The following is a 57,671-nucleotide window of genomic DNA, read 5'->3' as shown; positions in this document are numbered from 1 at the left end:
CACTGGCATCCGATGGCTGGCGGCCGGTTATTCTCAGCAGGGGTTATGGTGGCGATGCTGGCCAGTACCCGCTGGAAGTTGCGGCGGAGACCAGTCCTTCCGAAGCCGGTGACGAGCCTGTCATGCTGGCGCTGAGCACCGGGTGCCCGGTTGTTGTTGATCCGCGCCGCCGACGGGGCGCCGATTACGCTCTTGAGAAAAACCTGGGTGATGTGCTGATTTGTGACGACGGCCTTCAACACTACAAGTTGCCCAGAGACCTGGAGCTGTCGGTATTTGATGGACAAAGGGGCATCGGTAACGGCGCCTTGATCCCCGTTGGCCCGCTTCGGGAGCCGGTTTCGCGACTGGCTTCTGTAGACTTTGTTATTGTAAATGGCAAAGAGCTTTCAGAGCAGGCTATGGAAAGCTTTGTTGGCATTGACCACCCTGCGATATTTTCCATGATTCTTGAGCCTGCAACCCTCGTTCACCTGAAAACAGGGGAGTCGAGAGCGGTTGGCGATCTCAGGGGCAAGGCCGTGAGGGCTGTGGCCGGGATCGGAAACCCGGCCCGGTTTTTCGATACACTCAGAACCCTTGGCGCCGATGTTACCGAAGCGGCCTTTCCGGATCACCATCGTTTCCGTCCCGAGGATCTGAACAGTGATACCGATGAGTTGATAGTCATGACCGCAAAAGACGCGGTGAAATGCCGGGAATTTGCACCCGATAATGCCTGGAGCCTCACCGTTGAGGCCAGATTGCCGGGACCGTTCCGGGACGCGTTTCTGGCCCGGGTTCGCCAATGTTCCGAGCCGTTAACTTCCTGATATCAAGTGAGTAAGCAACATGGATAAAAAACTGTTGGCGCTGTTGGCCTGTCCGGTGTGTAAGGGCGATCTGAAACTCAACGAGGACAGAACCGAGCTGGTCTGTTACCAGGACGCCATGGCGTTCCCGATCCGCGAGGGGATTCCTGTGATGTTGGCTACCGAAGCCCGGACGCTCTCTACTGATGAGCGTCTGCACAAGCGCTAAACCCAAGTCAGCCAGGTGGTTACTAAATGTCTTTTACCGTTGTGATTCCGGCCCGCTATGCGTCCAGCCGCCTTCCGGGCAAGCCTCTGGCAGACATTGCCGGCAAGCCGATGATCCAGCATGTCTGTGAGCGTGCCGCGGAAAGCCGTGCAGACAGGGTCGTTGTCGCCACGGACGATGATCGGATCCGGACCGCATGCGAAGGCTTCGGTGCAGAAGTGGTCATGACATCACTCAATCACGCCAGCGGCACAGACCGTCTTGAGGAGGTTGCACGGGTGCTGGGTTTCGGTCCGGATCATCGGGTCGTTAACGTGCAGGGTGACGAGCCCCTGATCCCGCCCGAACTGATCAACCAGGTGGCCGACAATCTGGAGTTTTATCCTGAAGTCGCCATTGCCACACTGTGTGAGCGGATCCACGATCCGGAGCACGTGTTCAATCCCAATGTGGTCAAGGTGGTGTTCGATCACAGGGGGATCGCCCATTATTTCAGCCGTGCGCCGATCCCGTGGGCCCGGGACCAGTGGCAGGAGGGCACACCTCTGACGGGGCTGGACGCTGCCTTGCCGGATAATGTCGGATATTTCCGGCATATCGGCATCTATGGTTACCGTGCTTCCGTCCTGGCCGAGTTTGTCAGCTGGGCGCCTGCGCCGACCGAGGTAACCGAATCTCTGGAACAGTTGAGGGCTCTCTATAATGGTGCCCGTATTCACGTGGATGTGGCCGCCGTCAACCCGCCGGGCGGCGTTGATACCGACGCCGATTTGCACAGGGTCCGAGGCTGGCTGGAGAAGAGGAATAGCGAGAATGGCTGAACCGGTAAACGTTCTTTTCGTGTGCCTGGGCAACATCTGTCGATCGCCCAGTGCTGAAGGTGTGTTTCGCTCACTGGTGGAGCAGGCGGGCCTTGCAGATCAGGTTCACATCGACTCCTGCGGCACCGGTGACTGGCACATTGGCAAGACTCCTGACGCCCGCGCCCAGGAGGCTGCCCGGCGCCGGGGTATCGACATCAGTGGATTACGGGCCCGCCAGTTCAGTCCGGAGGATCTGGACACCTTTGACTACGTGCTGGTGATGGATCGCCAGAACCTGGCGGACATCAAGGACGTATGGCATCAAAATGGCGGCACCCGGCCAGCCCTGTTTCTGGAGTTCGGTCAGTCGGCCCATCAGGAAGTGCCAGATCCCTATTACGGTGGTGACGCAGGTTTTGAAACCGTGCTTGACCTGATTCAGGAAGCCGGCGAGGGCCTGCTGGCGGACATCCGGGGGCGCCTGGCTTGAGTCAGCAGCCGGAAATTCGGGAAAACATAGAGCTGGAGGCGCTGAATACCCTGCACGTGCCGGCCAAAGCCCGTTTTTATGTCGAAGTTCACACCTCAGATGAGTTGGTCAGGTCTCTGGACTGGGCCTCATCAGAGGATCAGGAAGTCCTGATTCTGGGGGGCGGCAGTAACCTGGTGTTCGCGGGTGACTTCGCGGGGCTGGTGGTGCGTCTGGCGATTCGTGGCCGCCGTTGGGAGCACATTGAGGACCACAGGGCGACCCTGGTGCTTGGTGCGGGTGAAAACTGGCATGAGGCGGTCCTGTATGCTGCCCGGGCCGGTTATCGCGGTATCGAGAATCTGGCGCTTATCCCGGGCACGGCCGGAGCGGCGCCCGTCCAGAATATTGGTGCCTATGGTGTTGAGCTCGGCGATTGCCTGGAATCCGTCACCGCACTGGATCGCAATTCGGGTGAGCTGGTTGTTCTCAATAACGCCCAGTGCCGTTTTTCCTACCGCGACAGCCTCTTCAAACAGACGCCGGGTCGCTATGTGATCACCGAAATCCGTTTGGGCCTGTCCCGCTCACGTGCTCTGGTGCTCGGATATCGGGATCTCCGGGAGTACCTCGGTGATACAGCGGAAACCGCCCTCGACCCTTTGCATGTGGCAGAGGCCATAATGGCCATTCGCCGACGAAAGTTGCCGGACCCGGATATGATTCCGAACGCCGGAAGTTTCTTCAAGAACCCGGTGGTTGACGGAGTAACGTTCGAGGCACTCAGCGAGCGGCACCCGGATATTGTGGCTTATCCTCAGGAGCAGGGGGTAAAACTGGCAGCGGCGTGGCTGATCGATCAAAGTGGCTGGAAAGGCTTCCGGAATGCCCGGGTGGGCGTGCATAACCGACAGGCGCTGGTGCTGATTAACCACTCGGGCGGCACAGGTGCCGACATACTGGAGCTTGCCAGAGAAGTTCGTCAGTCAGTCGTTGACCGGTTCGGTGTCACCCTGGAAATGGAGCCAGGGATTGTGGGTGGTTCGGGAAGGGAAAATCCCTGACGGCACTGCTTTATGCAAGTGCCGTCAGAGGCTTGTCCGCGCATGCGGACAGCGATCAGAGCCCTTTTCGGGGCGATGCGTTGACCAGGAATGGCAGCGCTTCAGCCACCGGTACATCCTGTTTTTCCGCATCCTTTCTGCCCTTGTACTCCAGGGTTCCGGCTGCCAGACCACGCTCGGAAACCACGAACCGGTGCGGGATACCAATCAATTCCATATCGGCAAACTTCACGCCCGGGCGCTCTTTGCGGTCGTCCAGAAGCACATCGTAACCGGCCTGGCGTAGCTGTTCATAAAGCTTTTCGCCGGCCTCGGCAACGGTCGGTGACTTATGGGCGTTCAGAGTAACAATGGCCACCTGGAAAGGCGCAATGGCATCGGGCCAGATGATGCCGTTTTCATCGTGGTTCTGTTCAATGGCTGCGGCAACAACCCGGGAAACACCCAGGCCGTAACAGCCCATGTCCATAATCACGGTTTTGCCGTTTTCATCGAGAACCGTGGCGTTCATGGCAGTGCTGTACTTGTTGCCAAGTTTGAAGATGTGGCCCACTTCAATGCCGCGCCGGATCTCCAGAGTGCCCTTGCCATCCGGGCTGGGGTCGCCCTCAACCACGTTGCGCAGGTCTTCCATCCGTTCAAGCGCAGCGTCTCTCTCCCAGTTCACGCCGGTAAGGTGGAAGCCTTCCCGGTTGGCGCCGCAGACAAAGTCAGCCAGATGCGCGGCACTGCGGTCCACAATAACGGGCACGTTGAGGTTTACCGGTCCGATAGATCCGGGCTTGCAGCCGACAGCCTGTTCGATTTCCTCATCGGTGGCCATTGTCAGAGGCTCGGCAACGCCGGCCAGGTTTTCGGCCTTGATCTCGTTCAGGGTGTGATCGCCCCGCAGAACCAGTGCAACCAGCCCGGAGTTGCCGTCCTCGTCAGCTTCCGCCTTCACCAGCAGGGTTTTAACCGTGCGGGTGGCGTCAATGCCCAGCAGCTGTGATACCGCCTCGATGGTTTTCTGGTCCGGCGTGGCGACTTCCTTCATTTCCTCGGCCGGAGCAGGGCGGGTGCCGCTCGGGGCTACTGCCTCTGCTTTCTCGATGTTGGCTGCGTAATCGCTCCCGGTGCTGAACACGATGTCATCTTCACCCGAAGATGCGAGCACATGGAACTCGTGGGATGCGCTGCCACCAATGGCGCCGGAGTCCGCCTGTACAGCACGGTAATCCAGGCCGAAACGGTCGAAAATGGCGCAGTAGGTGCGGTGCATCAATTCGTAGGTTTCGTTCAGGGACTCGGCGTTCAGATGGAAGGAATAAGCGTCCTTCATCAGGAATTCCCGGGCGCGCATCACGCCAAACCGGGGGCGACGCTCGTCCCGGAATTTGGTCTGAACCTGGTAGAAGTTGGCTGGCAACTCCTTGTAGCTGCTGATCTCATTCCGGATCAGGTCGGCAATGACCTCTTCGTGGGTCGGTCCGAAACAGAAATCACGACCATGACGGTCTTTCATACGCAGCAGTTCGCCGCCGTACTGGGTCCAGCGTCCGGATTCCTCCCAGAGTTCGGCCGGCTGGACCGCAGGCATCAACACTTCCTGAGCGCCACTCTTGTCCATTTCTTCGCGAACGATTCGCTCGACCTTGCGCAGGGTACGCAGGCCCATTGGCAACCAGGTGTATAGTCCGGCGGCCAGCTTGCGAATCATGCCGGCACGCAACATCAGCTGATGACTGATGATCTCGGCGTCGGCGGGGGTCTCTTTCTGGGTGGCAATCAGGTAGCGGCTTGCTCGCATCGTGTCTTCCGTTTGTAATAAATCTGAAGTGTTAGACTAATGGACAGGCGGCGGTTGGCCCGCCGGAGCCTTTATTTGTCGTAAAGTGGCCATTATTGTACGGAGCCTGTTGCACAAGGTACAGATGATGACCGACGAATCTATTGATGTCGCCCCGCGGCGCCGGCCGGTTCAGGCCCGCAGCCGGGAGCGCGTCAACACCATCCTTCGCCATGCCGCCGCCATTTTTCATGAGACCGGTGTCGATGCTGCGAGCATGTCAGCCATTGCCCGACAATCGGGTATGTCGCTGGCTTCTCTCTACCGCTACTTTCCCAACAAGGCGGCCATCGTCCATGCCATTGCCGAACAGCAGGTGGAGAAGATGGAGCGTGCTCTGCGGGAACGGTTGCAGGAACTGAACCTCAGCGATGCGGTAGACGTTCTCATCGATCAGTTTTATGAGTTCTATCGCCACGAGCCTGCCTACTCGGCGATCTGGAGTGGTGTAGAGGCAATGCCTGAGCTGAGGGAGCTGGATCTGAGAGAGCTGTACACCAACGCCCGCGATCTGGACCGGAAACTCAAAGAGGAGTGTCCCCGGATTCCTGATGATCGGCGCTGGACCGCAAGCCTTTTGCTGCCAAGGTCCGCCGGCACTGTCCTGCGGCTGGCGGTAACTCTGCCCGACGCCCAGGGTCGACAACTGGTGGAGGAGCTCAAATGCATGGCAAGGGCTTACGTCCGCGAGTTCGTCGCCTGAGTCAGGAAAGGTACCCCAATGGCAGGGCAGTACTGTCGATTACTCGCCGGAGCACGAAGCTGGAGTGCACGCCGCTGACGCCCTGAATGCGGGTAATTCGGTTCAGCAGGAAATGGTGGTAATGGTCCATGTCCGGTACCACCACCTTCAGCATGTAATCGGCGTCCTGGCCGGTAATCAGGTAGCACTCCTGCACCTCCGGGTACTCGGCAACCTGCTCTTCAAACGCCGCGAAACGCTCGGGTGTATGCCGATCCATGCCAATCAGAATGATTGCCGTCAGAGAAAGGCCAAGTTTCTTGTGGTCCAGAATGGTGACGGTTCTGACGATGATACCGGCATCCTCAAGGGCCCGCACACGACGGAGACAGGGCGAAGGGGATAGCCCGACTTTCTCTGCCAGTTCCTGGTTGGTCAGGGAGCCATCCTGCTGGATCTGTTCGAGAATTCGGCGGTCCATCTTGTCAATTTTGGCGAGGGTTTTCTTGTTTTCGGTCATAAAATTCCAAGAATGGCGTTTATCAAGCAATTTATAGGTTAGAAAATACGCTTCCCCGCTCAAGTTCGCAATCAAATACCAGCTTTTTCGCGTTAACCTGTACCCATCAAAGAATTCACTTCTGAAACCGCAAGGAATTACACGCATGGCTTTCGATCATCGCAAATACGTTGCGTTCAAACCTGTTGCCAAAACCGACCGTCGCTGGCCGGACAAGGTCATCGAGAAGGCGCCAACCTGGTGTGCCGTAGATCTTCGGGATGGTAATCAGGCACTGGTGAAGCCCATGTCTGTTGCCCAGAAAACGCGGATGTTCGAATTGCTGGTGAAGTTGGGTTTCAAGGAAATCGAGATTGGCTTTCCCGCTGCCAGCCAACCGGATTTCGATTTCTGCCGCAAGCTGATTGAAGAAAATCGCATCCCTGAGGATGTGAAAATACAGGTGCTGACCCAGGCCCGTCCTGAGTTGATCGAGCGTACCTATGAAGCATTGGCCGGCGCCCGAAAGGCAATCGTGCATGTCTACAATTCTACTTCCACGGTTCAGCGGGAGCAGGTGTTTGGTCTGGATCGTGACGGTATCAGGGACATTGCCGTCAATGGTGCCAAACTGGTTCGTGACATCGCCGCGCGCCACCCGGAGACCGAGTGGACGTTCCAGTATTCACCGGAAAGCTTTACCGGTACCGAGCTGGATTTCGCCGCGGAAGTGATTGATGCCGTGAGTGAGGTCTGGCGTCCGGAAGAGGGCCAGCCGATGATTATCAACCTGCCTGCCACCGTTGAAATGGCGACACCCAACGTGTTTGCGGACCAGATCGAGTGGATCTGCGACAACATCCGGCGCCGTGAACACATCAGCATCAGCGTGCATACCCACAATGATCGCGGCTGTGCCGTGGCCGCCGCCGAGTTGGCGGTAATGGCAGGGGCCGATCGGGTCGAGGGCACATTGATGGGCAACGGTGAACGCACCGGCAACATGGATCTGGTGACCATGGCCATGAACCTTTACTCCCAGGGCATTGATCCCACGCTGGATCTGTCGGGCATGGCAGAGATCACCGAAGTGGTCGAGGCCTGTACGGAGATTTCCACCCATCCACGCCATCCCTACGCCGGCGAACTGGTGTTCACCGCCTTCTCAGGCAGCCATCAGGATGCCATTCGCAAGTGTCTGGCGCGCCGCAAGGATGGCGAAACCTGGAACGTCGCGTATCTGCCCATCGACCCGTTCGATGTTGGTCGCCGCTATGAGGAAGTGGTTCGCATCAACAGTCAGTCTGGCAAGGGCGGTGTCGCCTATGTACTGGAGCGGGATTACAACATCAGTCTGCCACGCTGGTTGCAGATCGAGTTCAGCAAGGTGGTCCAGAGAGAGGCGGAAACCAACGGTGGCGAGATTGACTCACTGACCATTCATCGCCTGTTCGAGGATCGCTATCTGAAAGTCCACGCCGATTGGGCACTGCGCTCCTACGACCTGCACCGGGACGAAGAGGGTGTGCATGCCGAGGTGTCGGTGGGTCGCGATGCATCGCCGGTTCGTCTGGATGGCCATGGGCTGGGCGCAGTGGAGGCTGTATCTGAGGCGCTGGAGATGCGCTTTGATATCTCCATTGCTGTCGAGGCTTACGACGAGTTTGCGCTGGGTGAGGGCACCAATGCCAACGCACTGGCCTGTATTCGCTTGACCGCAAACGGTATGCATTGCAGCGCTGCGGCACTGGCCGAAGACACGACATCTGCCACCCTGCAGGCCTTGTTTTCGGCAGTCGCCCAGGCAGTGGGTATCGAAATGCCTGAGACGGAAGCCGAACCTGAATCGGCGGGTGCCTGAAAAACCGTCCGTCCTGACGACACAAGCCGGCACGAATGCCGGCTTGTTGGTTTTCCGATGCCCGTGAGGGGCAAAGGACGGAGCGTATACCCTTAGACCGGGGTAACGTTTTCCGCCTGCGGGCCTTTCGGGCCCTGTGTTACGGTGAACTGCACCTGCTGGCCTTCGGTCAGGGTGCGGAAACCGCTTGCATTGATTGCGCTGTAGTGAACAAACACGTCGCTGCCACCGTCCTGAGCAATGAAGCCAAAGCCTTTGGACTCGTTAAACCACTTAACGTGGCCGGTTTTAGTATCGGACATTGATCTTTCCTGTCTTTCTGTAATTTGCCCTCACGGGACCTTCAAAATTCCACATGGAATCGTTGCTGAGAAATCCAGAGAGTACTGAGGAAGGGGCAACGAAGAGCACTTCGGCAGGACGTTGAAACGCATTCACCAAATACCGCTGTATTTTCACAGCAATTTCAGTATAGACCGACTTTGGGGGGCGTCAACGAAATTTTTGCAGCTTTCGTGAAGGTTTTATTGCGGGCAAAAACAACAGGTTGGGATTTGATTGGGCAAAAATTGCCCGCCCCCGGTTCGGGCGGGGCGGGCAGCTTTCACGGTGGCTCTGTCAGCGGCGGAACTGCTCGCTGATTTCTTCCAGAATGGCAGGGTCATCAATGGTGCTGGGCACCGCGTATTCCTCGCCATCGGCAATCTGGCGGATGACCCGTCTGAGGATCTTGCCGGAACGGGTCTTGGGCAGGCGATCAACCACCAGGGCGCGGCGGAAACAGGCGATGGCGCCAATCTTGTCTCGAACCATCTCCACCAGCTCGTCTTCCAGTTCGTCATGGTCGATGGTTGCGCCGTCCTTGATCAGAACCAGCCCTATGGGGATCTGCCCTTTCATATCATCGTGCGCACCCACGACGCAGCACTCGGCTATGGCCGGGTGGGAAGCGACGACTTCCTCCATCTCACCGGTAGAGAGCCGGTGGCCAGCGACATTGATAACGTCATCGGTACGGCCCATAACGAACACGTACCCGTCATCGTCAATAAAGCCGCCGTCGCCGGAGCTGTAGAATCCCGATATCGGTTCCAGGTAGGTTTTGCGGAAACGCTCATCGTCGCCCCAGACTGTCATCATACAGCCGGGTGGCAGTGGCAGTTTTACAGCAATCTGACCCTGCTCGCCGGCGGGCATCTGGCTGCCGTTCATGTCCACTACCTGCACGTTGTAGCCAGGGGAGGGAACGGTTGCCGAACCTGGTTTGGTCGCCATTAACTCGATTCCCACCGGATTGCAGCAAATGGCCCAACCGGTTTCGGTCTGCCACCAGTGGTCGAGAACCGGCAGGCCAGTGTGCTCTTTCAGCCACTCATAGGTGGCGGGATCGAGTCGCTCGCCGGCCAGGAACAGTCTTTTCAGTGAACTGATGTCGTAGTGTGAAAGCTGGTCTGCTTCCGGATCTTCCTTGCGGACGGCCCGGAATGCGGTCGGGGCAGTGAACAGCATGTTCACTTTGTGATCCTGAACCACTCGCCAGAAGGCGCCGGCATCCGGTGTTTTCACCGGCTTGCCCTCGTACATGATGGTCGTGCAACCCGCAAACAATGGCGCGTAGACGATGTAGCTGTGGCCGACGACCCAGCCAACGTCAGAGGCAGCCCAGTAAACATCGCCGGGTTTGGCGTCGTAGACCAGCTTCATGCTGTAGTTCAGCGCAACCGCATGACCACCGTTGTCGCGCACCACACCTTTGGGTTTACCGGTGGTGCCTGAAGTGTAAAGAATATAGAGCGGGTCTGTTGATTTGACGGGCACCGGGTCGGCTGGTTCGGCCGTTTCCATCAATTCGTTCCAGTCGTGGTCACGGCCAGCCTGAAGTTCGGCCTGTACCTGTTGGCGCTGGTAAACGATGCAGGTTTCCGGTTTGTGGCTGGCCTGATCAATGGCCTTGTCGACCAGGGGCTTGTACTCGATCACACGGGTGACTTCGATGCCACAGGAAGCGGTAATCACAGCCTTTGGTTTGGCGTCATCGATGCGAACCGCAAGCTCATGGGCTGCAAAGCCGCCGAAGACCACAGAATGAATGGCGCCAATTCGCGCGCAGCCGAGCATTGCAATGACGGCTTCCGGAATCATCGGCATGTAGATGATGACCCGGTCGCCCTTGGTGATGCCCCGGTCTTTGAGGGCTCCAGCGAACCGGGCCACTTCATCGGTCAGCTCGTTGTAGGTGTAGGAGCGCTGGGTATCGGTAACCGGAGAATCGTAGATCAGGGCTTTCTGTTCGCCACGCCCTGCACGGATGTTGGCATCCAGTGCCACATCGCAAGTGTTCAGAGTGCCGTCGGGGAACCACTGCCCGTGCCCATTGTCGGTTGGCTGCCAGATGGTTTTCGGCGGTTCGATCCAGTCAATTTTTTCCGCCTGTTCACGCCAGAATTCGTCCGGTTTGTCTATCGACCGCCGGAACTCTGAGTGGTAGTCCATACATTCCACCTCATCGTGCCTGTTGTTGTTTTAATACGTTTCCTGACAACTTTAGGCCGTTTGAAATCATGGACTAGTAGACCATTGGCTTAGTCTCGGGGGTCTAGGGGCCAGTTTCTTCTGTAGATTTGACCGAAGTCACCTTCGCAGTCATTTCACCCCGTGCAACGCGGGCTGAGATGGTGTCGCCGGGGTTAACGTTTGAAGCATCCCGAAGAATGTTTCCGTTGTTGTCGCGCACGATGGAATAACCCCGTCCAAGGGTCGCAAGGGGGCTGACCACATTCAGAGTCTGCGCCGCATGTTCCAGGTTGTCGCGACGCTGTTTCAGGTCCTGCTGCATGACCGAAACCAATCGCTCGCTCACGCGCCGCAGCGCGTCCTGGCTATCCGAGAGCTGGCGGTGCGGCGACTGCATGACCAGTCTCTGGCGCAGGTGATCATTGCGCACGCCAACGGTTGTCAGGCGCTGTCGAATAGCTTTACGGAGGCGCAGTTCGAGCTCATCCATTCGCTGGGCTTTCTCCAGAAGCTCCCTTCTTGGGTCGCGCAACCGGGCGCTCAGATGTCCGAGCTGGGTGCCCAGGCGCTTCAGGGCCAGGCCCATGGCGTTGGACAGGCGGAATTCCCGGTCTCTTAGCTGTTTAAGCCAGTCTGACTGGTCCGGCGAAATCTTTTCGGCGGCCGCGGAGGGCGTCGGGGCCCGAAGATCAGCCACGAAATCGGCAATGGTTACATCGACCTCGTGACCAACCGCACTGACCGTGGGGATCCGGCAAGCGGCAATCGCGCGGGCGACCGCTTCTTCATTGAAGCACCAGAGATCCTCCAGAGAGCCACCGCCACGGCCGATAATCAGGACATCGGCAACGCCGTGGTTCTGTGCGGCTTCGATGGCTCGTGCGATGTCAGCGGTCGCCGCCTTGCCCTGAACGGCAGTGGGGTAGAGCGTTACGGGTATAGCGGGGCACCGCCGGGCGAGAACGGTGAGTATGTCGTGGATCGCGGCGCCGGTGGGTGAGGTGACGACACCGATGTGCCTGGGCAGTGAGGGCAGCGGTTTCTTGCTGGCCTGTTCAAACAGTCCTTCGGCCAGCAATTTCTGCTTGAGCTCCTCGAAGGCCTGTTGGAGGGCGCCGAGCCCCGCAGGTTCGACGTGTTCAACGATAATCTGGAAGTCGCCGCGGTTCTCGTAAAGAGTGACCTTGCCGCGGATCCGGACCTGATCGCCCTCTTTCGGTGGTGTGCGGATGCGCTGGTTCATGCCCCGGAACATGGCGCATCGCACCTGGCATTTCCGGTCTTTCAGGGAAAAATACCAGTGGCCGGACGAGGGGCGAGAAAATCCGGAGAGTTCACCTTCCACCCACACCTGCATAAAGCTCGATTCCAGAAGATGTCTGGCCTGGTGGTTGAGCTCGCTGACGCTGAGTGCCCGGGGCCGGGTGTCCTGAAGATGCGGCGTCGCCGGTCCTGATCCGTCGTTATACATACGCAATAGCCGAAAAGAGGGAGGGTAAAAATAGCGAAATTTCAAAAAGATGCAATCGAACCTTAAAAAAGGGCCGGTTTACTGTCTTCGAGAGCCCCATTATAATAGATCGATTAAGGATTTTGCTTTGTCGTACCGCCGCGGGTACGGCACGGAAATTCCCAACTTAGCACGATCAAAAGGCGGATCCCAATGCTGCGAATTGCCGAAGAAGCCCTCACATTTGATGACGTTCTGCTGGTTCCCGGATATTCAGAAGTGCTGCCCCACGAGGTTAGCCTGCAAACCCAGCTGACCAAGGGTATCACCCTCAACATTCCTCTTCTGTCTTCCGCCATGGATACCGTTACCGAGGCAGAATTGGCCATCGCCATGGCTCAGGAAGGCGGTATCGGCATCATGCACAAGAACATGACCGTTGAGCAACAGGCGGCAGCCGTCCGCAAGGTCAAGAAGTTCGAGAGTGGCGTGGTGAAGGATCCGATTACAGTTTCGCCCGAGACAACGGTTCGCGAACTGGTAGATATCACCATGGCGAACAGCATCTCCGGTCTTCCGGTGGTGGACGGCCACGACCTGATCGGTATCGTCACTGGCCGCGACATCCGTTTTGAAAGCCGTATGGACACGCTGGTTCGGGATATCATGACGCCCAAGGAAAAGCTGGTTACGGTCAAGGAAGGCGCCTGTCTCGAGGAAGTGAAAGAGCTGCTGCATCGCCATCGGATCGAGAAGGTTCTGGTCGTTAACGATAACTTCGAGCTGCGCGGCCTGATCACGGTCAAGGATATCCAGAAGGCGAAAGATTACCCGCTGGCGTGTAAAGACGATCAGGGTCGTTTGAGAGTTGGCGCGGCCGTGAGCACCGGTGGCGACACCGAAGCCCGCATTACCGCACTGGCCGAAGCCGGGGTCGACGTGATCGTGGTGGATACCGCCCACGGTCATTCCCGTGGTGTGATGGAACGCGTGCGCTTCATCAAGAAGAATTTCCCCGATGTGCAGGTGATTGGCGGCAACATCGCCACGTCACATGCGGCGCTCGCCCTGGCGGAAGCCGGCGCGGATGCAGTAAAGGTAGGCATTGGCCCCGGTTCCATCTGCACCACCCGTATTGTGGCGGGTATTGGTGTGCCCCAGATTTCTGCGGTTTCCAACGTGGCCGCAGCGCTGAAAGAGCACGGAGTCCCGGTAATCGCTGATGGCGGTATCCGTTTCTCCGGTGATATTGCCAAAGCCATTGCCGCAGGCGCCCATAGCGTCATGATCGGCAGCCTTTTGGCAGGTACCGATGAGGCACCTGGCGAAGTGGAGCTGTTCCAGGGCCGCAGTTACAAGGCCTATCGTGGCATGGGTTCCATCGGCGCCATGGGGCAAGGCTCCAGCGATCGTTACTTCCAGGACGCCAGTAAGGGTATCGAGAAACTGGTTCCTGAAGGCATCGAAGGCCGCGTTGCCTGCAAAGGTCCGATGCGTAACATCGTTCACCAGCTGGTTGGTGGCCTGCGGGCTGCCATGGGCTACACCGGTAGCGCCACCATGGAAGAAATGCGCACCAAGCCTGAATTCGTGCGCATCACCAACGCGGGTATGCGTGAGAGCCATGTGCACGATGTGACCATCACCAAAGAATCGCCCAACTACCGTATCGGTTAACCATTGCCCTACCAGACGCGGCCCCCAGAGGGCCGCGTTGTTTATTCAGCCCCGAGGACTCCATGGCCCAGAACATCCACGACCACCGCATCCTGATTCTCGATTTCGGTTCCCAGTACACCCAGCTGATTGCCCGTCGTGTTCGCGAGATCGGCGTTTACTGTGAGATCAAAGCGTTCGATATCACCGATGACGAGCTTAATGAGTTCAATCCGAAGGGGATTATTCTTGCAGGCGGTCCGGAGTCGGTAACTCAGCTGGGCGGTCCTCGGGCGCCGGAAGGGCTGTTTGACCGTGGTATCCCGATTCTCGGCATCTGCTACGGCATGCAGACTATGGCAGAGCAGCTTGGAGGCCGCGTTGCCAGTTCCGAGAAACGCGAGTTCGGTTATGCCCAGGTGAAGGTTCGCGCCAAGGGTCCGCTGCTGGCGGATATCACGGATCATCTGACGCCGGCTGGTGAGTCGCTGCTGGACGTGTGGATGAGCCACGGTGACAAGGTGGTGGCGATGCCTGAAGGCTTCGAGCTGCTGGCCTCCACCGAGAGCGCGCCAATTTCCGCGATGCAGGATCTCAGCCGGAACCTGTACGGCGTCCAGTTCCACCCCGAAGTAACCCACACCCTCCAGGGCAAGCGGATTCTCGAGCATTTCATCCTGACTATCTGTAAATGCGAAGCCCTCTGGACGCCGGCCAAGATCGTCGATGATGCGGTTCAGCAAATTCGCGAGCAGGTGGGCAACGACAAGGTATTGCTTGGTTTGTCGGGTGGCGTCGATTCCTCGGTGACGGCAGCACTGCTGCACCGGGCAATCGGTGATCAGCTCACTTGTGTGTTTGTGGACAACGGTCTCTTGCGTCTTCATGAAGGCGACCAGGTGATGGACATGTTCGCCAGCAACATGGGCGTCAAAGTGATTCGGGTTGATGCCGAAGACCTTTTCCTGTCGAAGCTCAAAGGGGTCAATGATCCAGAGCAGAAGCGCAAGATCATCGGCAATACCTTTATCGATGTGTTCGACGATGAAGCGGCCAATATCAAGGACGTGAACTGGCTGGCACAGGGCACGATCTATCCGGACGTGATCGAGTCTGCTGCGTCCAAGACCGGCAAGGCCCACGTTATCAAGTCCCACCACAATGTGGGCGGCCTGCCGGAAACCATGAAAATGAAGCTGGTGGAGCCGCTGCGGGAGCTGTTCAAGGATGAGGTGCGCCGAATCGGTCTGGAGCTCGGTTTGCCCTACGACATGGTGTACCGCCACCCGTTCCCGGGGCCGGGTCTGGGCGTACGTATTCTCGGTGAAGTTAAAAAGGAATATGCCGATATCCTGCGCCGCGCCGACGCCATTTTCCTGGAGGAACTCCACCGTGCGGATTTCTACCACAAGACGAGCCAGGCCTTTGCAGTATTCCTGCCGGTCAAGTCGGTTGGCGTGGTAGGTGACGCCCGTCGCTATGAATACGTGGTGGCTCTTCGTGCTGTTGAAACCATCGATTTCATGACCGCCCGCTGGGCGCATCTGCCTTACGATCTCCTTGAGACCGTTTCCAACCGGATCATCAATGAGATCACCGGTGTATCCCGGGTGACCTACGATGTTTCGTCCAAGCCGCCCGCAACCATCGAGTGGGAATAATCGACGGGTGAGCCGGTCCGATGTCTGAGGCGACGCCGGAAGACAAGCGCTGGATGAATCGCGCGCTCCAGCTGGCTGGTGAGGCTGCAGCAAAGGGCGAAGTGCCTGTCGGTGCCGTGGTGGTTCTGGATGGCAAGGAAATCGGCGCGGGTTTTAACGCGCCGATTTCCGGTTGCGATCCCACGGCCCATGCCGAAATCAGGGCGCTGCGCGATGCCGCCGCCCGGGTGGGCAATTATCGGCTGCCGGATGCCACGCTTTACGTTACTCTGGAGCCCTGTACCATGTGCGTGGGTGCGATCGTCCACGGCAGAATCAGTCGGCTTGTCTATGGGGCACGTGAGCCCAAGGCCGGTGCAATAGAGTCTGCACGCCGGACACTCGAAGAGCCCCATCTGAACTGGGACGTGACCGCCGTTGGCGGCGTCTTGTCAGATCAGTGTAGCCAGGTGATCAGTGAGTTTTTCAGTCGGCGACGGGCAGAGATCCGGCGTCTGCGCAAACAGAATTCAGGGAAGGAGTAGTTTTCGCCTATGAAAGTCCTCGTTACCGGCGGAGCCGGATATATTGGCAGTCACGTGGTCCGTCAGCTGGGCCAGGCCGGTCACGATATCGTTGTTTTCGATAACCTCTCCACTGGCTACCGCTGGGCGGTCACCGCCGGCGAACTGGTGGTCGGGGATCTGGCCGACGAAGCGGCAATCGAAGATCTGTTCTCCCGTCACCAGTTTGAGGCAGTCCTGCATTTCGCTGCCAATATTGTGGTGCCGGAGTCTGTCGCCAACCCCCTGAAGTACTACAGCAACAATACCCGCAATACCCTGAACCTCCTGAAAGCGGTCGAAAAGCACGAAGTGCCGTACATGGTGTTTTCCTCCACCGCGGCTGTCTATGGTATGCCTGAGCAGACGGTGCTCACTGAGGATCTGCCGCTGGCCCCGATCAACCCCTACGGCGCGTCCAAGATGATGAGCGAGCGGATGATCATGGATCTGGCCGCAGCCTCCAGCCTCAATTATGTGATTCTCCGTTACTTCAATGTAGCAGGCGCGAATCCGGAAGGGCTGTTGGGGCAGGCCACACCTGAAGCCACGCATCTGATCAAGGTGGCCTGTGAGTGCGTGACGGGACAGCGGGAAGGCATGAGTGTCTTCGGCACCGATTACGATACCCGGGACGGCACCTGCATTCGCGACTACATCCACGTGGAGGACCTGGCCAAGGCCCACGTGATGGCGCTGGACTACATGGCAGATGGTGGTCATTCGAAGGTCATGAACTGCGGTTATGGTCGCGGCTTTACGGTCCGGGAAGTGATTGATGTGGTCAAGGCGCAATCCGGCGTTGATTTTCCGGTCACCGAAACCGGCCGCCGCGCCGGCGACCCGGCAGCATTGATGGCAGACAACACACTTATCCGCCAGACCCTGGGCTGGCAGCCGGACTACGACAATCTAGATACCATTGTCGGCACCGCCCTGGCGTGGGAAGCGATCTGGCAGAAGAAAAAAGCTGACGACACCCAATAACTTTTCTGTATTTGTATCGGGATTTAAAGGATGAAAATAACGATTTTTGGAACCGGTTATGTTGGCCTGGTTACTGGTGCTTGCCTGGCGGATGTTGGCCACGACGTTCTCTGTATGGATGTGGACCAGGGCAAAATTGAAAAGCTCAAGAATGGCCAGATTCCCATCTATGAGCCGGGCCTCGACAATATCGTAAAGCACACCGTTGAGGCAGGCCGCCTTTCCTTTACAACCGATACCAAAGATGCCGTTCGTCACGGCACACTCCAGTTTATTGCCGTGGGTACGCCCCCGGACGAAGACGGTTCTGCCGACCTCCAGTATGTAACCGCGGTAGCCCGTTCCATCGGCGAATACATGGAGGACTACAAGGTAGTCGTCGACAAGTCCACGGTGCCGGTCGGTACCGGCGACAAGGTCTGGACGGCGGTTCGTGCCCAGCTCGACCGTCGTGGCCTGGAACTGGATTTCGACGTGGTGTCCAACCCTGAGTTTCTCAAGGAAGGGGCGGCCATCAACGATTTCATGAAGCCTGATCGCATTGTTGTCGGGACTGATAGCGAGCGCGCGGCTGAGCTTCTGAGGGAGGTCTATTACCCGTTCAACCGCAGTCACGACCGTATGATCTTTATGGACCTGCGGTCCGCAGAGCTCACCAAGTACGCGGCCAACTCCATGCTGGCCACCAAAATCAGCTTTATGAACGAAATCGCCAATCTGGCAGAGCGACTGGGCGCTGATATCGAAGCCGTGCGCCGGGGCATTGGTTCCGACCCGCGGATTGGTTATCACTTCATCTACCCCGGTTGCGGTTACGGCGGTTCCTGCTTCCCGAAAGATGTTCAGGCCCTGGCCCGAACCGCCAGCGACTGCGGTTACGAAGCGCGGCTGCTCAATGCGGTTGAATCGGTCAACTACGCCCAGAAACACGTGTTGTTCGACAAGATCAGCCACTATTTTGGTGGTGATCTCAATGGCAAGGTCGTTGCGCTTTGGGGGCTGGCGTTCAAGCCGAATACCGACGATATGCGCGAAGCTTCTTCCCGCACATTGATGGAAGATCTCTGGAAAGCCGGCGCCAGAGTGCAGGCTTTCGACCCGGAGGCCATGGAGGAAACTCAGCGAATCTACGGTGATCAGGAAGGCCTGACCCTGTGCGGCACGAAAGAGCAGGCGCTTAAAGGGGCAGATGTTCTCGCTATCTGCACCGAGTGGAAAGAGTTCCGGTCGCCAGACTTCGAATCCATTGCTGCGACCATTCGTGAACCTGTGGTCTTTGATGGCCGCAATCTCTACGAGCCGGAAATGCTGGATCGCTACGGCCTCATTTATTACGCCATTGGCCGTGGCCGCACCCAGTTCCACTCCGAGTAAACCCAGATAATCGGAGGATGAATATGAGCGAACCGGAAGTTTTCCGGTTACACGAGCGACTGAAGGCCGACACGATTGGCCTTGGAAGCACCTCGCTTTGTGAAATCCGACTGATGAATGACAGCACCTGGCCTTGGGTGCTGTTGGTGCCGGCGGTCGCCGGCATCCGTGAGATCTACCAGTTGTCGGCGGACCAGCAGTACCAGCTGGTCCGCGAGTCCTCCGCGCTCAGCGAAGCCATGATGGATGTCTTCGGCGGCGACAAGATGAACGTCGCAGCCCTTGGCAACATGGTACCCCAGCTTCATCTGCATCATATCGTGCGGTTCGAAGGCGACCCGGCATGGCCGGGCCCGGTGTGGGGCAAGCAGGCGCCGGTTGCTTATTCCGATGAGGAACTGGAGCAGGTTCGCTCAAGACTGGCCCCGGTTCTTGCTGAACTTGAGGCCGGTGTCTAGTTCGAAGGTGAGGTCAGTTGCGTTTCGCCAGAGTCTGGGAGCCGACCAGGATCATTCTGAGCTCGGTTTTCAGCTTGGCCTTCAGCTCATCACGTTCGGAAGCGGTTGCATCCAGCGCTTCTGCCCCCTGGTTGAATACCAGCGTTACCATGGCCTCGGCCACCAGTCTGGCTTCTGAGAGGGGTTTGTTCTGCTCGTCGGCGATCCGCCGCAGGTCATCGGCCAGTTCGGTCACAAAGTGGTCAATCTCGGCCTTTACGGCTGTCCGAAAAGGCTTGGAGACCCCGGTCCTCTCCCGAAGCATCAGCCGGAACAGATTGGCATTGTTGCCCAGGTACTCCATGAAGGTTTCCACAGAAGTGGAAATGGCGCTGCCACCATCACGGGCAATTCGCTTGCGGGCCTGACGCATCAGTTGCCTTAATGCAACGCCGCCTTCGTCCACCAGAGCCAGGCCCAGTTCATCAAGCTCGGCAAAGTGCCGGTAGAAAGACGTGGGGGCGATGCCCGCCTCCCGAGCAACCTCCCGCAAACTCAGACTGCCAAAGCCCCGGTCCGCACTCAGTTGCGAGAGCGCCGCATCCATCAGTGCCCGCCGGGTTTTCTGTTTTTGCTCCGCTCTGGTGGCCAAGTTCAGACTCCATCTGCTGGTAAAAAAGAAGCATTCTAGCCGGCTGCCAACCTGCAGTCATCCGACCGCTTGATTTGCGTGCCTGCACGCCTGATTTTCACCGCCATTGTGTTTATAATGGGCGGCTTTTCCGCTATGGTCGCACCATTTTTCAAGCGATCCAGAACACGCACCATATTTGAACACATTAAACGTAACGGGAACCGGTATGCGCAGTCATTATTGCGGTGGGATCAACGAATCCCACATCGATCAGGAAGTCACACTTTGCGGATGGGTACACCGCCGTCGTGACCACGGTGGGGTTATCTTCCTGGATCTGCGGGATCGGGATGGTATGTCTCAGGTTGTTGTGGATCCTGATACCCCTGAGAGCTTTGCGCTTGCGGAAAAAGTCCGTAGCGAGTTCGTGATCAAGGTCACCGGCCGGGTGCGTCGTCGTCCTGCCGGAACCGAGAACAACAACATGCCGACCGGGCAGGTTGAGCTTCTGGGTAAGGAGCTGACTATCCTGAACGCCGCAGCGACCCCGCCGTTCCCGCTGGATGAGCATGTCGACGTTGGCGAGGACGTGCGTCTGCGCTACAGGTTTGTGGACCTGCGTCGGCCGGAAATGATCAACCGCCTGCGTTTCCGTTCCCGGGTGACCAGTTATATCCGCAACTACCTCGACAGCAACGGCTTCATGGATGTGGAAACTCCTATCCTGACCCGTGCCACGCCGGAAGGCGCGCGGGATTACCTGGTGCCGAGCCGTACCCACGAAGGCTCCTTCTTCGCGCTTCCCCAGTCTCCCCAGCTGTTCAAGCAGCTGCTGATGGTGTCTGGTGTTGACCGCTACTACCAGATCGCCAAGTGTTTCCGGGATGAAGACCTGCGTGCAGATCGTCAGCCGGAGTTCACCCAGGTAGACATCGAGGCCTCTTTCATTGATGAAGAGACCCTGATGAAGCTGAACGAGGACATGATCCGGGCTCTGTTCAAGGATGTGCTGGAGGTTGAACTGCCGTCCTTCCCGCAAATGCCGTATGCCGAGGCAATGCAACGTTACGGCAGCGACAAGCCGGATCTGCGTATCCCGCTGGAGCTGCTGGATGTAAATGATCTGGTTGAAGGCGTGGACTTCAAGGTCTTCGCAGGTCCTGCCAAGGATCCGAAAGGTCGTGTGGCGGCTCTGCGTGTGCCGAAAGGCGGCGAGCTGACGCGCAAGCAGATTGACGACTACACCAAGTTTGTTGGTATCTACGGTGCCAAAGGTCTTGCCTATATCAAGGTCAATGACCTGTCCAAGGGCGTTGAAGGTCTGCAGTCCCCGATCATCAAGTTCCTGGGTGATGATGTTGCTCTGGCTATCATGGAGCGTGTGGGTGCCGAAGACGGCGACATCGTGTTCTTCGGCGCGGACAAAACCAACGTGGTCAATGAAGCCCTCGGCGCACTGCGGATCAAGATCGGTCACGATCTCGACATGCTGACTTCCGAGTGGGCGCCGCTCTGGGTTGTCGATTTCCCGATGTTCGAGGAAACTCCGGACGGCGGCCTGACCGCGATTCACCACCCGTTCACCGCGCCGTCCTGTAGTCCGGAAGATCTGGCCGCAGACCCCGCCAAAGCGTTGTCCCGCGCCTACGATATGGTGTTGAACGGCACTGAATTGGGCGGCGGTTCTATCCGTATTCACGATGAGAAAATGCAGGAAGCGGTGTTCCGTATTCTGGGTATCGGTGAAGAGGAAGCCCGCGCCAAGTTCGGCTTCCTGCTGGATGCCCTGAAGTTTGGTTGCCCGCCCCATGGTGGTCTGGCGTTCGGCCTGGATCGCCTGGTCATGCTGATGACCGGCGCTTCGTCCATCCGTGACATTATCGCATTCCCGAAAACCCAGAGTGCCACCTGTCTGATGACCCAGGCGCCGGGCGAAGTGGATGAGAAGCAGCTGCGTGAGTTGCATATCCGTCTGCGCAAGCCGTCAAAGCCGGTTGAAGGCAACAAGGCGGAAGCCGGTGAGGGCAACGAGTAAGTCAGTGATTTAAGGGAGGAGCTGTATGGCGGGTCACAGTAAGTGGGCCAACATCAAGCACCGCAAGGCGGCACAAGATGCCAAGCGGGGCAAGATCTTCACCAAAATCATTCGTGAGCTGACCGTGGCCGCGCGCCAGGGCGGGGGGAATCCCGATGATAATCCCCGCCTGCGCGCCGTCATCGACAAGGCGCTCACCGCCAATATGAAAAAAGACACCATCGAGCGCGCGGTTGAACGTGGCGCCGGTGGTGGCGATGATGACAACTACGAAGAGCTGACCTACGAAGGCTATGGCCCCGGTGGTGTGGCGATATTCGTGGAAGTCATGACCGACAACAAAAACCGGTCTGTGGCTGAAATCCGCCACGCGTTCAACAAGATGGGTGGCAATCTCGGTACCGACGGATCGGTTGCCTACCTGTTCAGCAAGCAGGGAATTATCAGCTACGGTCCGGAGTGGGAAGAGGACAGGCTGGTGGAAGCCGTACTCAGCGCCGGTGCTGAAGACCTTGCGGCCCAGGAAGACGGTTCCTGGGAAATCGTAACCACACCCGAGCAGTTTCTGGACGTCAAGGAATCTCTGGTCAATGCGGGACTGGTGCCGGACAATGCTGAAGTAACCATGGTTCCATCCACGCGGGTTGAGCTGGATCGGGACGGCGCGGAAACCATCCTCAAGCTCATCGATATGCTCGAAGATCTGGACGATGTTCAGAATGTCTACCATAACGCGGATATCTCCGGCGAGATCATGGAATCGCTTTGACCAGTCAGGAGCATTGATGTGGTGATAATTCTGGGCGTTGATCCGGGGTCACGAATTACCGGTTACGGCGTCATTCGGGCGGATGGTCGACACATCGAGTACATCGACAGTGGTTGTATCCGGGTGGGCGAGAAGCCGATGGCTGAACGCCTTCAGACCATATTCCAGAGCCTTGCCACCCTGATAGGAGAGTATCGGCCGGAAGAATTTGCCATCGAGCAGGTGTTCATGGCCCGCAATCCTGACTCGGCTCTGAAGCTCGGTCAGGCCCGCGGCGCAGCCATCGTCAGTGCCGCCAACAGTGGCTTGGCGGTTCATGAATACTCGGCGAGGCAGGTAAAGCAGGCGGTGGTCGGCAAGGGCGGCGCTGACAAATCCCAGGTTCAGCACATGGTTCAGGTGTTGCTTTCGCTTTCACGCAAACCCCAGGCAGACGCGGCCGATGCGCTCGCCATCGCCATGTGCCATGCCCACATGAGCCAGAGTATCCTGCGGGTGGCCAGTGGCGCGGGAAAAGTCCGAAGCGGTCGTGTGCGACAACAATAAACCGCTCCCAGGAGCGACAGGAGATTCAGCTTGATTGGTCGTATCCGAGGTATTCTGGTCGAAAAGGCTCCGGGCCAGGCGCTGGTTGAGTGCGCGGGCCTGGGCTATGAAGTCGACATCCCCTATACCACCTTCTTTCATCTGCCGGAGACCGGCGATGAAGTCACCCTGCATACCCATTTTGCCGTCCGAGAAGACGCCCAGAGCCTCTACGGCTTTGCTTCCAGCCTGGACCGGGACCTCTTCCGCCTGCTGATCAAGGTCAATGGGGTTGGCCCGAAGCTGGCCGTTGGCATTCTTTCCGGATTGGACGCACAGCAGTTCATTCGCTGCGTTGAGAATCGTGACTCCGCCTCACTGGTCAAGCTCCCCGGCGTTGGCAAGAAAACAGCAGAGCGGCTTCTTATTGAAATGGCGGACCGGATAGGGCAACTTGAAGGGCAATTTGTGCCAACGTCGCCAGAGACGACAGGCGTGGGCCAGCCGGGCGGACAAGGCCCCGCTGGCGGGCCGGCGGCCACTGAAGAGGCGGAAGCCGCACTGATCGCTCTGGGTTACAAGCCTCAGGAGGCTGCCAAGGCCATCAGCAAAGTGGCCGAGGAGGGAATGAGTAGTGAAACGCTCATCCGTCTGGCCCTGCGAAACATGATTCCGGCCTGATCGTCAGAACCTGTCGCGAACCTGTAGAGAGCGTAACGTGACACCTGCTAACCCCTTTGTACAATTGGGGCTGCGCTGGAATAGCGGGCAAACGTGAGGCACGATGTTGATTCCCACACTATGGGTGATGCCATGATCGAATCCGACCGGTTGATCTCGGCCCGGGCCGGTGAATATGAGGAAGTACAGGACAGGGCCATTCGCCCGACACTGCTGGCCGAATATGTTGGCCAGCCCACGGTCCGTGAGCAGATGGATATTTTCATATCCGCGGCCCGGGGTCGTCAGGAAGCGCTGGACCACGTTCTGATCTTTGGCCCGCCCGGTCTGGGCAAAACAACCCTTGCCAATATCATCGCCAATGAGATGGGCGTATCCATCAAGACAACGTCTGGTCCTGTGCTTGAAAAAGCCGGCGACCTGGCCGCCATGCTGACTAATCTCGAAGAAGGTGACGTTCTCTTCATTGACGAGATCCACCGTCTCAGCGCGGCAGTGGAAGAAGTGCTGTATCCGGCGATGGAAGATTACCAGCTCGACATCATGATCGGTGAGGGTCCGGCCGCCCGCTCCATCAAGCTGGACCTGCCGCCGTTCACCCTCGTCGGGGCGACCACCCGGGCAGGCTTGCTGACTTCGCCGCTGCGTGACCGCTTCGGCATCGTGCAGCGGCTGGAGTTCTATAACACCGAAGATCTTACCAGCATCATTCTGCGCTCCGCGCGATTGTCTTCGGTAGCCGTCGATGAGGCAGGCGCGTTCGAAATTGCCCGCCGGTCCCGGGGCACCCCGCGTATCGCCAATCGCCTGTTGCGCCGTGTCCGCGATTTTGCGGAAGTCCGCTCAGACGGTCGTATCACCTCTGACATCGCCGATCAGGCACTGAACATGCTGAAAGTGGATAACCAGGGTTTCGATCACATGGATCGGCGCCTGCTGCTGGCCATGATCGAGAAATTCGACGGTGGCCCTGTCGGGGTCGAGAGCCTTGCTGCCGCGATCAGTGAAGAGCGCGGCACCATTGAGGATGTGCTTGAGCCCTTCCTGATCCAGCAGGGTTATATGGTCCGGACTCCCAGAGGGCGGATGGTGACCTCCAACGCCTATCAGCATTTCGGCGTGATTCCGCCGAAGTCGGGCAGGGAGGACGATCTTTTTGGTTGAACAGGCGCCAGAGGGAAGGTTCGAACTGCCGATTCGGGTCTATATCGAGGACACCGACGCTGGTGGCATCGTATTTCATGCCAAATATCTCCATTACATGGAGCGGGCCCGAACCGAATGGGTGCGCAGTTGCGGCGTTGGCCTCAGGGCGGGTCTGGCAGACAATATCAGTTATGTGGTGCAACGGCTGACCATTCATTATGCGGTGCCGGCCAAGCTTGATGACGAACTGCTGGTTACTGCGGAACCCATGGCTTTTGGTAGAGTCTGGATGGATTTCCGTCAGCGTGTGATGCGGGCCGAAGACCGAAAGTTGCTGAGTGACAGTGATGTGCGGGTGGCCTGCATAGCGCTTGATTCCGGTCGTCCCCGCCGGTTACCAACGAATATGCAGGAATTGCTGGCCAGGAATGTCCAGCCCACTGAAACGATAAACAGAACGAGCCAGGAGTAAGAAGTGGATTCAGAACTTTCAGTCTGGTACCTCATTGCCAATGCCGGTGTCTTGGTACAGCTGGTCATGCTTTTGCTGGCCCTGGCGTCAATCATGTCCTGGGCCCTGATTTTCCAGCGCCTACAGGTATTCCGGAAGGCCAAGAGGGCCCAGTTGGCGTTTGAGGAGCGTTTCTGGTCCGGCATGGATCTGGGGCAGTTGTACCGGGAGGTGAACGCCGATCCAACACCGTTTTCCGGTATGGAATCCCTGTTCCGGGCCGGTTTCAAGGAGTTTTCGCGGTTGCGCCAGCAAAGCCGGGATGCCGATGCGGTCATGGAAGGTACCCAGCGGGCAATGCGGGTGGCCTTTTCCCGGGAGCATGAGCGCCTGGAAGCCAGCCTGCCGTTTCTGGCGACTGTCGGCTCTACCAGTCCGTACATCGGTCTATTTGGCACCGTCTGGGGCATTATGAATTCTTTCCGCGGCCTGGCCCAGGTTCAGCAGGCAACCTTGGCCACGGTAGCCCCGGGCATTTCCGAGGCCCTGATCGCGACCGCCATGGGCCTGTTCGCGGCAATACCGGCCGTTATCGCCTATAACCGTTTCTCGGCCATGTCCGATGCGCTGCTGAAGAACTATGAAACCTTTGCCGATGAGTTTTCCAGCATTCTTCACCGTCGCGTGCATCAGAGCGAAAAGGGTGCCGCATGATGGTGGCTGAATTCATGGGCAGGGATCAGCTTGGGAGCACTGCTTTATGAAGGGCATGGGAATGATGCCGGAAAACCGGCGCAAGCCAATGTCGGAAATCAATGTGGTTCCGTACATTGATGTCATGCTGGTGTTGCTGATCATCTTCATGGTCACCGCCCCGATGCTGACGCAGGGGGTGAAGGTTGATCTGCCCCAGACCACTTCCGATCCTATTCAGTCTGACAAGGATGTTGAGTCCATCATTGTTTCGGTTGATGCAAACGGAGCGTACTACGTCGAGATTGGAGACGACGGCAGTGATCCCATGACGCTGTCTGACTTGCGGGCCCAGGTTTCCAAGATCCTCTCGCAACGGGCCTCAAGTGAGATTCTGGTTCGCGGCGATGAAAATGTTCCGTACGGCACGGTTGTTCGGTTGATGGCGGAATTGCAGGGTGCCGGGGCGAGCAGTATCGGCCTGATCACCGAATCACCCCGGGACGACAATTGATAGTGGTGCGGGCAGGAGTGTTGTGAGAGATCACCAGCGTGAAGTAACCACAACTGGCGTGCCACCATGGAAATCACCGGTGGCGCTCTCGGTCACGTTGCACCTGTTGATTCTGGGCATTGCGCTTGCGGGTTGGTCGTGGACCAGCACCGATCATGAGCCGGCACCCAGGAGCATATCGGCCCGGCTGATTACCCAGCAGGAGCCGGAACCGAGCCCGGTGGTAGAGCCGGTCGATCAGCAAAAGCGGGACGAAGAACGCCGGGCCGAAGAGCAGCGTCGCAAGGAAGAAGCTGAACGACAAAGGCAGGAGGAAGAAGCCCGTCGTATTGCAGAGCAGAAGCGGCAGCAAGAACAAATGAGGCTTCAGCAGCAGAAAGAGCAGGAGCGTCAGGAAGCAGAGGCGAAAGAACTCGAAGCCCGGAAAGCCCGTGAAGCGGAGGCTGCCCGTCAAAAGGCGGAGGCGGAGGCCAAGGAGCGAGCCAGGCAGAAAGCTGAGGAAGAAAAACGCCGTCAGGAAGAGGCAAAACGAAAAGCCGAGGAAGAGAAGCGGCGCCAGGAAGAGCAGCGGAAGCGGGAAGAGGCCGAACGAAAGCGCCAGGAGGAGCAGGCTCGCCAGGAAGCTGAACGCAAGCGCCTCGAGGCAGAGCGCAAGCTCCGGGAACAGCAGTTGGAGGCCCAGGCGGAGGCAGCCCAGAGAGCTCGGGAGGAAGAAGCGCGTCGCCAGAGAGAGGCGGCTGCTGCGAAAGCCCGGGAAGCTCAGATGCTGTCGGAGAGTGAGAAGTATCAGGCTCTCATCAGAGAACAGCTCAGCAATGCTTGGTACCCGCCATCTTCTGCCACTGAAGATATGTCGGCGCGGGTTCAGATTATGTTGCTGCCGACCGGGGAGCTTGCGAGGGCCGAATTAGTAAGTAGCAGCGGAAACAGGGCCTTTGACAATTCGGCTCTACAGGCCGTGCGCTCGTTACAAAGGTATCCAATTCCCAACGATCGGAGCACTTTTGACCGGTATTTTCGACAGTTTACGATTGAGTTCAATCCACGCCGGATGAATAGATAATGATATGGATAACATCATGACACATCGGATTTGGCACAAACCGTCCAGAACGCTTCTTGCCGCCACGGCCCTGTTCTTTTTCGCGGTTTCGACAGCCCGGGCGGAGCTGTTGATCCGGATTACTGAAGGCGCGGATTCGGCCATTCCTGTTGCAGTGGTGCCTTTCGCCGAGTCTGGACAGATGCCCGCTGGCGACAAGGTCAGCAGCATTGTTCAGGCGGATCTGACCATGACGGGCGAATTCCGGACTCTGCCTCCGGAGAAGATGCTGAGCCTGCCATCCAGGCGGGAGGAAGTGTATTTCCGGGACTGGCGCCTGCTGGGCCAGCGCTATGTCCTGGTGGGGGCCCTCAGCCGAAGCGGTGACCGTGTTCAGGCCCGGTATGAGCTGTTCGATGTAAACCGCGAGGAACGGATTCTCGGTGAAACTGCGGCGGCACCTGCCTCCAATATGCGCTCGCTCGCTCACCACATCAGCGACAAGGTATATGAGGCCATCACGGGTGTGCCGGGTGCCTTCTCAACTAAGCTTGCCTACATCACGCTTGATACCGCCAATGGCAAACCACGTTACCGACTGCAGGTCAGCGACGTGGACGGCAAACGCGCCAGAATCCGGCTTGAAAGCCAGGAGCCCATCCTGTCACCGGCATGGTCGCCAGACGGGGAAAAGCTGGCCTATGTGTCGTTCGAAACAGGGAAACCGGTGATTTTTGTTCATGAGCTTGCAACCGGCAATCGCACCAAAGTGGCAGACTTTCCGGGGCTCAACTCGGCGCCGGCCTGGTCCGACGATGGCCGATCGTTGCTGATGACCCTCTCGAAAGACGGCAACGCCGAGATCTACCGGATGAACCTCGATACCCGGCAGTTGACCAAGCTTACGAACCACTGGGCGATTGATACCGAACCGAGCTATGACGCCACTGGCAAGGGCATTTTCTTTACGTCGGACCGGTCCGGAGGTCCGCAGATTTACCACATGGATACACCGGGTGCGGAGCCTCGTCGTATCACCTTCGGCAGCCGTTACAACGCTCGGCCAAGGCCCGACAATGACGGTAACTATGTGTATTACGTTCACCAGCGCGATCGGGCATTTCATATTGCCCGTACCGAACTGAAAACCGGGGAGGAAACGATCCTAACCCGCACCGAGTCTGATGAGTCTCCCAGTGTTGCGCCCAATGGCCGGATGCTGATCTACGCTACCCGGCAGAATGGCAGCAACGTGCTCACGGTTATTTCCGCGGATGGTGGAGCAGCGTACAGCTTGCCGGCCTCCGAAGGCGATGTCCGTGAGCCCGCCTGGGGACCTTTGGTTCGCTGACTCCCGGAGCTTTCCGGTGTTGGCCATTGTTCAAGCAATAACGTCACTCAACTGAAAGGAAGAAAACATGAATTTTTCAGCTCAATCAAAAGCGTTCGCACTGTTGTTGTCCGTCGGTCTGGTAGCGGGCTGTAGCTCTACCGGTGGTACCTCCGAAGAAGGCGGCGAGTATGGTTCCGATGTGGCTGCTGTAGACCAGGAAGGTGGATCCACTGTTTACGGAGGTGACGACCAGGGCGGTGTTTCTTCTTCAGCCATGACCGAAGAAGAGCGTATGGAAGCTCGCAAGCAGGCCGAACAACAGGCCCTGCGTGAAATCACCACCTTCTACTTTGATTTCGATACGGCTGAAATCAAGCAGGAAGCCCGCGATGTCCTGGTGGCACATGCCCGTTTCCTCGCCAACAACCCGGGTCAGAACGTCCGCATTGAGGGTCACGCCGACGAGCGCGGTACCAAGGAATACAACCTGGCCCTTGGCGAGCGTCGTGCTAACGCCGTTCAGCGTTTCCTGATTGTAAACGGTGCTTCACGTGGCCAGCTCGAGACCGTAAGCTATGGCGAAGAGAAGCCGGCCGTGATGGGTTCCAGCGAGAGCGCCTGGGCCCAGAATCGTCGTGTAGAACTCGTATTTGAGTAATCACACAGGAACGACCATGAGAAAAATCCTCATGGCGACAGTGGTGCTTCCGCTTGCCCTCGGGCAGGCGGGAGTGGCCCTGGCGCAATCAGCCCAGGACAGTCAGCGTAACGCCAACAGCAGTCAGGCGACGTCGGAACTGTTCTACATGATCCAGCAGCTTCAGGGTGAAGTCAGACGGCTCCAGGGCGAAGTGGAGGAGCAGCGGCACCTGATTAACCGCCTGCAGCAGCAAGGGCGCGACCGTTATATCGATCTGGATCAGCGTATTCTGGATCTCTCGGAAAAGGTCGCATCACAGCCGGCTCCCGAAGCCAGCGAAGGTGGTGGCTCTGCTGCCTCAGGCCAGGCCCGGGAGGCCAGGGAATACCGCCAGCCCGATGCGGAAGAACGAAAGGCCTACGAGCAGATCCAGGACCTGATTCGTAATCAGAAAAAATACGATGAGGCCATTAGTCGGATATACGAATTTATCGATGAATATCCGGAAGGTGATCTGACGGTCAACGCCTATTACTGGCTCGGCGAGGTCTATCTGGTCAAGCCGCAGCTCGAACAGGCAAAACAGGCGTTCACGATTGTCGCTACCCGTTTTGCCGACCATCGCAAGGCTCCGGATGCGGTCTATAAGCTGGGCGTAACTCATGATCGCCTGGGCGAAAAGGAACAGGCTCGGCGCAGCATGCAAACTGTGATTGATGATTACCCGTCCAGCAGTGCTGCTGACCTCGCACGGAAGTTTCTCGAGTCCCAGAACGGCTGATTGTCTGGCGCGGCAAAAATGTTGAGAAACCTGAGAAAAAGGGGTTGATCAACGGCCAAAAATCATTACTATATGCGCCTCGTTTGGGTCGTTAGCTCAGTTGGTAGAGCAGTTGGCTTTTAACCAATTGGTCGAAGGTTCGAATCCTTCACGACCCACCAAACACGAAATACCGGGTGGGCTGAGTCATTCGGTATAGATTGAAGTCAAGGCTTCGGTCGCCAGTTACGGGTCGTTAGCTCAGTTGGTAGAGCAGTTGGCTTTTAACCAATTGGTCGAAGGTTCGAATCCTTCACGACCCACCAAATAACAGAAGCCTGCGGGTTTTTGTGAAAAAAGAGCCTCCGGGCTCTTTTTTTTGCGTATACGTTCCTACCTAGGTAAACAGGGAACAGGCAAAGCGATCACAAGTGTATGATCGCACTGTTTCAGAAACATTAAGCTTGGGGCATGAATGTTATAATGTCCGGGTTCACGCAATACAGAGACGCAGTAATGACTTACGCTGAAGACCGTATCCTTGTTCAAGAGCACCTGGCGCATGCTGCCGAGCCGAAGCCGCTCAGCGCGGACGAAAAGTCCGACCTGGAGGCTCGTATAAAATCGGCTCTGAAGGAGCAGGATGCGGTGCTTGTGGCTCACTATTACACCGATCCCGATATCCAGCGGCTTGCCGAGGAAACCGGTGGCTGTGTTGCGGACTCCCTCGAGATGGCCCGTTTTGGCAACCAACATTCGGCCTCCACCATCGTGGTTGCCGGCGTGAGGTTCATGGGCGAAACCGCCAAGATCCTGAATCCTGAAAAGCGCGTTCTGATGCCAACGCTTGAGGCGACCTGTTCCCTGGATGTGGGCTGTCCTGCCGATGAGTTCGCCGAGTTTTGTGACCAGCACCCGGATCGCACGGTCGTGGTCTACGCCAATACGTCTGCGGCTGTGAAGGCGAGGGCGGACTGGGTGGTTACCTCAAGCTGTGCCCAGGCTATTGTTGAAGATCTGGATGCCCGCGGCGAAAAAATCCTCTGGGCGCCGGACAAGCACCTGGGGCACTACGTCCAGAAAACGACGGGTGCTGATATGCTGCTCTGGGACGGTTCCTGCATCGTTCATGAGGAATTCAAATCCCGCGGGCTGGAGGATCTGAAGGCCCTTTATCCGGACGCGGCGGTACTGGTCCACCCGGAATCGCCCGATGCCGTGGTTGAGATGGCGGATGTCGTAGGATCAACCTCGCAGCTGATTCACGCAGTGCAAACGTTACCCAATGAAAAGTTCATTGTTGCCACAGACAACGGCATCTTCTACAAGATGCAGCAGCTTGCTCCGAACAAAACGCTCATTGAAGCGCCTACCGCAGGCAATGGCGCTACCTGTCGAAGCTGCGCCCATTGCCCCTGGATGGCCATGAATGGCCTGCAGAATCTGCTGCAGGTACTGGAGCAGGGTGATCAGGAAGTGCTTGTGGACCCTGGCTTGCGGGAGAAAGCGCTGCAGCCGCTTCAGCGTATGCTGGATTTTACCGCCAACATGAATCTCAAGGCGGCTGGTAACGCCTGATCAGCTGTTGGCCCGGGCGTGCAGGCGGCTGGTGATTTCGGCCAGCCGCTCAGTCACAACCTGTCGCTGAGGTGCCCCTGCTGGCAACTTCTCCTGTGCCTGCCTTAGCTGACGCTGGGCAGACTCCAGATCGCCCATCAGAACATCGTACTCTGCCCGGGCACGATGCACGCCCACAATATTCCTTGCCATGCCCTCCGCCTCGGCCAGTTTCAGCCAGAGATGCTCCTGTCCCGGTAGCTGACGGGTCAGCTGTTTGAGATGCTCCGCCGCAGCGGCGCCATTACCATCGGCTATTTCCGTGAGGGCGAGGGTGTGGGTGATTGGATAGTTCCCCGGATTCCTCGCCAGTGCGTCTTTCAGAATGGATCGAGCCTCGTCCACACGATCTTGTGCAAGCCTGACCTCTGCGAGGGTTACCTGGAAGGTGATTCGGCCCGGATTCGTGGCCAGCAGATCGTTCAGTATATCCACTGCCTTCTCGTATTGCCGGTCCTCGAGGTAGGCCACGGACAAGCCATACCGGATGGCTTCGTTTCTCTGGGCATCCGGCCGATCGAGGTAGGCTTCAAAGGTTTCGACGGCTACGTCGGGGGAGGGCGCGTAATGCACTTGCAGCCGGCTGCGCATCAGATGGTATTCCTGGCCGTCCCGGATGTTTTCATCTGGATACTGTTCGGCACGATTCCGGGTGTCGGCCACGCGGCTCTGGGTTAACGGGTGCGTAGACAGATACTCTGGCAGTCGATTTCCCTGCATGCGGTTCTGGCGCATCATGATTTCAAACATTTCCGGCATGCCACGAGGGTCCATCCCGGCGCTGGCCAGAATGTCCAGACCGACCCGGTCGGCTTCCTGTTCGTGGGAGCGGCTGTAGGCGAGCATGTTCTGGGCGGCCAGGGCCTGGGTCCCGGCAATGGCGGCAAAACCGATGTCAGACTGGGTGACCGCCGACAGGACAATGCCGGCAATCATACCGGCGAGTGTGAGCGGAGCGCTGGTTTCCTGCTGCTCCATGCGCCGTGCAAAATGCCGCTGGCTGAGGTGAGCAAGTTCGTGGGCGAGAACGGACGCAAATTGTTGCTCGGTCGCAGCATTGAGAAACAGACCGCCATTAACGCCTACAATGCCACCGGGCACCGCAAATGCGTTGATAGCAGGACTGTCGATCAATGCCAGGGTCAGGTCCCGATTCTGGAGTGGGGCCGAGGGCACCAGGCGATAGGTAACGGCGCTGAGGTAATCATACACCAGGGGGTCGCTGATCCTCGGCGCGGATCGGCGGATAGATACCATTACCTGCTGGCCAATATCCGATTCCTGCTGGCCCGCGATCAGGCCTCCACCGGAACCGCCAATGCTTGGCAGCCTGCTCTCCTGAGCGTGGCCCGGCATTGAAAAAAGCAGCAGGGCCAGCAGGGCGGTGATGGCCATTGCCGGTAGCGTTCGGGATCTGGGTTGGATAGCAATCATGTAAAGCCGGGTGCCTGTGGTCTGAATCGCCGGTTTGACAGCGGTTTGCGATAAAAAGTTCTGATCCTCTGGTTAACGAGGATTGTGATGCAATACATTATCACTGTCGGCATAATGCCTGCTTGTTAAATCCGCTTATTATTTTGTGATGGTGTATCGCTAGTATGGTTGATCGAACGCTTGATGCCTCAGGGTTGCGCTGCCCGATGCCGCTGCTGAAGACAAAGCTGGAACTGAACAGCATGGCGCCCGGTGAAGAACTCGAGGTGATTGCTACGGACGCAGGTTCCGCCAGGGATATTCCGGCCTTTCTGCAGATGTCCGATCACAAGTTGATGAGCAGTTCTGAAACCGCCGGGCAGTACCGGTTTGTGATAAAGTGCGGCGGTTAAGATTTCGGAGCTGTAAATGATCAGGACATTACGCGGTCTCGCGCACAAATACTTCTCGGATGAAGAGGCGGTCATCCTGTTCCTGATACTGGTGACAGGAACCATTTTTGTTATCTGGTTCGGTGCCATGCTTGCGCCGGCCATTGCCTCGCTGATTGTGGCCTTTATTCTGCAGGGTCTGGTCACCAAGCTCAACAAACTGGGCGTGCCGGAGACGGTTTCCATTATTGGGGTTTTCCTGGTTTTCCTCGGCGTGCTTGTTGGCTTCCTGTTTGGCCTGCTTCCGCTGATCTGGACGCAGTTGAGCAACCTGGCCGGCGAGGCGCCACGCATTATCCGGGAGCTGCAATCCTATCTTGAGCTGTTGCCGCAGCAGTATCCCCACCTGATCTCCGGAGAAGCTGTCAGCACCGTTTACAGCCAGGTGAGTACGGAAGTGGGGCACATGACCCAATGGCTGGTGTCGTTCTCGCTGTCCAGTATTCCAGATCTCGTGGCGTTGCTGATCTACATGGTGCTGGTGCCTATCCTGGTGTTCTTTTTCCTGAAGGACAGGGAGGTGCTGCTCAACTCCATCGCCCGGCTGCTGCCACCCCAGCGCCCGATGATGCTGCAGATCTGGCACGAGGTGAACCTCCAATGCGCCAACTACGTGCGCGGCAAAGCCGTCGAGATCCTGATTGTGGGCGGCGCCACCTACATTGCCTTCAAGCTGCTGGGGATGCCTTACGCTGCGCTGCTCTCGCTGTTGGTGGGGCTGAGTGTGGTGATTCCTTATATCGGCGCGGCCGTCGTCACCATCCCTGTTGCGGTGATTGCCCTGTTCGCCTTCGGCTGGGGCAGCCAGTTCATCTGGGTGATGGTCATCTACGGTGTCATTCAGGCGCTTGACGGCAATGTTCTGGTGCCCATTCTGTTCTCGGAGGTCAACAATCTGCACCCGGTGGCCATTATCGTCGCGGTGCTGTTCTTCGGGGGAATCTGGGGCTTGTGGGGTGTTTTCTTTGCAATTCCACTGGCTACCATGCTCAAGGCGGTGTTTGCTGCCTGGCCAGTGAAGGAGTCGGCGCCGCCGGCGGAACCCGGAAGCGCCTGACAGGCACTTAAAGTGCCTTGACAGCCTCTAGCACCTCGTCAGCGTGGCCTTTCACTTTTACGCCGCGCCATTCAGCCCGCAGCACGCCATCCTTGTCGATCAGGAAGGTGCTCCGGTCAACGCCCATGTACTCCTTCCCGTAAAGCTTTTTCAGCTTGATCACGTCGAAGAGGGAGCACAGGGCCTCGTCCTTGTCTGAAATCAGGTGAAAGGGAAACTCATGCTTGGCCCGGAAATTCTCATGGGCTTTCAGGCCGTCCCTCGATACGCCGAGAATCACCGTATCAAGCTCCTCAAATTGCTTCATCCGGTCCCGGAAGTCCTGTCCCTCAGTAGTACAGCCAGGGGTGTTGTCTTTCGGATAGAAATAAATCACCACGTTCTGACCTTTCAGATCGTCCAGGCGAACAGTCTGGTCTCCGGTAGCGGGTGCTTCAAAATCCGGTACGGGTTTGTTTAACTCAACGGATGGCATGACATCTCCTTTAATTCCCTTGTGTCAGTTCGTGCCCAACATTACCATATCGGTTTTATTCGGACGGAGCTTTTATGATTACGGGTAGCCTTGTCGCACTGGTCACGCCCATGCATCCAAACGGTGACATCCACTGGGAGGATCTGGACAAGCTGGTAGACTTTCATATCGAAAACGGCACACACGGCATCGTTGCTGTGGGCACCACCGGCGAATCCGCAACGCTCGACCCGGAAGAGCATTGCCAGACCATTGGCCACATCATCAAACGTGTTAATGGTCGCATCCCGGTTATTGCGGGCACCGGCGGCAACAGCACCCGTGAGGCCATTGAACTGACGGCCGAGGCCCATAAGCTTGGCGCAGATGCCTGCCTGCTCGTTGTTCCCTATTACAACAAGCCGACCCAGGAAGGCCTGTATCAGCACTTCAAGGCGATTGCCGAAGCCGTCCCCGGCATGAACCAGATGCTGTACAATGTGCCCGGCAGGACAGCGTGCGACATGCTGAACGAGACCGTGCTCCGGCTTGCCGACATTCCGAATATCGTGGGCATCAAAGACGCCACCGGTAACATTCCCCGGGGTGCCGAACTGATTGAAGCGCTGGACGGCCGTCTGGCGGTCTACTCAGGTGATGACGCCACGGCAGCGGAACTGATGCTGGCCGGTGCCAAGGGCAACGTGTCTGTCACCGCGAACGTCGCCCCGAAGGCAATGTCCCTGCTGTGCGAAGCGGCTATTGCCGGAAATCGTGAAGAAACCGAGCGTCTGAACGAACTGCTCATGCCTCTTAACCGGAAGCTGTTCCTCGAAGCGAATCCTATCCCGGTGAAATGGGCGCTCCATCATATGGGAATGATTGGGGAAGGCATCCGCCTGCCGCTGACCGTGCTCAGCGAAAAGTTCCATGGCGAAGTGGAAGATGCCCTCAAGGCCTCAGGTGTTCTCTGAGTTTGCTTAAATCATCCCATCACCGGAGTAACCTGATGCAGGTTCTAAAAGGAACCGGTAGTACCCTGATGTTCAAACCCGTTGTTGTCGCATCCGGGCTGTTGCTTCTGGCAGCAGCCTCGGGCTGCAGTCTGGTTGAAGACCGCTCCGAACGCTATGTGAATGCCACGGAAGGAAAACCACTGGAATTGCCGGAGACTGCCGACGATTCCCGTTTCAGCCAGACCATGCCCATCCGTGATGTCCAGCCGGCCGACGCCAGCAAAATGTATCCGTCCGATATTCCGCGCCCGCCGGACATGACATCGGACATCCTTGATGAAAACTACGTTATCGAAGAGCTGGATGGTCGGCTCTGGCTCCTGGTCAACGACGTGCCGGGCAGAATCTGGCCTGCGGTAAACAGCTATCTGTCCGAGCGGGGTCTTGGCGTCGGCTTCGACAGTCCCCAGTTGGGCATCCTGCAGACCGAGCTTGCCAATTTCAGCAAGCGTGCCCGAAACCTTGTAGAGCTGTCGGATAACCCGTCTGCCGGCGAACAGAAAGTCGTTCTTCAAGTTCGGATGGCTCCCGGTGTGCGACGCAAGACCACAGAGGTGCAGGTACGCCGGCTTGATGTTGAAGACCAGCCGGACGAGCTGATCCCCTGGACTGGCGTTTCTGATCCCTCCGAGCAGGCTCTGGAATTGCAGAGACGCCTGCTGTCCGATCTGGGTGACTTTCTCAGGGCGCGTGAAGAAACCAAGTCCTTTTCCCGGGCGGCATCCGGAATGGTCAGCGATCCGCTGGTTCGCCTGATCTCGGAAAACGATGAAGCCGTCGCGATCCGCATGGAGCTTGATTATGGTCGTTCCTGGGCGGAAGTAAGTCGGGCACTTACAGATTCCGGCATTCCCGTTGTCGATCTGAACCGCAGTGAAGGCTGGTTCCATGTCGATTTCCGCACCGAAGACGAGCGGGATCCGGGCTGGTTCAGCTGGTTCAGCGACAAGGACGCACCCCAGCATACCCACACAGTCAGCCTTAGCCAGCAGAGCGACGCCATTGTCATCTCTGCCGAGGACGTTCCGGGTTACACTGGCAGCCGGACGACGCCGGATCTGCTCGAGCAACTGTTCGATTACCTATACTGATTCAGGAAGAGGCCGCCAGAGGCGGCCGCTTTTCGGAGACCCCAATGGAAAAACGCGAAGAACTCTACGCCGGCAAGGCAAAATCCGTCTACCGTACCGACAACCCCGAACGTTTCGTGCTGGTATTCCGTGACGACACATCCGCCTTCGATGGTGAGAAAAAGGAACAGCTCAATCGCAAGGGCATGGTGAATAACAAGTTCAATGCGTTCATCATGGAGAAGCTGGAAGCGGCAGGTGTGCCGACCCATTTTGAAGGGTTGCTGTCGTCCACCGAATCTCTCGTCAAGAAGCTGGATATGATTCCGGTTGAATGCGTGGTTCGCAATGTTTCCGCCGGCAGTCTCTGCCGTCGTCTTGGGGTGGCGGAGGGGCAGGAACTGAATCCGCCCACCTACGAACTGTTCCTCAAGAACGACGCACTCCACGATCCGATGGTCAACGAATCCCTGGCCGTCAGCTTTGGCTGGGCCGCGGCGGATGAGCTGGAGCAGATGAAATCGTTGACCTATCGGGTTAACGACGTGCTCAAGGCCCTGTTTGATGAGGCAGGCATGCTGCTTGTGGATTACAAGCTGGAGTTTGGTCGCTGCGAGGGCAAGATCGTTCTGGGTGACGAATTCAGTCCGGACGGTTGCCGGATCTGGGACAAGGAAACTCGCAAGAAAATGGATAAGGATCGTTTCCGCCAGGGGCTTGGCGAAGTGATCGAAACGTACGAAGAAGTCGGGCGCCGTCTGGGAATCCAGTTCGACTGACTGAAACTGACAACAAATTCAAAAGGTGTGTCATGCGTAAACTGATGCTTGCTGTAGGTGGTTCACTGTTTCTGGTGGCGCCTGTGTCACAGGCAGATGTGGTTGGTCTTGGAGCCAGTGTAAGTTACTGGGATTCGGATCTGTCCGGCCAGGCTGCCACCAACAACGACGTTGTGGATGTCGAGAACGATCTGAATCTCGATAGCGATGCCAACGCCAATGCCTCTCTGTACCTTGAGCATCCGGTGCCGCTGTTGCCCAATGTTCGGTTGAACTACACTTTGGTTGAGCAAAGTGGTCGAGGCGATGTAGGTCTGACTGGCTTCGACGGTGTTACCGGTGATGTTCAGTCTGATCTGGATCTGGAACAGTTGGATCTGACCCTGTATTACGAAGTGCTTGATAACTGGGTAAATCTCGACCTTGGCCTCACTGCCCGCGATTTGACGGGCGACCTGATTGTGCGGCAAGCGAATGGGTTGGCCACTAGCGAAACGAGCATTGATGGCGTGATTCCCATGGGCTATCTCGCGGCCCGATTTGATCTGCCGTTAACCGGCGTATCAGTAGGTGCAGAAGGCAACTTCATCAGCTTCGACGGTGACTCTCTGCACGATTTCAACGCCTACGGCCAGTACGAGATCTCATTGATCCAGTTCCGCGCAGGCTATCGTCAGATGTCTATTGATTACGAAGACGGCAATGACCGGCTTGATGTCGAGATAGGCGGACCGTTCGTGAGTGCCGGGGTATCGTTCTGAGACTGGCAGTCTTTTCAGGGAGAGACACGTGAAGATTCTTGTTACCGGAACGGCCGGTTTTATCGGCTCACACCTGGCTCATCGCCTTCTTGATCGGGGTGATGAAGTCATTGGCGTTGATAACGTCAATGATTACTACGATGTGAACCTGAAGGAAGCGCGGCTGAAGCGCCTGACCGACAAAGCCGGTTTTACCGAAGTCCGTCAGGATGTGGCTGACCGCGCTGCCATGGAAGCCCTTTTCGCCGAGCACAAACCCGAGCGGGTAGTGCACCTGGCGGCCCAGGCGGGTGTCCGGTATTCCATCGAGAATCCTCACGCTTATGTGGACGCCAACCTCGTTGGTTTCATGAACATCCTTGAAGGGTGCAGGCACAATAAGGTCGAGCACCTCGTCTATGCGTCCAGCAGCTCGGTGTACGGTGCCAACGAGACCATGCCGTTCTCGGTGCACGACAACGTGGATCACCCGCTGAGTCTCTACGCGGCCTCCAAGAAGGCCAATGAGCTCATGGCCCATACATACAGCCATCTCTATAATCTGCCGACCACTGGTCTGCGGTTTTTTACTGTCTATGGTCCCTGGGGCCGACCGGATATGGCGTTGTTTATCTTCACCAAGAAGATACTCGCCGGAGAGCCCATCGACGTTTTCAATCACGGCCACCATCGTCGGGATTTCACTTACATTGACGACATTGTGGAAGGCGTGATTCGCACCCTGGATCATGTGGCCGAGCCCAACGATCAGTGGAGCGGTGCAACTCCGGACCCCGGCACCAGCAAGGCGCCGTACCGGTTGTATAACATCGGAAGTAACAACCCGGTTGAGCTGTCCCGGTTCATCGAGATTATTGAGGAACGGGTTGGCAAGAAAGCGGAGAAAAACCTGCTTCCTTTGCAGCCCGGCGATGTTCCCGCCACCTACGCCAATGTCGATGATCTGATCGACGACGTAGGGTACAAGCCGGCCACTCCCGTAGAGGAGGGGATTGCCCGATTTGTAGACTGGTATCGGGACTTTTACAACGTATGAATCAAGGGCCAGCAACTGCTGGCCCTTCTCGTATCTGATATTTAAAAATGGTGCGCTAACGATGATGGCAGTGTTAAGAAGATGGTCCTTGATAGCCGGGCTTGTAGCCCTGTCCGGTTGCACCGGCCTTCCGGAGGACATGGAGCCAGTCACCGGTTTTGATGGCGACCGCTACCTGGGTACCTGGTACGAAATCGCCCGCCTGGACCATTCTTTCGAGCGCGGTCTCACCAATGTTCGTGCCGAATACAGCCGTAATGATGACGGCAGCATAAAGGTCATCAACCGCGGGTATAACGCTGAAGAAGAGAAATGGGAGGAAGCTGACGGCCGCGCCGTATTTGTCGAAGACGAAAACACAGGCCATCTGAAGGTGTCTTTCTTTGGGCCCTTTTACGCCTCTTACGTGGTGTTCGAGCTCGACAAGAAAGAGTATTCGTATGCCTATGTGACCGGTTACGATCGGGACTATCTCTGGTTTCTCTCACGCACGCCGGAAGTCAGCGAAGGGGCGATTGAGGCGTTCAGGGAGCGGGTAATAGAAGAGGGATTTGATCTGGAAGAGTTGATCATAGTGGAGCATGACGAGAACCTCTAGGATCAGTGGACCAATCAGATTCGATCTGGGTCATACAACATCTGAAAGTTGACATGGTCGTGGTTTATCAAATTGAGTTATGTAAAGGCCCTATCCAATTAGACTGTCTAGCTGTTTTACGCCCCTCCACCAATGCCTTTACGTGATGCCAGAAAAATAGGAACAACAAGTCGTGGTGACTCATATACTGAATACTCAGCAGCAAAGGTTTCCAACTGTCCAGGAACTTTACATGCCGTGAGCATGCCGAGACATGCAGCCGTGCAACTAATTCAGTATTTAACCTATTGAATATATCCCCTGCTTAAGGCGTCGGTTGGGTGTGTGGGGTGAATGACGAAATGTCCAAAAAATTTACACCATCCTCGTGCATCTGGGCCAAACAGGGTGTTTTCAAATATCTTTAAGAAATAAATTATTGTTTCGCAGCAAAAAAAACTTTGTGGTTTGGTTTTTGCTCAAGCACATCAAGTGGTCGATTACCCTGCCTGAGTGAATTATTGGGATTTAAGCCGTCTCGACCCGAGGGCATGCTGTAAAGGATTATGGATCAGTAAATCCTTGTGCCAATAACACCCGCATCCGGATTTCGTGCTGCGCATTCGTGTGTCATGCCGCCGGGTTCTTCATGGATTGAAACTCTAGAAGGGGTTCTCGACGTGAACATGGTACTCAATTCTCAGACCAATAACCCATCCAAAACCCTACTCATTGCTGACGCCGAACTGAAAGGCATAGAACTACTCCTGTCCGGTGAACTGAAAGCCGACCACATCTTGCTAGTCCAGCGTGATGATGACGCCTTGTTTAAATTGGAGCGCTATCTGAACTCGGCAGGTCGCGAATTCAGTCAATACTTTATTTTGTGTCACGGCGCCCCCGGAAAATTAAAGTTGGGGGCACATGAGATTGATACGAACCAGTTGGCAGTGCGAACAAGTCTGAACCTGGGGCTTTCAAAGTGGATGCGCGGGAAGAGATTAGGGCTGATCGCGTGCAGCGTCTCAGCTCAGGAGTGTGGGGTGCGTCTGCTGGAGGCATTGGGCCAGCATTGGGGCGTTAGGGTTTCTGCATCCCCAACCAAATTGGGTCATACCGAAGCGGGCAGAAACTGGGCGATTATGGATAATTCGGGTACGACTTCCACTCTCCCGCTTTCATCCTTTGCCATGGCCACCTATGAGTACTCACTCGATGACAACCCCTTTGATGAGGGCAAGGTGAACCTCTACACCAGTGGTGATCAGGATGAGCCCGTCATACGCACGTTGGCCGATGGCAGCTATATCCTGGTCTGGACGTCGCAGAATCAGGATGGCAGTGGCGACGGTATCTTTGCGCAGCGTTTCAGCGAGTCCGGCGCCCGCCTCGGTGCGGAATTTCAGATCAGTGACTCCGCCATCGGGGATCAGAACACAGCGGCAGTGGCCGCTCTGTCGGGAGGTGGTTATGTGGTGACCTGGGAAGCCGCCGATGGGAGCGGAACCGGCATCTACAAACAGCAGTTTGATGCCAGCGACCAGCCTTTAGGTGGCGTCGCGTTGGTCAATACCTCCACCTCTAGCTCTCAGTATGAGGCGCAGGTGACAGGGCTGACCGATGGCGGATATGTGGTGGTTTGGCGTGATGGCGGCAGCCTGGACGGCAGTGGCGACGGGGTTTTTGCGCAACGCTACGATGCCGCCGGCAATGCCGTGGGAAGTGAATTCCAGGTCAATACCGAATTTTCCAGCTCCCAGTTTCAACCCAGTGTCAGCCCTCTCGGGGATGGTTTTGTGGTGGCCTGGGCGTCTTTTACCAGTGGCACTGCCGGCGACGGCAGCGGCTACGGCATTTTTGTGCAGCGCTACAGCGATACGGGGACAGCGCTCGGCGGGGAGGTCCAGATCAATCTGGAAACATCGGGCAATCAGACCGAGCCGAGGGTTACTGAACTCGCCAGCGGTAACTTTGTGGTGGTCTGGACTTCTGCAACCAGTGGGTCTGCCGGGGATGGTTCCAGTGACGGGGTGTTCGCGCGTTTATTCAATGCCAGTGGCACACCGCTTAGTGGCGAGATACAGGTCAATACCACCACGAGCAGTAACCAGCAGGACTCCGCCATTACCGCCCTTGCAGGCGGTGGTTTCGTTATTGTCTGGACCGATCAGAGTGGCGCAGACGGCAGTAGCAGTGGGGTTTTTGGTCAGGAGTTTGACGCGTCCGGCAATCCAGTAGGTTCTGAGTTCCAGGTGAACGAAGAGATCAGCAGTGTCCAGTACCAGCCCACGGTGACTGCGCTGGATAATGGCGGTTATGTGGTCGCCTGGTCTTCCTTTACCAGTGGCTCTGCCGGTGACGGCAGTGGTTACGGCATCTTCAGCAAGACCTTTGGCGATCCTGCTGCTTTTTCGATTCAGGCCAGCCCGGAAGTGGACGGCATTCACACCAACGTCACCTATGATGAGAACGACCTCAACAGCGCTCCGCAGCTGATTGATACCAACGGTGCGTCGGCAGTCAGCGATGCAGACTCGGCCAACTTTGATGGAGGCACCCTGATTGTCAGCCGGATCACCGGTTTCGGTATCTTTGATCAGTTCGGACAGGATGCAGAGTCTCAGGAACAGTTCGGTATCCGCAATCAGGGCACCGCTGCCGGCCAGATTGGTGTGTCAGGCACCGACGTAACTTATGGCGGCATCGTTATCGGATCCATCACGTCAGACGGCAGCAACGGCGGTGATCTGGTGGTCACGCTCAATGCCAGTGCCAATCCCACCAGTGTTGAAGCGTTGGTTGAAAATCTCACCTATGAGAATACGTCGGACGATCCGGTGGCTTCCCGGGATATCACCATTCAGCTCAGCGACGGTGACGGCGGTACTTCTGAGCCGGTCATAGTAACCATCAATATCACGCCATCCACGGACGGCGTTGGACCGGTGTTTGGTGAACGTCAGGTCAACAGCTTTGTGGAGGGGGAGCAGCGTGAGCCGTCGGTCGCCTCTTTGGCCGATGGCGGTTATGTCGTGATTTGGGAATCGGATAACGAAGACGGCTCCGGCTATGGGATTTTTGCTCAGCGTTATACTGCGGAGGGCGTGATTACCGGGCCGGAGTTCATCGTCAATTCCCAAATTTTTGGTGATCAGGTCGACGCGCGGGTCACCGGCCTTGATGGTGGTGGTTTTGTCGTGAGCTGGACCGACCAGGTGTCCAGCGCCGATGGCTCGGGCTATGGGGTTTTTGCCCAGCGCTTTGGTGCGGATGGGCTGCCCGCGGGCAGTGAGTTTCTGGTCAATACCACGACCAGTTCCTTTCAGTATGAATCGGCGATTGCCGCACTGAATGACGGTGGTTTTGTCGCGGTCTGGCGGGATGATAGTGGCTCGGACGGCAGCTCTGCCGGTGTGCAAGGGCAACGGTTCGACGCGGCAGGTAATCCGGTCGGAGGTGAATTTCAGGTCAATACCGAATTCAGCTCTTTTCAGTATGAGCCCAGCGTCAGTGGCCTGAGTGGCGGCGGGTTTGTGGTGACCTGGACGTCCTTCACGTCCGGGTCTGCCGGGGACGGCAGCGGTCAGGGCATCTTTGCCCAGCGTTACGATGCAGCCGGTAACCCCCAGGGTGGTGAGTTCCTGGTCAACACCGAAGTGACTGGCGATCAGAGAGAATCGGTGGTGGCGGGTCTGGCCGATGGCACCTTTGTGGTGGCCTGGACGGATCAGAGCGGGCTGGACACCTCTAACTACGGTGTCTATGCCCAGCATTATGCGGCGGATGGCAGTGCCTTGGGCGGCCAGTTCCGGGTGAATGAAAACGTTTCCAGCAACCAGTACGAACCGGCTATCACCGCGTTGGACGGTGGCGGGTTTGTGATCAGTTGGCGGGATGACAGTGGCCGCGACGGCAGTGGCACGGGCGTCTTTGCGCAGCAGTATGATGCGACAGCCAGCCGGGTCGACGGCGAGTTTCAGGTCAATACCGAATTCTCCAGTACCCAGAGCCAGGTGGCACTGGCCGGACTTTCTGGCGACAACTTCGTGGCGGTTTGGCGTTCTCAGAATAGCGGCACCGCCGGCGATGGCAGTGGCGGCGGCATCTTCCAGCAGTTGTTTGGGGAGCCGGCAGACTTTGGTAGCCAAGCCTCGCCCATCTTATCGGAGTTCACGCCCGAAGTGACATTCTCGGAAGCAGCACTGAATGCCGGCGCACTGCTGCTGGATGCGAATCAGTCTGTCTACGTGGCGGACAGTGATTCAGCTGACTTTGACGGCGGTAGTCTGCTGGTCACTCGACTGGGCCTGCTCGAACCAATACTCGATCAGTTTGAGAGCCCCGATGATGGTACTCAGGATCAGTTGAGCGTTCAGAATCAGGGCGTCGGCGCCGGCCAGATCGGTGTCAGCGGAAGCAGTGTAACCTACGAAGGGGGAGTCATCGGCACCATCGTTTCAGATGGCAGCAACGGTAGCCGACTGGAGATCACCTTCAACAGTAATGCCGATGCAGCCGCCGTAGAAGCGCTGGTCGAGCGCCTAACCTACGCCAATACCTCCGACGATCCGGTGCCATTCCGGCAGTTCCGGATTCAAATCAGCGATGGTGATGGTGGTACATCTGAACCCGTGGTGGTCAAGGTCAACGTCACGCCGGAACAGGACGGTGTTGCACCCGTGTTTGGCGAACGCCAGGTCAACAGCTTTGTGGAAGGTGAACAGCGTGAGCCGTCAGTTGCTTCTCTGGCCGATGGCGGTTACGTGGTGGTTTGGGATTCAGACGGGGAGGACGGTTCCGGCTATGGCATTTTTGGTCAGCGGTATACCGCCGAGGGGGTGATCACCGGGCCGGAGTTCATCGTCAATTCCCAGATTTTTGGTGATCAGGTTGAAGCCCAGGTTACTGGCCTTAACGGTGGCGGGTTTGTCGTAAGCTGGACCGATCAGTCGTCGAATGCAGATGGGTCTAGTTGGGGAATCTTCGCCCAGCGTTTTGGCGCAGACGGTCTGCCCGCGGGCGGCGAGTTCCTGGTGAATACCACCACCAGCTCCTCTCAGCAGGAATCGGCCATTGCCGCATTGAATGACGGCGGCTTTGTCGCAGTCTGGCAGGATAATGGGGGTGCGGACGGCAGTAGCTCTGGAGTGCTGGGGCAGCGGTTCGATTCGGCGGGTAACCCGGTTGGGGGTGAATTTCAGGTCAATACCGAATTCAGCTCTTTTCAATACGAGCCCAGCGTCAGTGGCTTGAGTGGCGGCGGTTTTGTGGTGACCTGGACGTCTGCTACGTCCGGGTCTGCCGGTGACGGCAGCGGGCAGGGCATCTTTGCCCAGCGTTACGATGCAGCCGGTAACCCCCTGGGTGGCGAGTTTCTGGTCAACACCGAAGTGACCGGCGAGCAGAGAGAATCGGTGGTGGCGGGTCTGGCCGATGGCACCTTTGTGGTGGCCTGGACGGATCAGAGCGGGCTGGACACCTCTAACTACGGTGTCTATGCCCAGCATTATGCGGCGGATGGCAGTGTTCTGGGCGGCCAATTCCGGGTCAACGAAAACGTTTCCAGCAACCAGTACGAACCGGCCATCACTGCGTTGGACGGCGGCGGGTTTGTCATTAGCTGGCGGGATGACAGTGGTCGCGACGGCAGTGGCACGGGCGTCTTTGCGCAGCAGTATGATGCGGCAGCCAGCCGGGTCGACGGCGAGTTTCAGGTCAATACCGAATTCTCCAGTACCCAGAGCCAGGTGGCACTGGCGGGACTTTCTGGCGACAACTTTGTGGCGGTTTGGCGTTCTCAGAACAGCGGCACCGCTGGCGATGGCAGTGGCGGCGGCATCTTCCAGCAGTTGTTTGGGGAGCCGGCAGACTTCGGCAGCCAAGCCTCGCCGACGCTGGAAGGCGTTAACACTGAATTGGATTTGTTTGAGGGGGATGTCAACACGACGCCGCAGCTGCTGGATGCCAACGGGGCAGTCGCTTTGAGTGATCTGGACAGCAGCGATTTTGACGGCGGCATGGTGCTGGTTTCCCGGCAGATTATTCCCGTGCCTTTATTGGGCCAGCTCAACGTACCGGATGACGCCACACAGGATCAGTTGGGCGTCAGGAATGAGGGTCCCGGCGCAGGACAGATTGGAGTATCCGGTACAGCGGTTACCTATGGGGGCATCGTCATCGGAACCATTGCCTCCGATGGCAGTAATGGATCCAACCTGCAGATTGACCTGAACAGCAATGCGACGGTAGAGGCGGTTGAAGCGCTGGTCGAAAACCTGACCTATGCCAACCCCTCAGATGACCCGGTAGACACCCGCCAGTTCCGTATTCAGGTAAGCGATGGAGATGGCGGCACAAGCGAACCGGCGTTAGTTAACGTCAATATCATTCCGGAAGTTGATGGTGTTGAAGCCATAGGGGCAGAAACTCAGGTCAACACAGAAACGGCGGCGGAACAATCCGAGCCGTCAGCAGCGACCTTGTCTGATGGCAGTTACATTGTCGTTTGGCGCTCCGATAGCAGCGGTGGCAGTGCGGATGGCAGTGGCTTCGGTATCTTTGGCCAGCGCTTTGCCGCTGACGGCTCGCCGCTCGGCACGGAGTTCCAGATCAATACACAAGCGGTGAATGCCCAGGATCAACCGGATGTGGCTGCGTTGACGGGCGGCGGTTTTGTCGTGACCTGGAGGGATCAAAATAGCAGCACCGATGGTTCGTCCAGTGCGGTGTCTGCCCAGCGTTTTGACAATGCGGGCGTGTCTCAGGGCAGCGAGTTTGTGGTTAACAGCACAACATCTAGCGGTCAGTATGAACCGGCGATTGCCGAACTCAATGATGGTGGTTTTGTTGTCGTCTATCGTGATGATAGTGGCTCGGACGGCAGCTCTTCCGGTGTTCAAGGTCAACGATTTGACGCGGCGGGTAATCCTGTCGGCACTGAGTTTCAGGTCAACACGGAAACCGGTTCATTCCAGTATGAGCCGGGTGTGAGCAGCCTCGCTGGTGGCGGTTTTGTTGTTACCTGGACGTCCTCTACCTCCGGTTCTGCCGGTGACGGCAGCGGCCAAGGCATTTTTGCCCAGCGCTACGACGCGGCTGGTAACCCTGTGGGTAGCGAGTTTTTGGTGAACACCGGAGTGTCCGGTGATCAGCGGGAGTCGGTGGTGGCGGGCTTGGCTGACGGCACCTTTGTGGTGGCCTGGACGGATCGGGCCGCTCTGGATGCCTCGTCCTGGGGCGTATTTGGCCAGCACTTTGCGGCAGATGGCACGCCGTTGGGTGAGCAATTCCGGGTCAATGAAAGCACATCCAGCAACCAGTACGAACCGGCGATTACCGCCATTGATAACGGCGGTTTTGTGATTAGTTGGCGCGACGACAGCGGCCGCGATGGCAGCGGTGCAGGTGTGTTTGGGCAGCAGTATGATGCCAGTGCCGCCCGGGTTGACGGTGAGTTTCAGGTCAACACCGAATTCAGCAGCAGTCAGTACGAACCGGCGCTGACCCACTCGGCAGGCGGTGGTTTCGTCGCCCTGTGGAGCTCGTTAACGAGTGGTACTGCGGGGGATGGCAGCTCCTCCGGTGTCTTCCTGCAGCGCTTCCAGGACGCCTCGCCGGCGCCTTATGAGCCACCGTCTGATCTGCTGAATGAACGGCCAGTGAATCTGTTCACCAGCGCAGATCAGGATGCTCCAGCCTCTGCCACCCTGACGGATGGAAGCTACGTGCTGGTATGGACGTCTGCCGGTCAGGACGGCGACAGCGATGGCATCTTCGCACAGCGTTTCAACGCCTCCGGCGAACGTATCGGGCCGGAATTCCAGGCCAATACCCAGCCCATCGGGCAGCAGTATCAGGCGGAAATTGGTGCCTTGAATGATGGCGGGTTTGTCATTTCCTGGACCGCCAATACCGGTCAGGACGGCAGCGGCGCCGGTGTGTTTGCGCAACGTTATGACGCCTCAGGGGCGACCGTCGGCGGCGAATTCCAGGTTAATACCGAAACCAGCAGTACTCAGGATAGCCCGGTAGTGGCTGGCCTTAGCGGTGGTGGTTTTGTAGTGATCTGGGACTCCACTAACAGCGGCACGGCTGGTGACGGCAGTGGCGACGGTGTCTTTGGTCAACGCTATGACGCGGCCGGCAGCCCGGTCGGCTCCGAATTCCAGGTGAATACCGAGTTTTCCAGTAATCAGAATGATCCGGCGGTGTCGGCGCTGGGCACTGGATTTATCGTGACCTGGACCTCCAACACCTCGGGCAGTGCCGGCGACGGCAGCGGTCTGGGCGTGTTCGCCCAACGTTATGATGCCAGCGGCACGCCGTTGGGCACCGAGTTCCAGGTTAATGTCGAAACAGCTTCTACGCAGGACGAGTCCGAGGTTGTCGAACTGGCCGGTGGCAATTTCGCGGTGGTCTGGACATCTACGACCAGCGGTTCCGCAGGAGATGGCAGCAGTAATGGCGTGTTTGCCCGGCTTTTTGATGCTGCGGGCACCGCGTTGACCGGTGAGGTGTTGGTGAATACCACGACTGCTTCCAATCAGGAAGACGCTTCTATTGCTGCCTTGTCCGGTGGCGGCTTTGTGGTGACCTGGACCGATAATAGCGGCTCGGATGGCAGTGGCTGGGGCGTCTTTGGGCAGGAATTCGACGCCGCCGGCACCCCAGTGGGGGCGGAGTTCCAGGTCAACCAGGAGTTCACCAGCACCCAGTACCAGCCGACGGTTACCGGTCTTGCAAACGACACCTTTGCCGTCGCCTGGAGTTCTTTCACCAGCGGGTCAGCTGGCGATGGCAGTGGTTACGGGGTGTTCCAGCGTTTATTCGGCGATGCCGCCGATTTCACGGTGCAGGCGGATCCTGAGCTGGAAGGCCTGCCCAGCGTCGTCAGTTACCTGGAAAACGACCTGAATGCAGCACCTCAGCTGATTGATACCAACGGCGCTGTCGCGGTCAGCGATATGGATTCAGCCGATTTCGAGGGCGGCCAGTTGGTGGTCAGCCGGCTGGTTGGTTTTGGTTCGGCCGATCAGTTTGGTTTGGATGCCGAATCACAGGAACAGTTGGGTATCCGCAACCAGGGTAACGCCAACGGCGAGATCGGGGTGAGCGGCGGCAGTGTGTCTTATGGTGGCACCGTTATAGGTAGCGTTCTGAGTGATGGTAGCAATGGCAGTGACCTGATTGTCGAATTCAACAGCAATGCCACCGCTGAAGCATTAGAGGCACTGGCTGAAAACCTGACCTATCAGAACACCTCCAGTGATCCGGTACCCTCCCGCCAGTACACCGTTCAGATCAGCGATGGCGATGGTGGCAGCTCCGATCCTCACATTATCACGATCGACATTGAGCCTGAGGTCGATGGCGCAGCGCCGGTATTCGGTGAACGCCAGACCAACAGCTTTGTCACCGGGTCGCAGGAAGATCCGGCGGTGGCGTCACTGGCCGACGGTGGATACGTCATAGTCTGGGAATCCGACGCTCAGGATGGGTCGGGCAATGGCGTATTCGGTCAGCGCTATAACGCCGAAGGTGTCATCGTTGGGCCGGAATTCCTGGTCAATGGCAATGTGCTGGGAAGCCAGGTGGACCCTCAGGTCGCCGGTCTTGTCGGCGGTGGTTTTGTAGTGACCTGGACGGATCAGGATTCCAGTGTGGATGGTTCCGGCTGGGGCGTTTTTGCCCAGCAGTATCAGGCCGATGGCACGCCACAAGGTACCCAGTTTCTGGTCAATACCACCACATCAAGCTCTCAATATGAGCCCTCTGTGGCGGTGCTTAATGATGGCGGCTACCTCATTGCCTACCGCGATGGCGGCAACGCCGATGGCAGTTTTGACGGCGTGTTTGCCCAGCGCTACGACGCCGCAGGTGCCACTGTCGGTGTCGAGTTTCAAGTCAACACAGAGGCCAGTTCCAACCAGTTTGATCCAAGTGTGGCATCGCTCGCTGACGGTGGGTTTGTCATTGCCTGGACCTCAGTCAACAGTGGCAGCGCCGGTGATGGTGATGGCTGGGGTACCTTCGCCCAGCGCTATAACGCAGCTGGCACCCCGGTAGGCAGCGAGTTCCAGGTCAACACCAACGTCCAGGGCTCGCAGTATGAAGCCGTGGTCGTGGGCCTGTCTGGGGGCGGCTTTGTGGTGGCGTGGCGTGACGACAGTGGTTTGGATGGCAGTGGTAATGGGGTTTTTGCCCAGCTTTACGACGCCAGCGGTGCGCCGGTCGGCGGGGAATTCCGGGTCAATGAGACTACGTCCAATTCCCAGACCGAACCGGCGATTGCTGCTCTCGACAATGGCGGCTTTGCGGTCGCTTGGCGCGATGGCAACAGCCCCGACGATGTTTTCGCGCAGCAGTACGACGCGGTTGGTAATCGCGTTGACGGCGAATTCAGGGTCAATACCGAAACCGCCAGTACCCAGGCGTCACCGTCCATCGCAGGTCTGCCTGGTGGCAATTTTGTGGTGGCCTGGCAGTCGTTCACCAGTGGCTCCGCCGGCGATGGCAGCAACTACGGCATTTCACACCAGCTGTTCGGTGATGCCGGTGATTTCTTTAGCCAGGCTTCCCCAGAGTTGGCCGAAGTGAACAGCACGGTGACCTTTGCTGAAAATCTGGTGAACGCCGTGCCGCAGCTACTGGACGCCAACGGCTCGGTGTCGCTGACGGATGTGGACTCCACCGATTTCGCCGGTGGCAGTGTCCTGGTCAGCCGCCTGACTATTCCCGAGCCGCTGTTGGATCAGTTTGAAAACAACGACGACGGTACTCAGGATCTGCTTGGCGTCCGCAATCAGGGAACGGGCGCCGGCCAGATCGGGGTGAGTGGTAACAACGTCACCTATGAAGGCACGGTGATTGGCAGCGTGGTATCGGACGGGCAGGGCAGCAATCCGCTGGAAATCAGTCTCAACGCAAGCGCCGATGCCGAAGCGGTGGAGGCACTGATTGAGAACCTGACCTACCAGAACCTGTCGGATAACCCGGTGGAATCACGCCAGTACCGCATTCAGGTCAGTGATGGTGACGGCGGAACCAGTGAGCCGGCGGTAGTGTCGGTCAACATTACACCTGAACGGGACGGTGCTGAGGCGGTATTTGAGGAGCGTACCACCAACAGTTTTGTCGAGGGCAATCAGGACGAGCCCGCCATAGCGGGACTGGCCAACGGCGGATACGTGATTGTCTGGGAGTCAGACGAGCAGGACGGCACCGGCAGTGGTGTTTTTGGTCAGCGCTACTCCGCCGATGGCGTGATTGTCGGGCCTGAATTCCTGGTCAATACCCAGGTTCTTGGCAGCCAGGTCGATCCTCAGGTCACGGGGCTGGCTGGCGGTGGTTTCGTAGTGACCTGGACCGACCAGCTCAGCGGTGTTGACGGTTCTGGCTGGGGAATATTTGCCCAGCGTTTTGGTGTGGACGGCCAGGCCCTGGGATCGCAATTCCAGGTCAACTCGACTACGGCCAGCTCTCAGTCTGAGCCTTCCATTGCAGCCCTGAATGACGGTGGCTTTCTCATTGCCTATCGGGACGGCGGCAACGCCGATGGCAGTGCTGACGGCGTGTTTGCTCAGCGCTACGACGCCACCGGCGCGACCGTCGGTGCCGAATTCCAGGTCAACACTCAGACCAGCTCCAACCAGTTTGATCCAAGCGCGGCGTCGCTTGCTGACGGCGGATTCGTTATTACCTGGACCTCGGTCAACAGTGGCAGTGCGGGTGATGGTGATGGCTGGGGCACTTTCGCCCAGCGCTATAACGCAGCTGGCAATCCGGTTGGCGGCGAATTCCAGGTCAATACCAACACCCAGGGCTCGCAGTATGAAGCCGTCGCCACCGGGCTGACCGGTGGCGGCTTTGTGATCACCTGGCGTGATGACAGCGCGCTAGACAGCGCCAGCAGCGGCGTTTTTGCCCAACTCTATGATGCAGCAGGAAATTCGGTGGGCAGCGAATTCCGGGTCAATGAGACTACCGAAGGCTCCGAGTTCGAGCCGACGATCGCCGCGCTGGATACTGGCGGCTTTGTGATTGCCTGGCGAGACAGCACTGGTTCAGACGATGTCTATGCCCAGCAGTATGACTCTGCCGGCAATCGCATCGATGGTGAAATCCTGGTGAACACGGAAACGGGCAGCACCCAGGCTTCGCCCGCCATTGCCGCGCTACCGAATGGCAACTTCGTGGTGGCCTGGCAATCCTTTACCAGCGGCACGGCAGGGGATGGCAGCGGTTACGGTATCAGCCATCAACTGTTCGGCAATGTGGGAGATTTCTCCAGCCAGGCCGCACCGGAACTGGAGGCGTTCAATAGCGAGATTACGCTGGCAGAATCGGCCGTCAATCTGACGCCTCAGTTACTCGATGCCAATGCGGCGGTCGCAGTTAGCGATGCAGATTCCAGCGACTTCGACGGCGGCAATATACTGGTATCCCGTTTGAATATTCCAGAAGCCATGCTGGATCAGTTCAATATTCCGGACGACGGCACCCAGGATCAGTTGGGCGTCCGCAATCAGGGCGTAGGGCCCGCCGAGGTGGGCGTCTCTGGCACGTCAGTTACTTACGGCGGAACGGTCGTCGGTACTATCGTGTCCAATGGGCAGAACGGCAGCCCCCTTGAAATTACATTAAACGCCAATGCAAGCGCCGAGGCGGTGGAGGCCGTAGTTGAAAACCTGACCTATGCCAACACCTCGGATGATCCGGTGCCCAGTCGTCAGTTCCGGGTGCAGATCAGCGACGGGGACGGCGGTACCAGCCAGCCTCAGGTGGTCACCGTCAACATCACACCGACCCCGGATGCCGCAGTGCCAATCTTTGGCGAACGACAGGCCAATACTGAGACCGATGGCACTCAGGATGAGTCTGCCGTGGCTACCCTGTCTGATGGCAGCTTTGTCATTGTGTGGACCTCCCAGTCCTCCGGGACAGCCGGTGACGGCGATGGCGATGGCGTCTTTGGTCAGCACTTCGATGCACTTGGAAATCCGTTGGGAGCGGAGTTCCAGATCAACACGGAAACCGCCACTAACCAGAACAATCCCCAGATAACGGCCACCAGCGATGGCGGCTTTGTGGTGGTCTGGCAGTCCGCTTCCAGTGGCTCCGCCGGTGACGGTAGCAGCAATGCCGTTATTGGCCGTCAGTTTGACGGTGTTGCCGGCGATGGCACGCCCACCGCTTCGGCCGCTGATTTCGTGATTAATACCAGTACTTCTTCAGCTCAGGATGAACCGGATGTCGTCGCTCTGCCAGGTGGAGGCTTTGTGGTGGTGTGGGAGTCCTCGGCTAGCGGCGCGGCTGGCGGTGACGGCAGTGGTGTCGGGGTGATTGGTCAGGTATTCGATGCCGCCGGCGCCACAGTCGGCGCCGAGTTCGTCGTTAATACTGAAACCAGCTCTACGCAATTCCAGCCCAAGGTGACCGCACTGTCGGACGGTGGCTTCCTGGTGGTCTGGACCTCGGTAACCAGCGGCGATGCGGGCGATGGAGACAGCAACGGTATTTTTGCCCAGCGCTACGACGCGGTGGGCAGTGCCGTTGATCGGGATGGATCAGTACTAGGGGTAGGAGAAAGCGGCGAGTTCCAGATCAACGTCACCATCGATGCCGCACAGGATGTCCCGGATGTGGCAGGGCTGGCCGGTGGCGGTTTCGTAGTGACCTGGGAATCGTCCGGTCAGGATGGCAGCGGCGACGGAATCTATGCCCGCCAGTTCGCCGACAACGGTTTGCCTGTGGCGAACGAGTTCCGCGTCAATGACGAGCGTGGTTCCAGCCAGCTCACGCCTGCGGTGACGGCGCTAGACACCGGCGGTTTTGTGGTGACCTGGCGGGACGACAGTGGCCGTGATGGCAGCGGCACCGGCGTGTTTGGCCAGCAGTATGATGCTTCCGGTAATCGTCTTGACAGCGAGTTTCAGGTCAACACGGAGTTCAGCTCAACCCAGTTTGAACCTGCCCTGTCGGCCCTGCCTGGCGGCGGATTTGTGGTGTCCTGGAGTGCCTTTACCAGTGGTGCCAGCGGCGACGGCAGCGGCTATGGCGTCTTTTACCAGCTGTATGGTAATGCGCCTCCCCAGGTCACGGATGGTGACGTGGATGGCTTCGAGGATCAGCTCCTGGTGCTGAGCGATCAACTGTTTGTCGATAATTTTGATGACCCCGATGGTCAGGGGCTTGCGTTCATTGAGATCGCGGTACTGCCGGACAATGGCGATCTGCTACTCAGTGGTGCGCCGGTCAGTGTCGGTGATCAGATTTCGCTGGCCCAGCTCGCCAATGGCGATCTGGCCTACCTGGGTGATTCGGATTATTTCGGACCGGACACCTTTGGCTGGCGGGGCAGCGATGGGCTGGTGTTGTCGACGGAGGTTGCCCAGACCAATATCACACTGGCACCGGTCAATGATGCGCCCGGGCTTGAAGCGGGTGCCGATGGCACCAGTACGGAAGGGCAGAATTTCAGTCAGAACCTGACGCTGTCCGATCCGGATCCGGACACCTACACCATCACAGTTGACTGGGGAGATGGTTCGGAGCCTTTGGTGTTCAACAGTGCCAACAAGAGCCCTAACATCAATCACACTTTTGCCCTGGAAGGCACCTACACGGTAACGGTGACCGTCAATGACAACTCCGCTGCGGCCAATGCCGAAGAAACGGATACTTTCGAGGTTACGGTGGAGAACGGCAATCCGATAGCACGGGACGATTTCTTTACGGTTGATGAGGACGACAGCGTTAACGGTAATGTGCTGCTCAACAATGGCACTGGCGCGGACTCGGATACCGGCGGTGACACGCTTTCGATCTCTGCGGTCAACGGTGTTCCGGCGGACATTGGCAGTACCATTACGCTTTCCAGCGGAGCACTGCTGACGTTGAACGCCGATGGCACCTTTGCCTACGACACCAACGGCGCATTCGATAGCCTGTCAGGCACACAGAATGGAGCCGACAGCTTCACCTATACCCTGTCAGATGGCGACGGTGGAACCGACACCGCCACTGTGAATCTGACCATCAATGGACTGAATGACGATCCGATTGCGCAAGACGACAACGTCAGCACCAATGAAAATGTTTTGCTGAACGGCAATGTTCTGGTGAATAACGGCAACGGCGCGGATGAGGACATCGACGGCGGTGTGGGCGGACTGACGGTGGTGGCGGTCAATGGCTCACCAGTGGATGTTGGTGCCGTGGCTACACTGGCTAGCGGCGCGCTGCTGACACTCAATGCCAACGGCACTTTCAGCTACGACCCCAATGGGCAGTTTGATTCACTGGATTCCGGGGAAACCGGCGGTGATTCCTTCACCTACACCATTGAGGATGAAGGTGGGGCACAGGACACCGCGACGGTCAATGTAACGGTCAATGGTGTCGGTACCACCAACACCCCACCGGTTGCTCAGGATGACAGCTTTACCACCGATGAAGACACCGCGATTGCCGGTAATGTGCTCAGCGACAACGGCAGTGGAGCGGACGCCGACGCCGACGGTGACACGCTAACCGTCACGACAGTAGGCACCTTTGCAACCACCGGTGGCGGCCTGATTAACATCAACGCCGACGGCTCGTTCAACTACTCCCCCAACGCTGCTTTTGAGTCACTGGCAGCCGGTGAGAATGATGCGGATTCCTTCACCTACACGCTCAGTGATGGCAATGGCGGAACGGACACTGCCACCGTCAACTTCGCGATCGATGGTGTTAACGACGCACCGGACGCTGTCAACGACCTGCTCAGCACGGACGAGGATACGCCGCTTTCCGGCAATGTGTTTGCCAATAACGGCGTGGCGGCGGATTCGGATGCCGAAGGCGATATCTTTGTTGTCTCAGCCGTCAACGGTAATGCCGTTAATGTGGGGGTTCAGATTACGCTGGCAAGCGGGGCCTTACTCACCGTTAACGGCGACGGCACCTTCACCTACGACCCGAACGCTCAGTTTGAGTCATTGGGTGTTGGCCAGTCTGATACTGACAGCTTTACTTACACCATTGACGACGGCAACGGTGGCACCGATACCGCCACGGTGACCCTGGCAATCAACGGGGTCAACGATGCGCCGGATGCGGTTGACGATGCCTTTGCGACGGATGAAGACACTGCCTTATCGGCCAATGTGTTGGCGGACAACGGCGCCGGATCTGATTCCGACGTAGAGGGTGATGCGCTGGTTGTCACCGAGGTCAACGGTAACGCGCTGAATGTTGGCGCCCAGATCACCCTGGCCAGCGGCGCGCTGCTGACGCTGAATGCCAACGGCAGTTTCGACTACGACCCCAACGGGCAGTTTGAGACTGTGGCGGTGGGCGACAGCACCAGTGAAAGCTTCAGCTATACCGTCAGCGACGGTAACGGCGGCACCGATACGGCCACCGCGACCATTACCATCGACGGGGTGAACGACGCGCCTGTGGCGGCTGATGACGCTTTGGTGACTGACGAAGACAGCCCGGTGAACGGCAACGTGCTGGCCGACAACGGCAACGGCGCCGACAGCGATGTGGACGGGGACACCCTGACGGTTTCCGCGGGCAGCTTTGCCACAGCCAAAGGTGGACAGGTCACACTGAATGCCGACGGCACCTTCACCTACGACCCGAGCGGCGCTTTTGAAGGCCTGAACACCGGTGACAGCGACACCGATGCCTTCACCTACACCCTTGGCGACGGCAATGGTGGCAGTGACACAGCCACGGTGAACATCGTCATCAACGGGGTCACGGATGTGCCCGACAATGTGCCGCCGGTGGCTCAGGACGATAATCTAAGCACCAACGAGGATACGCCGCTTTCGGGCAGTGTCTTGGTAGACAACGGCAATGGCAGCGATTCGGATGCCGACGGGGATACGCTGACCGTTACCCAGGTCAACGGCAACGGGCTGAATGTCGGCACTCAGATCACCCTGGCCAGCGGCGCCCTGCTGACGCTGAATGCCAACGGCAGTTTCGACTACGACCCTAATGGCCAGTTTGAAGGGCTGGCGGTGGCCGACAGCACCAGCGACAGCTTCAGCTACACCGTCAGCGACGGCAACGGCGGCACCGATACGGCCACCGCGACCATCACCATCGATGGGGTGAATGACGCTCCGGTGGCGCAGGACGACGCTGCGACCACCGATGAGGACACCGCGGTCAACGGTAACTTGCTGGCCGACAATGGCGACGGCGCAGACAGTGATGTGGACGGGGACACCCTAACGGTTACTGCGGGCAGCTTTGCCACGGCCAAGGGTGGTCAGGTCACGCTGAATGCCGATGGCACCTTCACCTATGATCCCAGTGGCGTATTTGAATCACTGGCCGTGGGCGACAGCGACACCGACAGCTTCACC

43 protein-coding genes and 2 tRNA genes (1 of these 45 running past the window's edge) are annotated in these 57,671 nt (G+C 57.8%); 37 read left to right on the top strand and 8 right to left on the bottom strand.

Features of this window, described 5'->3' with window-relative positions:
* The 5 genes in view from lpxK to murB are tightly spaced (at most 26 nt apart) and all read left to right on the top strand, a layout consistent with a single transcriptional unit that may run on beyond the window.
* A protein-coding gene (lpxK, locus tag KYE_RS00225) for a tetraacyldisaccharide 4'-kinase (RefSeq protein WP_008169172.1) crosses the window boundary here: on the top strand, positions 1–812 show its 3' portion. Its footprint begins 235 nt before the window's first position; only the last 812 of its 1,047 coding nucleotides appear in the window; its start codon lies beyond the left edge, outside the window; its stop codon occupies positions 810–812.
* Between the two features lie 19 nt (positions 813–831).
* A complete protein-coding gene (locus KYE_RS00220) occupies positions 832–1,020 on the top strand; it encodes a Trm112 family protein (RefSeq protein ID WP_008169170.1) in 189 nt (62 codons plus the stop codon).
* A gap of 26 nt (positions 1,021–1,046) precedes the next feature.
* Positions 1,047–1,841 carry a 3-deoxy-manno-octulosonate cytidylyltransferase gene (gene kdsB / locus KYE_RS00215; RefSeq protein WP_008169168.1) on the top strand — a complete coding sequence of 265 codons (795 nt, stop codon included), beginning with the start codon at positions 1,047–1,049 and terminating at the stop codon, positions 1,839–1,841.
* Complete coding sequence (locus KYE_RS00210) at positions 1,834–2,313, top strand: low molecular weight protein-tyrosine-phosphatase (RefSeq protein ID WP_008169166.1); 480 nt, start codon at positions 1,834–1,836, stop codon at positions 2,311–2,313. The genes kdsB and KYE_RS00210 overlap by 8 nt, the downstream gene beginning before the upstream one ends.
* A complete protein-coding gene (gene murB / locus KYE_RS00205; protein WP_008169164.1) occupies positions 2,310–3,356 on the top strand; it encodes a UDP-N-acetylmuramate dehydrogenase in 1,047 nt (348 codons plus the stop codon). Before KYE_RS00210 ends, murB begins: the two co-directional genes overlap by 4 nt.
* Positions 3,357–3,411: 55 nt before the next feature.
* On the opposite strand, the gene KYE_RS00200 is transcribed toward murB, so the two are convergent.
* On the bottom strand, positions 3,412–5,145 hold the full coding sequence (locus tag KYE_RS00200) for a proline--tRNA ligase (protein WP_008169162.1): 1,734 nt from the start codon (positions 5,143–5,145) through the stop codon (positions 3,412–3,414).
* Between the two features lie 127 nt (positions 5,146–5,272).
* Here KYE_RS00200 and KYE_RS00195 point away from each other — a divergent pair, with 127 nt between their 5' ends.
* Positions 5,273–5,887 carry a TetR/AcrR family transcriptional regulator gene (locus tag KYE_RS00195; RefSeq protein WP_039881747.1) on the top strand — a complete coding sequence of 205 codons (615 nt, stop codon included), beginning with the start codon at positions 5,273–5,275 and terminating at the stop codon, positions 5,885–5,887.
* A gap of 1 nt (position 5,888) precedes the next feature.
* On the opposite strand, the gene KYE_RS00190 is transcribed toward KYE_RS00195, so the two are convergent.
* Complete coding sequence (locus KYE_RS00190) at positions 5,889–6,386, bottom strand: Lrp/AsnC family transcriptional regulator (protein ID WP_008169158.1); 498 nt, start codon at positions 6,384–6,386, stop codon at positions 5,889–5,891.
* 145 nt (positions 6,387–6,531) lie between these two features.
* Between KYE_RS00190 and leuA the strand changes: the two genes are divergently transcribed.
* Entirely contained in the window at positions 6,532–8,226 is a 1,695-nt protein-coding gene (gene leuA, locus KYE_RS00185; RefSeq protein WP_008169156.1) for a 2-isopropylmalate synthase, read from the top strand.
* Positions 8,227–8,318: 92 nt separating this feature from the next.
* Here the strand turns inward: leuA and KYE_RS00180 are convergent, their stop codons facing one another.
* From KYE_RS00180 to xseA, 3 genes are all read right to left on the bottom strand, one after another.
* The gene (locus KYE_RS00180; RefSeq protein WP_008169155.1) at positions 8,319–8,528 is read right to left on the bottom strand and encodes a cold-shock protein; all 210 of its coding nucleotides are present in this window, start codon (positions 8,526–8,528) and stop codon (positions 8,319–8,321) included.
* A 316-nt stretch (positions 8,529–8,844) separates the two neighbouring features.
* On the bottom strand, positions 8,845–10,719 hold the full coding sequence (locus KYE_RS00175) for a propionyl-CoA synthetase (protein WP_008169154.1): 1,875 nt from the start codon (positions 10,717–10,719) through the stop codon (positions 8,845–8,847).
* Between the two features lie 103 nt (positions 10,720–10,822).
* On the bottom strand, positions 10,823–12,211 hold the full coding sequence (xseA, locus tag KYE_RS00170) for an exodeoxyribonuclease VII large subunit (RefSeq protein WP_008169153.1): 1,389 nt from the start codon (positions 12,209–12,211) through the stop codon (positions 10,823–10,825).
* Positions 12,212–12,403: 192 nt separating this feature from the next.
* Here xseA and guaB point away from each other — a divergent pair, with 192 nt between their 5' ends.
* The 6 genes from guaB (at position 12,404) to KYE_RS00140 (ending at position 18,868) form a co-directional block, all read left to right on the top strand.
* Positions 12,404–13,867, top strand: a complete 1,464-nt coding sequence (gene guaB / locus KYE_RS00165) for an IMP dehydrogenase (protein WP_008169151.1) — start codon at positions 12,404–12,406, stop codon at positions 13,865–13,867.
* Between the two features lie 62 nt (positions 13,868–13,929).
* Positions 13,930–15,507 (top strand): glutamine-hydrolyzing GMP synthase, encoded by a 1,578-nt coding sequence (guaA, locus tag KYE_RS00160; protein ID WP_008169149.1) that lies wholly within the window; start codon positions 13,930–13,932, stop codon positions 15,505–15,507.
* A gap of 20 nt (positions 15,508–15,527) precedes the next feature.
* Positions 15,528–16,031 carry a tRNA adenosine(34) deaminase TadA gene (gene tadA, locus KYE_RS00155; RefSeq protein ID WP_008169147.1) on the top strand — a complete coding sequence of 168 codons (504 nt, stop codon included), beginning with the start codon at positions 15,528–15,530 and terminating at the stop codon, positions 16,029–16,031.
* Positions 16,032–16,040: 9 nt separating this feature from the next.
* Complete coding sequence (gene galE / locus KYE_RS00150; protein WP_008169146.1) at positions 16,041–17,036, top strand: UDP-glucose 4-epimerase GalE; 996 nt, start codon at positions 16,041–16,043, stop codon at positions 17,034–17,036.
* Positions 17,037–17,066: 30 nt separating this feature from the next.
* Positions 17,067–18,410: a UDP-glucose dehydrogenase family protein gene (locus tag KYE_RS00145; protein ID WP_008169144.1), complete on the top strand. Its 1,344-nt coding sequence runs from the start codon at positions 17,067–17,069 to the stop codon at positions 18,408–18,410.
* A gap of 23 nt (positions 18,411–18,433) precedes the next feature.
* The gene (locus KYE_RS00140) at positions 18,434–18,868 is read left to right on the top strand and encodes an HIT domain-containing protein (RefSeq protein ID WP_008169143.1); all 435 of its coding nucleotides are present in this window, start codon (positions 18,434–18,436) and stop codon (positions 18,866–18,868) included.
* 13 nt (positions 18,869–18,881) lie between these two features.
* Here the strand turns inward: KYE_RS00140 and fabR are convergent, their stop codons facing one another.
* Positions 18,882–19,499: an HTH-type transcriptional repressor FabR gene (gene fabR, locus KYE_RS00135; RefSeq protein WP_008169141.1), complete on the bottom strand. Its 618-nt coding sequence runs from the start codon at positions 19,497–19,499 to the stop codon at positions 18,882–18,884.
* 208 nt (positions 19,500–19,707) lie between these two features.
* Here fabR and aspS point away from each other — a divergent pair, with 208 nt between their 5' ends.
* The 15 genes from aspS (at position 19,708) to nadA (ending at position 31,648) form a co-directional block, all read left to right on the top strand.
* Positions 19,708–21,516, top strand: a complete 1,809-nt coding sequence (gene aspS, locus KYE_RS00130; protein WP_008169139.1) for an aspartate--tRNA ligase — start codon at positions 19,708–19,710, stop codon at positions 21,514–21,516.
* A 25-nt stretch (positions 21,517–21,541) separates the two neighbouring features.
* Positions 21,542–22,285 (top strand): YebC/PmpR family DNA-binding transcriptional regulator, encoded by a 744-nt coding sequence (locus tag KYE_RS00125; protein ID WP_008169137.1) that lies wholly within the window; start codon positions 21,542–21,544, stop codon positions 22,283–22,285.
* Positions 22,286–22,303: 18 nt separating this feature from the next.
* Positions 22,304–22,831: a crossover junction endodeoxyribonuclease RuvC gene (ruvC, locus tag KYE_RS00120; RefSeq protein WP_008169135.1), complete on the top strand. Its 528-nt coding sequence runs from the start codon at positions 22,304–22,306 to the stop codon at positions 22,829–22,831.
* Positions 22,832–22,861: 30 nt separating this feature from the next.
* Positions 22,862–23,491 (top strand): Holliday junction branch migration protein RuvA, encoded by a 630-nt coding sequence (gene ruvA / locus KYE_RS00115; RefSeq protein ID WP_008169133.1) that lies wholly within the window; start codon positions 22,862–22,864, stop codon positions 23,489–23,491.
* Between the two features lie 132 nt (positions 23,492–23,623).
* Positions 23,624–24,655 carry a Holliday junction branch migration DNA helicase RuvB gene (gene ruvB / locus KYE_RS00110; protein ID WP_008169131.1) on the top strand — a complete coding sequence of 344 codons (1,032 nt, stop codon included), beginning with the start codon at positions 23,624–23,626 and terminating at the stop codon, positions 24,653–24,655.
* On the top strand, positions 24,648–25,109 hold the full coding sequence (locus KYE_RS00105) for a YbgC/FadM family acyl-CoA thioesterase (RefSeq protein WP_008169129.1): 462 nt from the start codon (positions 24,648–24,650) through the stop codon (positions 25,107–25,109). Before ruvB ends, KYE_RS00105 begins: the two co-directional genes overlap by 8 nt.
* 3 nt (positions 25,110–25,112) lie before the next feature.
* Positions 25,113–25,802 (top strand): protein TolQ, encoded by a 690-nt coding sequence (tolQ, locus tag KYE_RS00100; protein WP_008169128.1) that lies wholly within the window; start codon positions 25,113–25,115, stop codon positions 25,800–25,802.
* Positions 25,803–25,848: 46 nt separating this feature from the next.
* The gene (gene tolR, locus KYE_RS00095) at positions 25,849–26,295 is read left to right on the top strand and encodes a protein TolR (protein WP_008169126.1); all 447 of its coding nucleotides are present in this window, start codon (positions 25,849–25,851) and stop codon (positions 26,293–26,295) included.
* A 79-nt stretch (positions 26,296–26,374) separates the two neighbouring features.
* A complete protein-coding gene (gene tolA / locus KYE_RS00090; RefSeq protein WP_008169124.1) occupies positions 26,375–27,358 on the top strand; it encodes a cell envelope integrity protein TolA in 984 nt (327 codons plus the stop codon).
* A gap of 16 nt (positions 27,359–27,374) precedes the next feature.
* Positions 27,375–28,688 (top strand): Tol-Pal system beta propeller repeat protein TolB, encoded by a 1,314-nt coding sequence (gene tolB / locus KYE_RS00085; protein WP_085986428.1) that lies wholly within the window; start codon positions 27,375–27,377, stop codon positions 28,686–28,688.
* 67 nt (positions 28,689–28,755) lie between these two features.
* The gene (pal, locus tag KYE_RS00080) at positions 28,756–29,328 is read left to right on the top strand and encodes a peptidoglycan-associated lipoprotein Pal (RefSeq protein WP_008169120.1); all 573 of its coding nucleotides are present in this window, start codon (positions 28,756–28,758) and stop codon (positions 29,326–29,328) included.
* A 16-nt stretch (positions 29,329–29,344) separates the two neighbouring features.
* A complete protein-coding gene (ybgF, locus tag KYE_RS00075) occupies positions 29,345–30,091 on the top strand; it encodes a tol-pal system protein YbgF (RefSeq protein ID WP_008169119.1) in 747 nt (248 codons plus the stop codon).
* Positions 30,092–30,176: 85 nt separating this feature from the next.
* Positions 30,177–30,252 (top strand) — tRNA-Lys (locus KYE_RS00070).
* A 68-nt stretch (positions 30,253–30,320) separates the two neighbouring features.
* A tRNA-Lys gene (locus KYE_RS00065) sits at positions 30,321–30,396 on the top strand.
* 190 nt (positions 30,397–30,586) lie between these two features.
* Positions 30,587–31,648: a quinolinate synthase NadA gene (nadA, locus tag KYE_RS00060; protein ID WP_008169118.1), complete on the top strand. Its 1,062-nt coding sequence runs from the start codon at positions 30,587–30,589 to the stop codon at positions 31,646–31,648.
* On the opposite strand, the gene KYE_RS00055 is transcribed toward nadA, so the two are convergent.
* The gene (locus KYE_RS00055) at positions 31,649–33,082 is read right to left on the bottom strand and encodes a M48 family metalloprotease (RefSeq protein WP_008169117.1); all 1,434 of its coding nucleotides are present in this window, start codon (positions 33,080–33,082) and stop codon (positions 31,649–31,651) included. It lies immediately after the preceding gene.
* Between the two features lie 203 nt (positions 33,083–33,285).
* Here KYE_RS00055 and KYE_RS00050 point away from each other — a divergent pair, with 203 nt between their 5' ends.
* Together KYE_RS00050 and KYE_RS00045 are read left to right on the top strand one after the other, a co-directional pair.
* The gene (locus tag KYE_RS00050; protein ID WP_008169116.1) at positions 33,286–33,513 is read left to right on the top strand and encodes a sulfurtransferase TusA family protein; all 228 of its coding nucleotides are present in this window, start codon (positions 33,286–33,288) and stop codon (positions 33,511–33,513) included.
* Positions 33,514–33,529: 16 nt separating this feature from the next.
* Complete coding sequence (locus tag KYE_RS00045; RefSeq protein ID WP_008169115.1) at positions 33,530–34,609, top strand: AI-2E family transporter; 1,080 nt, start codon at positions 33,530–33,532, stop codon at positions 34,607–34,609.
* A 7-nt stretch (positions 34,610–34,616) separates the two neighbouring features.
* On the opposite strand, the gene KYE_RS00040 is transcribed toward KYE_RS00045, so the two are convergent.
* Positions 34,617–35,084, bottom strand: coding sequence for a peroxiredoxin (locus tag KYE_RS00040; protein ID WP_008169114.1), 468 nt, complete (start codon positions 35,082–35,084; stop codon positions 34,617–34,619).
* A gap of 74 nt (positions 35,085–35,158) precedes the next feature.
* On the opposite strand from KYE_RS00040, the gene dapA reads away from it, so the two are divergent.
* The 7 genes from dapA to KYE_RS00005 form a co-directional block, all read left to right on the top strand.
* Entirely contained in the window at positions 35,159–36,037 is an 879-nt protein-coding gene (dapA, locus tag KYE_RS00035; protein ID WP_008169112.1) for a 4-hydroxy-tetrahydrodipicolinate synthase, read from the top strand.
* A 35-nt stretch (positions 36,038–36,072) separates the two neighbouring features.
* Entirely contained in the window at positions 36,073–37,170 is a 1,098-nt protein-coding gene (gene bamC / locus KYE_RS00030) for an outer membrane protein assembly factor BamC (protein ID WP_008169110.1), read from the top strand.
* Between the two features lie 44 nt (positions 37,171–37,214).
* The gene (gene purC / locus KYE_RS00025) at positions 37,215–37,928 is read left to right on the top strand and encodes a phosphoribosylaminoimidazolesuccinocarboxamide synthase (RefSeq protein WP_008169108.1); all 714 of its coding nucleotides are present in this window, start codon (positions 37,215–37,217) and stop codon (positions 37,926–37,928) included.
* Positions 37,929–37,960: 32 nt separating this feature from the next.
* Positions 37,961–38,689: a TIGR04219 family outer membrane beta-barrel protein gene (locus KYE_RS00020; RefSeq protein ID WP_008169103.1), complete on the top strand. Its 729-nt coding sequence runs from the start codon at positions 37,961–37,963 to the stop codon at positions 38,687–38,689.
* Positions 38,690–38,717: 28 nt separating this feature from the next.
* Positions 38,718–39,725 carry an NAD-dependent epimerase gene (locus KYE_RS00015; protein ID WP_008169101.1) on the top strand — a complete coding sequence of 336 codons (1,008 nt, stop codon included), beginning with the start codon at positions 38,718–38,720 and terminating at the stop codon, positions 39,723–39,725.
* Between the two features lie 139 nt (positions 39,726–39,864).
* Positions 39,865–40,323 (top strand): lipocalin family protein, encoded by a 459-nt coding sequence (locus KYE_RS00010; RefSeq protein WP_227497702.1) that lies wholly within the window; start codon positions 39,865–39,867, stop codon positions 40,321–40,323.
* 611 nt (positions 40,324–40,934) lie between these two features.
* On the top strand, positions 40,935–57,671 hold a 16,737-nt coding region (locus KYE_RS00005; protein WP_050898215.1), incomplete at its 3' end, for an Ig-like domain-containing protein.

Origin of the sequence: Marinobacter manganoxydans MnI7-9 (assembly GCF_000235625.1) — a bacterium.
Lineage (GTDB): Bacteria > Pseudomonadota > Gammaproteobacteria > Pseudomonadales > Oleiphilaceae > Marinobacter > Marinobacter manganoxydans.
Note: the sequence above shows the minus strand (reverse complement) of the source record. Positions and strands in the feature narration are given on the sequence as shown.

Coding starts and splice junctions, on each gene's coding strand:
- KYE_RS00220 (WP_008169170.1), top strand. CDS start 832: ATGGATAAAAAACTGTTGGCGCTGTTGGCCTGTCCGGTGTGTAAGGGC.
- kdsB (WP_008169168.1), top strand. CDS start 1,047: ATGTCTTTTACCGTTGTGATTCCGGCCCGCTATGCGTCCAGCCGCCTT.
- KYE_RS00210 (WP_008169166.1), top strand. CDS start 1,834: ATGGCTGAACCGGTAAACGTTCTTTTCGTGTGCCTGGGCAACATCTGT.
- KYE_RS00200 (WP_008169162.1), bottom strand. CDS start 5,145: ATGCGAGCAAGCCGCTACCTGATTGCCACCCAGAAAGAGACCCCCGCC.
- KYE_RS00195 (WP_039881747.1), top strand. CDS start 5,273: ATGACCGACGAATCTATTGATGTCGCCCCGCGGCGCCGGCCGGTTCAG.
- KYE_RS00190 (WP_008169158.1), bottom strand. CDS start 6,386: ATGACCGAAAACAAGAAAACCCTCGCCAAAATTGACAAGATGGACCGC.
- leuA (WP_008169156.1), top strand. CDS start 6,532: ATGGCTTTCGATCATCGCAAATACGTTGCGTTCAAACCTGTTGCCAAA.
- KYE_RS00180 (WP_008169155.1), bottom strand. CDS start 8,528: ATGTCCGATACTAAAACCGGCCACGTTAAGTGGTTTAACGAGTCCAAA.
- KYE_RS00175 (WP_008169154.1), bottom strand. CDS start 10,719: ATGGACTACCACTCAGAGTTCCGGCGGTCGATAGACAAACCGGACGAA.
- xseA (WP_008169153.1), bottom strand. CDS start 12,211: ATGTATAACGACGGATCAGGACCGGCGACGCCGCATCTTCAGGACACC.
- guaB (WP_008169151.1), top strand. CDS start 12,404: ATGCTGCGAATTGCCGAAGAAGCCCTCACATTTGATGACGTTCTGCTG.
- guaA (WP_008169149.1), top strand. CDS start 13,930: ATGGCCCAGAACATCCACGACCACCGCATCCTGATTCTCGATTTCGGT.
- tadA (WP_008169147.1), top strand. CDS start 15,528: ATGTCTGAGGCGACGCCGGAAGACAAGCGCTGGATGAATCGCGCGCTC.
- galE (WP_008169146.1), top strand. CDS start 16,041: ATGAAAGTCCTCGTTACCGGCGGAGCCGGATATATTGGCAGTCACGTG.
- KYE_RS00145 (WP_008169144.1), top strand. CDS start 17,067: ATGAAAATAACGATTTTTGGAACCGGTTATGTTGGCCTGGTTACTGGT.
- KYE_RS00140 (WP_008169143.1), top strand. CDS start 18,434: ATGAGCGAACCGGAAGTTTTCCGGTTACACGAGCGACTGAAGGCCGAC.
- aspS (WP_008169139.1), top strand. CDS start 19,708: ATGCGCAGTCATTATTGCGGTGGGATCAACGAATCCCACATCGATCAG.
- KYE_RS00125 (WP_008169137.1), top strand. CDS start 21,542: ATGGCGGGTCACAGTAAGTGGGCCAACATCAAGCACCGCAAGGCGGCA.
- ruvB (WP_008169131.1), top strand. CDS start 23,624: ATGATCGAATCCGACCGGTTGATCTCGGCCCGGGCCGGTGAATATGAG.
- tolR (WP_008169126.1), top strand. CDS start 25,849: ATGAAGGGCATGGGAATGATGCCGGAAAACCGGCGCAAGCCAATGTCG.
- tolB (WP_085986428.1), top strand. CDS start 27,375: ATGACACATCGGATTTGGCACAAACCGTCCAGAACGCTTCTTGCCGCC.
- pal (WP_008169120.1), top strand. CDS start 28,756: ATGAATTTTTCAGCTCAATCAAAAGCGTTCGCACTGTTGTTGTCCGTC.
- ybgF (WP_008169119.1), top strand. CDS start 29,345: ATGAGAAAAATCCTCATGGCGACAGTGGTGCTTCCGCTTGCCCTCGGG.
- nadA (WP_008169118.1), top strand. CDS start 30,587: ATGACTTACGCTGAAGACCGTATCCTTGTTCAAGAGCACCTGGCGCAT.
- KYE_RS00055 (WP_008169117.1), bottom strand. CDS start 33,082: ATGGCCATCACCGCCCTGCTGGCCCTGCTGCTTTTTTCAATGCCGGGC.
- KYE_RS00050 (WP_008169116.1), top strand. CDS start 33,286: ATGGTTGATCGAACGCTTGATGCCTCAGGGTTGCGCTGCCCGATGCCG.
- KYE_RS00045 (WP_008169115.1), top strand. CDS start 33,530: ATGATCAGGACATTACGCGGTCTCGCGCACAAATACTTCTCGGATGAA.
- KYE_RS00040 (WP_008169114.1), bottom strand. CDS start 35,084: ATGCCATCCGTTGAGTTAAACAAACCCGTACCGGATTTTGAAGCACCC.
- dapA (WP_008169112.1), top strand. CDS start 35,159: ATGATTACGGGTAGCCTTGTCGCACTGGTCACGCCCATGCATCCAAAC.
- bamC (WP_008169110.1), top strand. CDS start 36,073: ATGCAGGTTCTAAAAGGAACCGGTAGTACCCTGATGTTCAAACCCGTT.
- purC (WP_008169108.1), top strand. CDS start 37,215: ATGGAAAAACGCGAAGAACTCTACGCCGGCAAGGCAAAATCCGTCTAC.
- KYE_RS00020 (WP_008169103.1), top strand. CDS start 37,961: ATGCGTAAACTGATGCTTGCTGTAGGTGGTTCACTGTTTCTGGTGGCG.
- KYE_RS00010 (WP_227497702.1), top strand. CDS start 39,865: ATGGAGCCAGTCACCGGTTTTGATGGCGACCGCTACCTGGGTACCTGG.